Source organism: Ramlibacter rhizophilus, from assembly GCF_004681965.1.
GTDB classification, from domain to species: Bacteria; Pseudomonadota; Gammaproteobacteria; order Burkholderiales; family Burkholderiaceae_C; genus Ramlibacter; species Ramlibacter rhizophilus.
The window spans coordinates 945,076-1,002,746 of record NZ_SMLL01000001.1 but is presented as its reverse complement, the minus strand read 5'-3'; the positions used below and the strand labels follow the sequence as shown (position 1 = coordinate 1,002,746).

Here is a 57,671-nt window from a genome sequence, read left to right as displayed (position 1 = left end):
GACCTGCTGGAAAAGCATGTCGTCTTTCGCAGCGTGCTCGAGGAGCTGGGCGAGAACGTGGTCAGCGCCCGATCGGGCCGGGAGGCGCTGGCGCACGTCCTGAACAGCGAGTTCGCGGTCATCCTGCTGGACGTGAACATGCCGGACATCGACGGCCTGGAAACCGCCAGCCTCATCCGGCAATACAAGCGCTCGGCGCAGACGCCCATCGTCTTCATCACCGCCTACGTGGACGAACTGCAAGCCAAGCGTGGCTATGCCCTCGGTGCGGTGGACTACATCCCCTCGCCGGTGGTGCCCGAAGTCCTGCGGTCCAAGGTCAAGGTCTTCGTGGACCTGTACCGCATGCACAGGCAACTGCAGCTGCGGGCCGTGGAGCGCGAGGCGCTCGCCCGCGCGGAGGCCGCACGCGCTGCCGCAGAGGCCGCCACCGAACGCGCGGACTACCTGTCCGAAGCGAGCCGGCGCCTGGGCGGCTCGCTCGACCTGAACCAGACCGCCGCCGCCCTGCTGGAACTTGCCGTGCCGCGCCTGGGTGCGCAGGCGCTGCTGGTGGCCAGCGGATTCGACGGCAGCGTCGCCGTCCTGAATGCACATCCTGCGGCGGCCGCGGCCTGCGAGCTGGCGCAGGGCCTGCGGGTGGCAGTGCTATCGGCCCTGCACGACGGGCGGATGGCGCGCTGGCAGGACGGCACCGATGCGGCGCTCGTCTTTCCCTTGCGCGAGGGCGAGCCGCCTCGGCGGGCGCTGATCCTGCGCGGCCCCGAGGACCGGTTCGATCCGCCCGCCGTGGCGCTGGCCACAGAGATCGTCGGGCGCGCCTCCATCGCGATGGAGAACGCGCGGCTCTATGCCGCCGTGCAACAGGCCGACCGTCGCAAGAACGAATTCCTCGCCATGCTTGCGCACGAGCTGCGCAATCCGCTCGCGCCGATCCGCAATGCGGTGCACATCATGCAAGGCGGCGAGGTGCCGGCCTCCACCCTCCACTGGGCGCGCGACGTCATCAGCCGCCAGGCCGACCACATGACGCGCCTCATCGACGACCTCCTGGACGTCTCACGCATCGTGCAGGGCAAGGTGGTCGTTCGGCCCGAACGGCTGTCGCTGTCGAACCTGGTCGAACGCTCGGTGGAGGCCAGCGCACCGACCATCGCCTCGCGCGGCCAGCAGCTGAAGGTCAGCCTGCCCGAGGAGCCGGTCGCCCTGATGGGCGACGGTGTTCGACTGGCGCAGGTGGTGTCCAACCTCGTCAACAACGCCTCCAAGTTCTCGCCGGCAGGCTCGGCCATCGAGCTGGGCGCCAGCTTCGACGGCAGTCAGGTCACCCTCCGGGTGCGGGACAAGGGCTGCGGCATCGACCCCGCCTTCCTGCCCCACATCTTTGACCTCTTCGTGCAGGGTGACCAGACGCTGGACCGCGCGCAGGGTGGCCTGGGCATCGGACTCACGCTGGTCAAGCACCTCGTGGAACTGCACGGTGGACAGGTCGAGGCGCGCAGCGAAGGCTCGGGCACCGGCGCCGAGTTTCTGGTGCGCCTGCCCGCGCAGCCGGGGGAGGCTGCCGCCGCGCCGCAGCCCGGCCCCATCGAGGTCGTGCGCCCAGGCGCAGCGCAAGGCAGCTCGTCGCGCGTGCTGGTTGTCGACGACCTGGCCGCTTCGGCCGAGACACTCACGCTGCTGCTGGAGATGGAGGGCTACCGCGTTCGCGTCGCCCCCGACGGCCCGACGGCCCTGCGGGTGGCCGAGGAGTTCCGGCCGGACGCCGTCCTGCTGGACATCGGCCTGCCCGGCATGAACGGCTTCGAAGTCGCGCAGCGACTGCGCCAGCAGCCCAGCGGCATCGACACCCTGCTCATCGCGCTCACCGGCTACGGCGAAGCCGAAAGCCGCCACCGCTCCGCCGAGGCGGGTTTCGACTTTCACATGGTCAAGCCCGCCGACGTGGACCTGCTCCTCTCCCTCGTGGCCGATCCGCAGAAGGCGCGGCAGGTGAGGGCGGGGTAGCGCGCGCTGCTACAATCGCGGGCTTCGCAGGAGAGGTGGATGAGCGGTTTAAGTCGCACGCCTGGAAAGCGTGTGTGGGTTAATAGCCCACCGCGGGTTCGAATCCCGCCCTCTCCGCCAGGAACATTATGAGAAGGCCCCCGCAAGGGGGCTTTTTCATTGGAAAAGCATCTCCCGCATAATCTCTTATCGTCCCGCTTGATAGCATCCCGGTTGATGGGTAAGAAGATGAGAGGCGCCGATGCCACGAAAAGCTCCTGAACTTTCCGCCTTGCACGTGAGGCGCTTGACGCAGCCGGGGCTACACGCCGTCGGCGGGGTGGCAGGCCTGTGCTTGCAGGTTGCGCCGGGCGGGGCGCGTACCTGGATCCTGCGGGTCTCCATTGCGGGTAAGCGGCGCGACATGGGCCTCGGTGGCTACCCGGATGTCGAACTGGGGCAGGCCCGGGAGAAGGCGCGCGCAGCTCGTGCCCTTGTCGAGCAGGGCATCGATCCGATTCTTCAACGGCAGCAGGCAAAGAGCGCCTTGGTCGCACAGCGCGCGGCTCAAAAGACCTTCCAGCAATGCGCCAGGGCCTACATCGATGCCAAATCCCCTGAGTGGAGCAACCCGAAGCACGCCAGCCAGTGGACGAACACTCTGGAAACGTACGCATACCCTGTCATGGGGGAACTGCTGGTCGGCGACGTAGCGCTCCCGCAAGTCCTTGATGTGCTCAGGCCAATCTGGCAGGTCAAGACCGAGACGGCTGTTCGCCTGCGAGGGCGCATCGAGGCGGTGCTGGACTGGGCGACGGTACACCGGTACCGCGAGGGTCCGAATCCCGCACGCTGGAAAGGCCACTTGGACAAACTGTTGGCGGCTCCCACGAAGGTGGCGAAGGTACAGCACCACAAGGCGCTCCCGGCCGATGCCGTGCCCGACTTCTTCGGCGCCCTTCGCCAACAGACCGGTCTTGGCGCGCGCGCGCTTGAATTCGCGATCCTGACGGCCTCGCGCTCCGGGGAGGTGAGGGGAGCGACTTGGGGCGAGATCAGCCTCGACAAGGCCGAATGGCTCATTCCGGCCGACCGCATGAAGGCTGGCAAGGAGCACCGGGTCCCACTTTCAATGCCGGCGCTGGAGCTCCTGCGGAGGTTGGAGCGGGTCGAAGGGTCGGACCTCGTGTTCCCGTCGAAAACCTTAACTTCCCTAAGCGACATGACGCTGCTGGCCGTCATGAGGCGGATGGCGGTGGACGCAGTGCCGCACGGTTTCCGATCCAGCTTCAAGGACTGGGCGACGGAGCGGACCAGCTACTCTCGAGAAGCCGTGGAGATGGCGTTGGCGCATGCGATTGGCGACAAGGTCGAGGCGGCGTATCGGAGGGGCGACCTCTTTGAGACTCGGCGCAGACTGATGGACGACTGGGCGAGGTTCTGCGGGACGCCGATCATCGGCCACAACGTCGCCCCGCTGCGGCGCCAAGAGGCCGTTGCGGCTTGAGCGGGGAACCTCATGCGCTTGCCCGTCATCAATGGTCGCCAAGCAGTTCCGGTAAGGGCAATCCCCTATCTCACGAACTTCGACCCTCTTTGCCCGGATCTACTTGTTCTCATCCTGCTTGATGAGATGCCAGGACGACGGTGGGTTCTGCGGGCAAATGAGATTGGTGCATCAGGCGAGCAGTACCAATGGCTCCCCCCTCAATGGGAAGACGTGCACGAGAGGCTTGAAGCGGAACGTGCGCGCATTGCCCGCGATCAAGCGTCGTCGCCGGAAGGCTTCGTCGAATGGAAGGACTGCTCCGTCCGTGTACTGCCACCGGGCGTGTTCGTTTGGCGAGATGAACTCGAACGCGACTATGCACGGACGTTCGGTAAGCCGGACTACGGCCCGCCACCACCTGATGACGAAATCGGACCGGAGTCTGAAGAGGACCAGGTACTGAAGGATTTTTCGCTTTGGACCCGACAAGCCAGAAGAGAAGGGCACCGCGCACTGGACATTGACCGAATGCCCGAACCCAAGGCGGCCCTACGAGAGGTCCTCTTCGAGGGGTTTGATTCGCCTGAACATCGAGCGGATGTGGCACCTCCGGGCTCAGACAGCGCCGGGGCAAAGCAAATAGCTCATCCGGTCACGCGGAAACAGATCGTGGCCACCTTCAAGAACTTGGGCTGGAATTGGGATCGTCTCTGGGAAGATCGGCGCAGGAACGGCCTTCCCGAGCCTCTCGCGGAGAAGCAAGGCAAGCAGCTTTGCTATGACGCTCTCGCCATCGCCATCTGGGTAGCGAACCGGACCGGAATCCCACTCACGCGAGTGAAAGCTCAGCTCGGCATCGTGGACCGAGCGTCCACAGCCGCCACTCCGTTTTCCAACTTGTAGCCACTCGCGGCACGTGATTCATAGGGCGTGCTCCGGCGATTGCCCCCTGTTACCCCCCCCCCGCAAGCCCCCCCACCAGCCCCCCGTTTTCGACCTTCTCAGCGAAACTCTCGAAAGTGCCGCCTCATCCCGCGATGTCCCGCGGGACAACACAGGAGTTCGGCACATGGATCTCGCTCTTTCACCCTCACTGCGCCCAAGACAGGCGGCAGAGTTTCTCGGTATCGGCCTCTCCACCCTGTGGCGGTGGGTAAAGGAGCGCCACGGCTTCCCGCAGCCGATCCAGCTCGGCCCCCGAACCACGGTCTTTGAGGGGGCGAAGCTGGCTGCCTGGCGCAACGCTCAGGGAAACGTGCCGGTGGCGTCGGCACCGAAGGTCCGGCGCAAGGCGAAACGAGCGTAGCGGCACCATCATGCTTCGGCAGCAGGCCATGCGGGCGCGGAAGCCTCATCTCGCTGTAATACGGGGGGAAAGGTGTTCCAGCCCTTTCAGATATGCGGGCCGGTGTTGTAGTGACATCCACGCTCACTGAGATCGACTGGCTCCGGCTGAGGGCCCAGACAGATCCTTCCACTGCACTGGAGGCAATCAGGCCTGTCTTTGGCAGCCGATCGACCATGCTCCACCTCGGCCGGGCAGGCCGGGGGCACCAGGGGTTCGCACGGGGGGTCGGAATAGCCCTCGGAGACGCCTCAGTGGGGAGGATGGATTGGGGAGGGGACAGTCAGCGAGGCTGGCTCCGGCTGGACGTCACCGGCGAGGGTTGTCGCTTTGTGTCCAACTGGGACGCCATCCATCACCTCAAGAATCTGCCCGGTGCCGAAATTCGCCGCTTGGACATCGCGCTCACGACCTTCATGGGCGAGATCAAGCACGAGCAGGTTGTAGAAGCCCACCGCGCCGGAATGTTCACAACTGGAGGGCGCCCCCCCAATCTCCGCCAGATCACGAGCAGTGATCCGGCCGCGAGCCGTACATGCTACGTGGGGTCACGGCAAGCCGATAAGTATTTTCGTGGCTACGAAAAGGGGAAGCAGCTGGCAGCCAAGCTGGCCCCGGCTGGCCGCTGGGAAACCTTCGAGGTTGAGGGGTACCCAGCCGGAGGTGTCTACCGCTGTGAGGTGGAATTCAAGGCCGGGGCCGAGGCCATCGCCTGGGACGCGATCGCCGCCCGTGACAGATTCTTTGCGGGCGCTTACCCGTTCTGCGAGACGGTTCTGCCAGGCATCCGGCCGCGCACATTTTGCCGAGGTAGAAAGGTTGGCTCGCGGCATGACATGGCCGCCGCACTGGCTCACATCAGGCGCCAGTTCGGCGGCACCCTCTACACGGCGCTGGTCGTTAACGGGGGCGACATCGGGGCCGTATGGGAGCAGATCTGTGGCACGGCGCATAGCCCACGGCTCCTCAGGGCTGGTGTCCTCTTGGAGGCGAAGGTGGGTGCGTGAATTTCGCGACCATACGCGCGAGCAATGGTCGAAATATTGAGTTGTGATAAGGGTCTGCTGAAAAGCAGTCCGCCCGTTTTGCAGGCGGAAGTGACAGGGTTTCGCGACCAGTACGCGCGCGCGCGAGCAGCGGACAAATCAAGACGTTGCGACACGCTGATTGCCTGTTCTCTTGGAGCCGCTGCTTGGAGCGAACTCTCGGCTGGCACCGTAAGCGGTTCGAGGCCATGGGCGGCAAATTTCCGGCCGCCGCGCGCGGCGCCAGACAGAAAACCAAGCCCAGCACCTTGCCGTAACAGGCGGCTTGTGGCCAGTGCTATATAACGTCGCTCAGCTCTGCTCCGAACTCCAGGATGACCATTCCCACTGTAGAACTTGTGCCAGGCACCGAACAGCCCGTAGGGGATGGCGTGATGGGGGCGTTTCGATGCCTAGTGCGATTTCCCGATCACAGCCTTCGCGGCGCTGTCGCGAAACGTATGCCGCCCGAAGGGGTCGCTGCCGAGGCGTTTTGTGCCCTGTTGCTCCGGGGCTGGGGTCTCACTGTGCCAGACCCGGCGCTCATTCAGGGCCCTCCCATCGCCTTCGCGAGCATGGACGTGGGGTACCCCAGTTTGAAGCAACGCATTTGCTGGAGCCCCGCGTTGCCCCCGCAAGTTCGAGCAGTTCTCGAGCGCAGCGGAGCGAAGCTCGTAGCTGGTTTCCCAGACACCCCGCGCGCGATCAGTGCTGACGAGGCGATTGCGAACCGAGACCGAAATTTGGGAAACATCCTCTGGGATGGGCAGACAGCAACCTGGATCGACCATGAGCGGGCCTTGGGCAGGGAAGGCCTGCCCGATGTGAACAAACTCGCCGCGCTGGTGACCATGTCAGGCATAGATGATCGGGACATTCAGCGGGCGGCCGTCGGAATTTCGCTGACCCTGGGCGAGCAGGCAATCCGTGAAGCGGAAGCGTCGTGTGGTGACCTCAACGTATCAGGTTTTGCCCAGCAGGTCGCGGACCGACTCGGCCCGTTGGCCACCAGGGTCCTGCAGCGCTTTCCACAACCGCATGACCTGTTTACAGAAGGCGACGGTACTGCGGGGGGGCTGCAATGAGGGCCGAGTGGAACCCCCTGTTTTGGGAGCCGGTCGAAGGCACTGGCGAGCGGCTGATGGCTGGTGTTGTGCTCCGCTTTGACGGTCAATGGTCAGCGCATCGCGTAATACGCGACGACACTCTCGAAGCTCTTTACGGCAAAGCCGCGGGAAGCCCAAAACAGCTTATCGAACACGCGCTAAATCTGTGCCAGGCGGTAGCTGAAGCCGGAGGACAGGAGGCGTTGGGAGCGCTCGAAGTACCGCTCATGGGTCTTTATGTCGGGCAAAGTCGAGTTACCGATGCGTTTTCCGCACTTGAGGCCGTGCGGCAAGCGGCCCTGCTGCACGGGAGTCTCGCCCATATGGAGAGCTGGGACGACCTTGAGGAAGCGGACGCGCCGGCTCCCGAAGAAGTGAACAAGCGGTTTGCTACAGAGGTGCGTGACGCTGTCATTCACGCCAGACCGGAACTGGCAAAGAATTTCAATCGCGCTGCAAAGCTCTTGGAAGGTGGGGTGCCGGTCAAGTTTGGGTACTTGTCTGAGGTTGCCGTATTGCATTTCTCAGTTCTGCACCCCGTGCGCCAAGCCGCGAGCGTGCGAGATGCTCGTGCTCGACTCTGGGAGCTGTCTCGAGCCAAGACTTGGGCGGGTCTGGCGAAGGCAGCCCTTATCACTGCGGTGCCTCGAGCAGACGAGGTCACCTTGGGGAGCAAGCAGCGGGATGCGCTGAGAGCCAATCAGGTCGAAATTGAGCGAGAGGCTGACGCCGTGGAAATGCGCGTGTATGCCGTAACCAGCGTCGACGAAGCTCGTAGCCGGGTTCTTGAGCTTGCTGCTTGACCTTGCCGCCCCCTTACCCTGAACCATGATCCTGGGCGGAGACTGCCTCCGCATCAGCTGAACGTTCCGCGGTGCATGCCGGCCGGATAAATCTTGAGCCCACCGAGTTACCCATCTACTCATCGGCCAGCGAGTTCATTCGTCGCCTTTTGCACGCGCTGCCCGGAGTTCCTTTCGCGCCGTGCGTGCTCCTGGCCCGCTCATCCTTCGACTGACGCCGTCGCTTCTCTTCAGCGGCTCGCCGCCACTCCGGGTGAGCTGCCACCCTGCGGCGGCCTAGGACCGATTTCCCTGAGCATCCGCTCGGGTGTCCAGCTGACCCGTCAGATGAACAGCCTTCTGGTTCAGCAGCGGTTGGCCGCAGGTGTCGAATGAGACTTGCGCCTGATGCGATTACTCCAGTCGACGCAGGACAACGCGCAGTTGCAGGTCACCCGGTGCCCCTTCAGCCCTCAAGAACTCGTTTGCATTCGGCACCGGAAGGGTGACGGCACTCGCTGTGGCACCACTCTGCCAGTTGATGATTGCGAGGTCGTCCAAGCTGGCGAGTGCTTGGCCGGCCAGGGGCGGGGAATGCCGGATGAATAGCCTCACCGCCCGAGCATTTTCGGCACCGCCTCCCGTGGTGGTGTCGGCGGGCATCGACAGGTCCGCCGTGAAGGGTCGCCACCCGAAACTGCCCGCGTCCAGGCTCACGGCAGTCTCTTCTCCGAAGCTCGCCTCGCCCTCGGAGGCGTAATACCTGGCTACCACGCGGACCGCGCCTGCAGATTCGCCTCTCGCCCAGCCGTACAGGGTGAGCCGCTTGTTCGGCTCATTCTCCGGATCGCCCAGGACGCGCACTCGATTGCGCAGCGCCACCACGGAGTCCTGGCTGTCGCCCGCCTGCCGGCGACTGCACAAGGCCATGGCGCCTGAACGGGGTGCCATGAGGCATGCGAACGAGGACGTTCCCGAGGTGTCCCAGCGCGTCGTCTCGCCCACTTGGTCGTCAAGGTCGTAGTCTTCGAACTCTCCGTGCTCCAGGCGGTCGCGCCCCGCGACGAGCCGGACGCCGGGCGAGAGGGTGGTGGCCATGTAGAGGGACTCGCCGGACTGCAGCAGCCCTCGCAAGTCCAGCACGCCGAAGCCTTGGGGCCCGACCGAGACCGTCACCGTCAGCTCGCGGTCAAAGACGCGCGCCGTCTCGGCCGCACCGAGCACACGGCCCCGGCCATTGACGGGCATGACCGTCGTGCCGTGTGCCTGCGAATCCTGGCCGATGCGCCGAATGAACCGGTCCGCCAGCGCGCCGGCGATCGGCCGCGGGCGATAGTCTTCCAGGTACACGGGGATGGCCTGCGCCCGGCGCACCTCGCCGGCCTGCATGTCCACGCGGGCCAGCAAGCCCAGCATGGTCTCCAGCCGATCCTGGTCGAAGGCGAAGTTGCCCAGCGAGTGCGCCATCAAGACACCCTGGTGTCGGCTGAAGCCCTGAGCCACGTGGGGATGGTGAGCCACGACCAGCGAAGCACCGGCCTCGGCCGCCGTCCGCATGCGGTCCAGCGCGAAGTCGCTGGGCGACTCGGTGTATTCCTGGCCCGTGTGGAGGATGGCGATCGGGTAGGCACCTGCGGCAACTTCCGCGGCGATGGCGCTGCGTACCCGCACGGTGTCGCGCAGGTCGGCCGAGCCCCCCTTCGTTTCGGTGGCTACGTAGGTGATGGGGTGATCGGCGCCACTGATGGACGACATGGAGAGCAGCGAATAGCGGCTCCCCCCCAGCGATACGCGGCTCGGCGCGAACGCTTCTGCCGCCTGCCGGCCTGCGCCGCTGTGGGCCAGCCCCGCGGCTGCCACATGGCGCAGCGTGTCGGCGATCCCGGCTTCGAGGTAGTCGTAGACGTGGTTGTTGCCCAAGCCGGCGTAGTCGACACCCGCGTTCCGCAAAGCGCTCAGCGAGGCCGGCAGCGTGAAGAACACGAAGTCCTTGGTGGGGTGGGGCGTGGCCGGCTGGCTGGTCACCGGTGTCTCGAGGTTCACCGCGCGGAAGTCCGCCGCGTCGAGCACGGGCTGGATGAAGGACAGTACTTTGCGCGATCCCGGCACCGGGTCCGCCGACTGAATCAGCGCCTGCGGGTCGCTGGGTGGTACCTGGTCGGGCGGGGTGTCTGCGTCCGGGTCCAGGAAGCGCCGGCCGAAGGAGGTGTCGCCTGCGAAGAGAAAGCGGACGCCCTGGGCTCCAGTCGGGCTGAGGACAAGCGGTTGGAGGATGACTTCCGCATCGGATGCAGGGTGCTGCAGGAACACGGCGGCCTGTTCGTCCCGATGGGCGTCCGCGCTCGCTGTCAGCAGAGCATTGCGCCGAGACAAGCCCTCGATGAGGAACTGCCCCTCGGCGCCCGAACGTACGGTCCGGCCGCCAATGCGCACCAGCGCATTTTCCAGAGGCGCACCCATTGCCGAGACCACCTGTCCGCGCAGCGCAATCGGGGTCGAGTTGAAGCGCGCGATCGCCTCCTGCTCGCGCTGGCTGATTGGGTCTGTTGCCGCCCCACCGCCCCCGCCGCCGCAGCCCGCGAGAGCGGCCAGCAGCGCCGCCGACGTGGCTGAAGAGAAAGATCGGGCGAAGGGGCGGGGCAGATTCATGGCGGGTCCCGACATCGTTTTCCAGCGCCCAATCTAGCGCCGCCAAGCAATGCGGCGGCTGCGGATCCCCGGCCCGTTACGCCTGCACGAGAACGCTTACGAACTCGCGGCCGGATCGTTCACGGGGTGGCGGCGAGTTGCCCAAGCCGGTTCATCACGTCCGCATCTGCCGACGTCTTGGCATTCACGTCGTACACGGTCCAGCCGCCACCCATCTGCCGCGCATTGTCGAAACTGTGCTGCGCGCCCGGATGGACCAGGAGATCGACGGGGTTGCCCATCGCCTCGGAAGAGCCGGCCGCAACGGCAAGTTCGACCCGCTTCTGGCAGTAGCCGCTCGTGAACAGCGGGTCAATGTCGCCGTGGTAGATCGCCATTGCCGCATAGGGCATCCACGTGCTGGTGGAAATGCCTCCGAAGGCGTTGTACAGCCCGCATCCTGGGTAGAACGCGAAGCCGGCGCGGAAGCGCCCCTCCTTGCGCTGGGCCATGGTGTCCGACAGGGCGGAAAAAGCGGAGCTGCCGCCGTGCGACCAGCCCACCACGAAGGTGCGTCCCGGATCGGTCGCCGCCTTGCTCTTGCGCGAGACCAGGTAGGCTCGCGCCGCATAGGCGTCGTGGGGCCGATCACCCACTTCCGAGGTTCCTGCCGAACCGTTGCCGCATTGGTTCTGGGAGGCTCCACGCGCAGTGAAGCTGTCTACCAGCAAGGCGTGGTAGCCGGCGGTAGTCAGGCGATCCGCCCATTCGGTGTAGAGCTTGGCCACTCCGCGCACCGGGTCGCTGTACGAGTAGATGCCGGCGCAGCCGTGCAGCATGACCACCGCCGGCCGCGCCCCGCCCCAATGCGTGCGGGCGAGCTTGCCCGTGATCCGGATTCCTTGCGAATTGACGAAGGACACATCTTCAAAGGTGACCGCCAGTGCCGGTGCATGCAGGACCGCGAGCGCAACGGCGGAGAGAACGATTCGCATAGAAGGAATGGATGAGCTTGAGGTCCTTCTTTATCGAGGGCGGGCCAATGCACCGGTTTAGGGAAAAAACGCCTCTGCACTTCAGCGGCGTGAAGAAGTTGGCTCCGCAGTTGCGGCGCCACGTCGGCTGGAGCGGCCGCTCAGCCCCGGCCCCAGCTGCGCAGCTTCTGGCCCACATCGGTCCGCAACCAGCCGCCCTTCTGCCGCTGCGTGAGCGCCTGCAGTTCCGAGACGGCGCGGGCCTCGCCGATGCGGCGCGTGACCAGGTCACGGTAGATGCGGTCGGCGCGCCGGCGCCGGCGGATTGCGTCCGTCGCGTCAGCCATGCCTTCAAGCCAGCCGAACACGGTGTCCAGCCATCCGGCGCGGCGCACCGACTGCATCTGCGCACGCACCCGCTCCATGGCGGCCGCTTCGCTGGCGGCGATCGCATCGATCTGCGCCCGCACGGACGCCTGCTGCCCCAGGGACGTTTCGCGAAGGGCTCCGAGGCGTTCGCGGAGCCGGTCGTGCGTGAGGACTCCCCATTCCTGAAACCCGGTGAGCGTCAGCAAGCCCTTGCGCTGGACCATGGTGTCGCGACTGGCGAGCTGGTCGCAGGCGCGCGCGCAGGTGTCCCAGGCAAGCCAGCGATACACAAAGTCCAGGCCGGTCCCCTTGATGTTCTGGATGCCCATCACTCGGTTGCGAAAGCCCGGCGGTGTCGCGTCGCGCACGCGTGCGATCACGGCGTCGCCCGTCGCGTAATAGTCCTCGACGACGTGGATGCGGCGCTCGAACCAGACAGTCATCTGCTGGCGCAGCGCGGCATCAAGTTCGGGCTGCGCACTCGTGCCCGCCTGCTCGACGCGCTGCGCGATCTGCGCGAATTCACGCTGCGACTCCAGGTCGCGGCCGTGGAACCGCAGCACCTCATCGGCGTGTTCCAGCCCCAGGGGAGCGAGCGCCTCCTGCAGGGACTCCAGACTCCCCGAGTGACTCAGAATTTCCTTCGGCGCACCAACGCTGGCCAGCATGACCTCAAGGCGGGCCCGCACGAGCGTCTCGCTGTGCACGACACGATAGCGCCGGGCAAGCAGGCGCAGCACCGCGGCCGGTCCGCCCTCGACGGGCTGCTCCGGCCAGAGCGTCAGTGCAGCGGCATGCGCCGCCCAGGATTCGCGGATGTAGCCCTTGAGCCCGTCGACGTTCCCGCCGATCAGCAGATGGACGTCGGCTTGAATGTCCTCGGCGATGACGCCGGCGAAAACGCGAGAGCGCGCAATGCGATCGGCGCGGTTGTTCACCACCGTGCTGATCATCACGCCTGGTTCGGCCTCGAAGTCCTGCGTGTCGAAACCGAGCCGGGTCCAGTTGCCCAGGCAGCCGTAGCGCTCGTTGGCGGACATGCCGTTGGAGAACTCCAGCACCCGCAGCGAGACCCGCGCCGGCGGAAAGGTCTTGAGCACGCCAAGGTCGGGCACCACGTGGTCGGCCATGGACTTGAGGGCGAAGTCCCGCGCGTAGCCCAGTTCGGCGCCCAGGGCCGTGACCAGCGCGATGTTGTCCGGATGCTCCTGATACGGAAACCGAGCCAGCACGTCCGGGGCGATGAGACCCGACTCCAGCCAGCCGACTCCTTTGAGCCGCGTACCTAGTCGGTCCGCCGCTTCCTGCAGGATGGGCCGCATCTGCTCTTCGGTGGTGAAGAGGAGGCCCCGCTCAGGAATGAAGTTGGTCATGACCTGTGGGATGTCGATGCCCGCCGGACCTTGCAAGTCCTCGTGGTCAGGGAAGGTGTTGGTCAGCGTGGCCATGTCGTCGCGCATCCAGGCGCGCTGCATCAGGCGCACGAAGGACGGCGTGAGCGCCATGCACTCCCAGAGGAACACTTCGCAGCCGAGGCGGCGGGCCAGTCGCACGACGTTGAACTGCTCCCAGATGGTCGCCTTGTCGTAGGGCCGGAACAGGAAAAGCTCGCGCGGCGCGCCGAAGGGCTTGCTGTAGACGAACATAGCCTCGCAGCCCGTGGTCTTGCTCACGACACAGTAGCCCTGCCCGTTGAACATCGCGGCCTTGAGCCGTTCGGTGCCCGACTTTCCGCGGGTGCCCCAGCCGCCCACTACGAGCGGGATCGCTTCGCGGGCGCGGCGCATGCTCCGGTTGACGAGCATGTGATGGCCTAGGAACGCAACCAGCCCGCCGGCGATAAACAGCGCCAGGTCGAAGAGGGTGTTCTCGTAGGCCGAAAAGAAGTAGTTCTCTATGCGGGCCCGGAATTCGGGCAGCGACGCCATGCCCAGCGGTGTGGCCGAGAAGAAGCGCAGCACTGCACTGTCCGCCGAGGTTCCGGGGTGCGGCCGGAACCTGAACTCGAAGCCCAGCTCCGCCAGCATGCGCAGGTAGGTGTTCGGATGCGCCGCGCTGCCTTCCACCCAGTTGCGTGCACTGGCGTAGTGGGCGAAGCGGCGTGTCAGCGCCGAACGGGCCCGCAGCCGCCGGGCTGGTTCCAGCGGTGGATCGACTTCGGTCACCCCCTCCGCGGTATACAGGCGCAGCGGACCCTTGGCAGGGTCCTGCTCCAGCAGGGACAGGAGCTCGTCCACAAGTGGCAGGTAGGGGCGCCAGCCTGATTCGGTGGCCATCTGCAGTGGCTCTCCCGGCACCTTGGTCTGCGCGAGTTCGGCCAGAATGGCTGAGGGCGCGCGCAGCGTGCCGTGGAAGATCCGGCCGATGGTGTGCCGGTGGGCCTGTCGCTTGTCCGGCGACGGATGCCGCCACTCGTGCAGGAATCGCCAGAGTCGGAACCCGAACTGGTGGCCGCGCCAGGCCCGCAGCCGGCCGCCTCCGGCGCTGACGTCCAGCGGGAAGTCCCGCTGGGTCAGAACCGACATCACCCGGCCCAGGATCGGCTCTGGCGTTGCGACCGGCAGGTCCAGCGTGCGCGCACCGCCGCCCGGCGTCGCGCCGTGTGCCTGAGGCGCGAGCGCCTCGGCCACCGCACGCGCCTCGTCGTCGCTGGCCAGCCAGAGTCGCTCCCGGGTCAACGCGGCCCACCGACGCACCGGCAGCAGCTGCGCCCCCACGTGCATGGCCTCCACCGCCGGCATCACCGCCGCGATCCAGCGCTCGCGCGTTGACCCCTGCAGCCGCTGGCCGCCATCCTCAGCCGCGTGCAGGGCAACGCGCGCGAGAAAGGCCGACTTCTGCCCCGGGTCCAGCGCGGCCTGGATCCAGCCGAGCGCAGCATCGGCCAGTTCCTCGCGGCTAGCCAGCAGGGGCAACTGCAGGAAGGCTGCCGCCGCCACGGCGGCGACGGGCTCGTCCTGGCCCAGCCGGGGCCAGACCACCCGGACCACGTCCGCCGGCATGCTCGGAATGACTTGCGCCGCCGCTTGACGTACATGGGCGCTGGGATCGTCCGCCACGTGCGCAAGCAGGTCGGCGAGCCGCGCATCGATGTGCAGCGAGCGCCCCAGCATCTCCACCGCGTGCCGGCGCACGAAAAGGTCATCACCCGCGGCGGGTTCGCGCAGCCGGCGCCGCAGCACGGTCGCGACCTGGTCGGGAGCGATCGCGGCCAGCAGGGTCATCGCCTCCCGCTGGATCCAGATGTCCAAGCTGGGGTCCAGGCTGGCCCGGTACACATAGGCCACGGTCGAAGGCTGCATGGCCTGCGTGGCCTCTTCGGGCGCCAGCGGCGCCAGACTCTCGGCCAAGGCGAGGAACGCGTGCGTGCGCACCCGGGCATCGCCCGTCCAGCGCAGGAGCGGCTCGAGCGGCTCTTCCAGCTGGAGCTCGCGCCACGCCGGCGCGCCGCTGCGCTGTTGAAGGGCAAGGGGCGCCAAGCGACCGATGCCGCGCAGGGCGAAAACCAGGGTGCGTTCGTGCTGCCCGATCTGGTAGGCGACGCGGTCCATCAAGGCGTCCGGGCCGAACCAGCGCCGGAACGCGCGCCGGTCGCCGCGCAGCTGCGCCCGTGTGGCGCCGAGCTGGGCGGCGAACTCGATCATGGTCAATCGCTTGGCCGCCGGGGTGGTCGCCGCGGCGAGGCGCTGCGTGAACTCGGCCTGCCGGGCGCGGATCAGCGCGACGCGCGCGGCGAGCGCTTGCACCTGCTCGCCTAGGAAACGGGACACTTGCGCCGCATCGACCGGAGGTCCGCTGCGCCGGCCGGCCGCCCACTCCCGCTCCAGGAACCGCAGCGAGCGCTGCTCGAGGCGCCGTTCGTGCGCGGGAAGGCCGTCCTCCAAGAGTTCTCTCAGCTGTCGCCCGGAGCTCATCGAACGTCCTCCACCCGGAAGTCCAGCGGTGCGGTCTGCCACTCGCGCAATTCACGGAAATCCCGCTCGCCGGGCCCCAGGTCCCAGAGGCGCCGGCCAGCGCTGTGATGCCACTCCAGCTCGATGCCGGCCGTCACGGATCCGGTGAGGGAGTCGCGCCGGACCACGCCTCGAAGGGCCAGCCGGCTGCCGTCGGGCCGCCAGAAGTCGCGCTGCAGGCTGAGCACGGGCTCGGTCACGCCCACCGCGCGCGCCCGGTGGCGGTCCGAGAAGTAGCGGGTGTGGCGCACGCCCGCGGCCATCAGCCAGGGGCCCGCGAGCTGCTGCGCCTGGACTTCGAGGCGGACGTTGTCCGGCGTGAGGTTCTCATTGCTCACGATGCGCCCGCGCAGCGCCAGTTTCGTGTCACGGTGCGGATACCAGCTGAGGGCATCGGCCAGCCGCAGGCCGAAGCGGTGGCTTTCGCGGTAGCGGGAATAGACGTCCGTGTCGATGTGATCGAGCTCGCTGGCCGGAACGTCGCGCAAGCTGCCCAGGCGCACGAAGGCGCCGACCTGCGGGCGGTGCGCGAGGCTCGGCGCCAACCGTCGGGTCTGCGCGACCGCCAGCTCGGCTTGCACGCTGGCGCCCAGCCCGGCGGGGGTGGACTGCAGCACCGAGACCGCAGACGCCGCGAGCTCCAGCGGGTGCGGGAATGCGGGCCACCAATCGATCGCCTGCGTGGCCTCCACCCTGAGGCCCAGCACCGGATCCCCGCGACGGTGTGCGCGAGCGAAGGCGTCGGCCATGCCCCAGCGTTGACCGTCGGCGCTGCGCTGCATGGCGCTGACGCCGACCTCGGCGAATCGCTCCTCGCGGGTCTGCTGGGCGCCGCCCGTGGCCTCGGTGTCCCGGCGTTGGCGCAAAGCGAGCCGGGTCGTCCAGGTGTAATCCAGGAGCCGGGCCACCGGGGCCGGATCGATGAATCGAACGCCCGAGGGCGCGGGACCCTCGGTCGCTGCGGCCCACGGCAACGCCAGCTCGGGGACCGGGTTGGGCAGGTAGGGCGAGGGGCGCGGCGGCCGCGGCGGAACCGGCGCGGCCTGCGGCCGGCGCAGATACACGCGGTAGAGCGTCTGTTCCTCGCCCGGCGCGGCCGGCAGTCTGATGGTCCGCAGCTCGTCTCCCTCCACGTACCGGTCCTCGCTCTGGAGCTCGCCGGCGGCAGTGCGGCGATCCACGCGCAGCCAGGCCGGCGCCGCCACCGCGACCTCCACGGGCTGGTCGCGGGTGGCGATTTGCCAGTCACGCCGCAGCTCGGGGAGCGCAGGTCCCGCGTGCTCGAAGCGCACGCGAAGCAGCTGGTTGGCGTAGGTATCGACGCTTGACACAGCGATGTCGTGCTCGCCGGCGGGCAGCTCGATGCTCACCGTGGCTTCGGTTCCGGGCGCGGGCAACTCCAGCGTCCGGTGTTCCCTGCCATCGACCAGAACTCGTGCGCGCAGGGGCTGCGGCGGCAGGCCCGGCAGATCCTCCGACCGCAGCCGAACGCGCGTGCGGCTGGGGCCCGGATCGGTGACGGAGAACACCGCGCGGGAGTCGCCCGAGAGGCGCAGCTCGTCGGGCTCCAGCGGCTCGAGGAGCGCCGCGCGCAACCGGGCCGCGGGCGAATGCGCCTCGCCCGGCGTGGCGGGCACCGCGCGCAGGCCGGCGCTGCGGGCGACCAGCGGCTGGTGCACCCATTCACTGGCCTCGGACAGCTGCTGCCAGGCGGACAGCATGTCCGGGTCCGTTGAACGGCCGCGAACCGCCGCCGCGGTGGCGAGCGCCCGGGCGCGATCGGCGGGCCGGGTCTGCGCGATCCACGCCAGCAGCCGCATCTTCTCGGCCGGGTCCTGCGCCTGGTCCACCGCGCCCCAAGGGTCGCCGCCGGCCAGCCGTGCGGCCGATGCGTCCCGCTGCGGTGCGGGGGCCGGGGCGCCCGGCCAGCGCCGCCCGGCGAGCAGGACGTGGAAGGGCTGGAGTGGGTCGTCCAGCTCCAACGCGCAGGCGCCTGCAAAACCGCATGCCGGGGCGGCGATCCGCTGCGGAGCCCGGAAGTCCTGCGCGGAAAAGTACGGCGCCGTGGGAGGGGGCAGCAGCCACTGCGCCTGCAAGGCGGGCCGCTCGATGGCGTAGCGAATGGCGAGCGGCTGGTCCGCCGCATGCACTCGCAGTTCGTGGAAGCCCGGCGGCAGCTCGATGATCCGCTCAACGCGCTCGCCCAATGTGGCCTTGTCCGCCGCGGCGCCTTCGAGCGCCAGTCCAACAGCGCTTCGGTTGCGGCTGTACGGATGAACCCACAGCTGCCCGTCGGCCTCGATCCGCAACCAGCCCTCCAGGAGCTGGTCGGCGGACGCATGCAACGGCCGGGCCTCAACCCGCACGCGCGCAGGCCCTGCCACCTGGAGCACCGCCGGCTGCCGGCCCTCCGCACGCCACCACGTGGAGCGCAGGTCCCGCGCAATGGACCGGGCGACCAAGCCGCCGGCGTGGGCGACCAGGGCCGATTCCTCGGCGGTCCAGTAGCGGGGTCCGGGATGCGCGGACTGCCAATCCCCCCATCCCCGCACCGCCTCCAGCGAAGCGCCGCCGGCCAGTCGGCGGGAGAGCTCCAGCGCCTGGCGGACGCTGCGCAACCACTGGGTGTGACCGCCACGCTCGAACAGGACGAGGGCGGCTTGTGGGTCGCCACGGTGCAGGGCCTGCTGACCGCGCCAGAAATCCATGGCCGGCTGCTCGCCCCGCACCCCGGCGATCAATGCCTCGAAGGTAGCGGGCAGCTCCGCCCGCAAGGCGCTGCCGAGGAGGGCCGGCAGCAGCCCGTCGGTTTCTGGCGGCGGCCGTCGTGGCGCCGTGAGCGCGGCCACCAGCGCAAGGCGATCCTCGCCCGCGCGCGCGAGCAGTATCGCCAGGGCCGCCAGGTGGGCCGGGTCGCGCGCAGCGGCAGCGGTGGTGAGGGTCAGCAAGGCCTCGTCGTCCCCCTCGCGGCGGTAGAGCGCCTGCAGCGCTTGCAGTGCGGCGGCCGACAGGGCCGGGTCTTCGCCCAGCCAGAAGCTGCGCAGCAGCTGCTGCGCCGCGAATCGCTCCCCGCCGGTGTAGAGGGCGGCGGCCATGCCCTCCAGCGCCTCCGATCGCAGCCGCGCGTCGGCCGCACCCAGCAGGCTGCGCCACCGCGCCAGCGAGGTGGCCGGGTCGCTCTCCTGACGGGCGAGCGCCGCGAGCCCTTGCGCGCGCGCCTCGACGATGGGCGCGGGGCGCGCCACGGCGCTGCTCCCCGCGGCCAGCTGCGCGAATGAAGCCTGCAGCAGGCGGTCCACCGTGCGCCAGGCATCCTGCGCCAGCGCCGTCGTCGGGTCCCCGGCCGCAGCCGACCGACCCGCGACGAAGCGGGCCGCCAGGGTGGCCAAGACGCCGTCGTCCAGCCGCAGGTCGGCGCTGTCCCGCCAGTCCAGGGCGACACGGGCGCTGCCCTCCAGGGCGCGAAGCGTGAGGCGGGTGGAGCCTTCGGGCAGCCACCACTGCACTTCGCCCCCGTCGAGCAGTACGGGGTCCAGTCGGGGCACGGTCTGTCCGTCCGCGCCGGGTTCCGCCGTGGCCTGGCTGCGTAGCTCGCCCGGCCCGAGCGCCGCCGGCCCGGTGCGCACGCGCCAAGCCAGTCCGCGATCGTCCTGCAGTTCCAGGACGGCCGGCCTGGATCGCGGCTCCAGGACCCGCAGGCGCATGCGCCTTGGTCCCTGCCCCCTGGGCAGCTCGAACCGCAGCGGCTGCGTCGCCACCCACTGGAACAGCGCACCCGGCGGAGCGTCCGGTGCCGCCGCGGGGCTGCGGGGGGAGATCCCCTCATCCTGCAGGGGATCGACCGCCGTCGGCGAGGGCGTCGCAGCCCAGAGCAGCTCGCCCGGCGCCGCCGCGCCAGACGAGGGAACGGCGCGCCACAGCCCCACGAGCCCGTCAAGCTCGCGCGCGAGGCGCGCCAGGTCAGGGCGGTCCGGCCGCTCGCGGGCGGCGTGGTTCAGGCGCTCGACGACGCGGCTGCCCGCATCGCGCCAGCGGTTCGCCGTGGCTGCCGTGAGGGCCTCCTGCACCCAAGGGGTGTCCTGCTCCGAGGGCACCAAGGCGGACCAACCGGCGGGAGTGTTCAGCGCCAGCGTGAGGTCCGGCCCCTGCAGTTCCCAGAGGCGGGCCAGCACCGGATGGCTCGGTGTCAACGCAACCCGGTGCGAGCCCTCCGGGACCTCGAACTCGAAGCGTTCGAGCCGGCCGACGTTGCGCCACGCCCCATCGACCTCGACCGGCGCCCGCCATTCCGAGCCGCTGGGCAGCCGGACCAGGGGCAGGGCGTCGGCTCGAGCTCCGATGGCCGCGCGCCATGCAAGCAGCGTCTGCGCAGGGTCGGCCGCACCTGCGAGCCGTGCTTCGAGGCGGAAACGTGCCGGCCCTTGGAGGGTCACCTCGGTTTGGTGGCCAGCGTCGAGCCGGGCGTAGGGTTCTTCGCGGGCTTGGTCGGCGGGCCGCACGCTGCTCGCCGGAGCCGGCAGCGGCACCAGCCGGTCCGGCACGGCGTAGGTGGGTGCGACTTCCGTGCGCGCCACGTACAGCCCATAGCGGTGCGCGGACCCGCCGGGCGGCGCAACGATATGCGCCACCATCGGCTGCGGCATCTGTGTCTTCAGGAGCCAGCTTCGCCCGTCCACCCCCGGGAGCAGGTTGGCTTCGATGGACAGCCCGGTGCCGGTGGATAGCCTGACCTGGGGCATGGGCGTCTGGCCCCGCGCATCTGCCTCGATCCGCAGCCAGCCGAGCGCGGGCAGCAGGACCCGCGCCTCGCTCCCGGGCGCCAGCGCCAGACGCGAGGGGCCGAGCGCGCCGATGCGGGCGGGCCCGCTGGCGGACACCCAGTACGGGCTGCTGGCCGTCACTGGCTCCCACCGCAAGATCGCTGGCACGACCTGATGCGCCATGGGCGCGGCCGATGCGTCCGCCGGGGCCCCCTGGGCCGCCGAGATCGCCAGCCACGGCCCGAGCATGAACAGCGCCCAGCGAAGCGGCGGGCTAGCCGGTGCCGCCCGTTTCGTCGATCGGCGCTTCACTGCGGCACCCCCAGGCAAGTCAGCAAGGCGCCTCGACGCCGCGCGTCATCCCGCAGCGACCTCCGAAGGTCCAGCCCCATTTCCAAGTGGACGAAGCCGTGGAAGCCCGAGGCCGCGAGCTCACGGGCAATCCGGTTGCGCGTGCCGCCCAGCCGCTGGGCGTCCACGCCGAAAAGTCGCGTTGCAGGCTCCACGCCGCTGCGCATGCAGTCGGCGACGGCCCGGGCCGCCGGCGAGGGAGGCCGGGCGGCGGAACTGACGATAGCCTCCTGCGCCTTGTCGCCGGCGCGATCGTCGCGATCGGCGTCGAAGCCGTGGAGCTGGATGATCCGCTGCTGGGGAAAGCGGCTCGCGAAGGCCCGGGAGAACGCATGCAGGGCGCTATCGTGTAGGTGGGGCAGGTCAGCTTCGCGGCGCGGCACGGTGTTCCAGGCGATCGCGCGCGGCTGGGCCTGCTCGCCCATGGCGACGGCGATTTCGCCTGTGTGCAGATCCGATGGCACATGCGGCGCCTGAATGGCATGCTGTCCGCCTTCGTCCGCGAAGGCATAGAGGCCGCGCCCGGAACGGCGCCCGGGCAACTCCTCCAGGACGGTCCAGCGCCCCTTGCCCGCTTGGCCGCGCCGCAGCCGCCATCCGAGCTCCGCGGCGCGTTCGTCGACCTCGCGCGAGCGATCGCCTTGCAGCAGCCGATCCATGAGCGCCTGCGTGGCCCGCAGTTCGGCGTCGCCGCCCGGCACGTCGTAGCGGACCGCACCAGCGTCTTTCCAGGCCTCGCGGAAGGATTGGCGGAGCACGGACCCGCCGGCTTCGCTCTCGGCCGACACCGCGGGCGAGAGCCACCACAGCGGGCAGGTGATCAGGACGGCCCAGGCGCCGCGCCAGCGGCCGGCTCGCTTACTGCTCATCGACGTTACCCTCCACAGTGAGTTTTCTTTGCGCGACGAGGCCCGGCGTCACGCGCGAGAGCGTCATCCAGCCGGCGCGCGAATCGGGCTCTATGGTGATGCGGTAGCGCCCGCGCGGCGCCCCGTCGGGCAAGGGGATGAAGAACGAGCGGCCGGGATCGGTGCGGGCCTGTGCCGTCTCGGCGACCGGCAGCGCCCGCTGGCCGCTGGGCTGGACCTCGTGAACCCGCTCGGTGAACAGCCAGCCGGGAAATGGCCCGATGGACTCGGCCGGTTCGGGCGCCTCAATGCGTACGCGCAGGCGCAGCGGGCGGCGGGCGTCGGCCGGCTGGAAGGCGCGCACGGAGAGGAACTCCTGCTCACTGGAGCGGCGCTCCACCTCGAAGCTCAAGGGTCGGTCCAGCTGCAGTGCCTCGCGTCGAACCCAGGGTTCACCCTGGGCGGCGTGATTGATCCACCAGCGCACCGGTGCGTCCGACTGCACGCCCACGACGTGGGCGCCCGGGGCGAGCGGCGGGAGCAGGACCTCGCCGGCCATACCGGCGGCAGCGGCCTTGATCACGGGCCCGCCGTCCACGCGGATGCGAAGGTGAAACGGTGGCTGCCTGCCCGAGCGGGTCGCCCATGCCAGACGTGGCTGCACAGTCTGGCGTCCTGGGCTCGCGCGCAGCGCGACCCTGCCATCAGCGGGCAGTGGCCGAAAGGTGGAGGAGAGCGCCTCGTCCCGATCGGGCACGCCGGGCTCGCGCGGCGCGAGGAACACCCGCGCCGCCGCCTCGGTGACCGGGTCGAAGTCCTCGAAGACGTACTGGCCGGCGGCCAGGTCAGGACGGTCCTCTGGCGGCCGCGACTGCACGCGCAGAACACGCGAGGCGCCGTTCACCAGGCGCGTTTCATGGTCCAGCGGGCGCAGCGTAAACCAGGCCGGGATGGGCCCCGGGGCCCCGGCCGCCGCGAAGCTGTCGTCCGGCGTGCGGACCTGGCGGGCGAGTCCGGCCGGCCGGGTGTACGCGCCGACCAGCAGCGGCTCCGAGGAGGAGATCCGCACCCGCTGCACCGGTGGCGGAACACGGAAAAAGGCCTCCGTGGGCTCCGTCGCGGCAAAGCCACCTGCCGGCTCGGCCGGGATGTCGTACATGGAGGAGGTCGTTATCAGGGGCACCTGCGCGCGCTTGAGCGCGCTGCCGTCTCCCAGAAGCAGTTCCACCCGGGCGGGCGCGTCCGATGCCGTGGCGCCCGCTGCGGCCAAACGCCTGAACACCAGCCGCAATGGCGTCGCGTCGCGGCCCGCGTGCGTGATGTCGTAGGTGAGCGGCTCGCCCGGGCCGGCGCTCCACAGGCGCAGGAAGGCAGGCTCGGGCGTGACCTCGACAGTGCCGGAGGGCGTGTCTCCCCAGGCCCGCAGGGCGGCGGGACGTTGCGAGGCCACTTCGACCCATCCGGCACCGAGGGGCAAGCGCAGTTCCAGCGGCTCCGTCCCGGCCCAGCGGTGCTTCGAGACCTGGCGCTGGAACGCGTTCTCGCCCGCCCATCGCACCACGACCTCCCCCGGCTGCGGTGCAGCGGTCCCCGGGGCTGCCGCGAGCGGGGTGAGTTGGAGGTGGACCCCACCGGTGCCGGGCTGTAGCGGCAGGGTCGCGACCTGCCCTGGGCCCACGGGCAGGCCGGGGGGCGGCGGTGGCGTGGCGTCCACCGGGTCGGTCGCCGGCAAGTCACGCACGACATAGAGCTCGCGGACCGACGCGCCCCGACGTGGCGCCACTGGAGCCCAGCGCGAGGCGACGAGGCGCTCCCGCTCGTCCTGTGACAGTACCTGGGGCGGAAACAGGTTCCCCGAGGCCATGCGGGCGCGTTGCTCGGGACTGAGCCGCTGCCACTGGACGGCGGCGTCCCGGCGCGACTGCGGCACCGGCACGTACACGCGTGCCAGGACGTCCGTGATCGCCGGGTCCGCTTGCGAGAGGCGCAGGCGCAGGCGGGTGGGCGTGGTGGTGCCCTGGAAGTCCAGGAGCACCTGGTCGGATCGCAGGGGCACGGGAGCAGAGCGGTCCAGGTAGAACGCGCCGGTGGTCCGGGTGCCGTCCGCAAGCGCGGCTTCCTGCAGGTCGCGGCGGAAGGTGTAGGGTCGGTCCAGCACCGGCCGACCTCTGCCGCCCAGGACCTCGACAGCGATGGTGTAGCCGAGGCGCAGCTCGGGGTCGGCGAGTCGGCGGGCGCGGAACGCCTCGAAGTCGCGCAGCCCAGGATTCAGCAGGATCCGAACCGACGAGGCGTTCGGCGGCAGTTCGAACTCGACCGCCTGGGGCCCGGCGAGCACGGCGCCCCGGTCCAGGTCCGAGCGCTCCACCAGGCGCGAGGACACCGGATCGGCACGGGGCGCCGTGGCGGCAGGGGCGGCGGACTGCGCGGCCGCGCCCGTTGGCACGGCGAACAGGGCGGCGACCAGGCAGGCCAGAAGCCCGCCCGTGCAGCGGGTTCGAAGGTGTCGCGCAATCATGGTGAGGCCTCCAGCCATTGATCCCGTGCGGCGAGGAATGCCTGCGCGGTGGCCGCGCTGATGGGACCGGGCGGCACCGTGCGACGGCCGCCCCGCAGCCCCTCGGCGAGCGCGAGGACTGCCCTGAGCCCTCCGCCTGGCGATTTCAGCAGCAGGAAGGCGCCGCGGCCGGCTGGGTCCTCGATCCGCTCCAGCGAGCCCTGGAAGGCACTCTGCAACGCCGACAGGGCCACCACGTCGCCGCTGGCGAGATAGCGCTGCGCCCGGTCGCGCACCCCCTCGGGTAGTGCGGGGCCGACCAGGCGAGCGCCGGTGAGCACGGCCCCGATCTCCGCCTGGCGCACGGGAATGCCCAGGCCCTCGAAGGCGCGGCGCTGCGTCTCCACGGACTCCTGCTGCACGCCCGCGCGCATGTCCCGGGCCACCCATAGCGCGGCAAAGAGCTTATTCTGAACCTGCTCCATGTACGCGGCCTGCGGGCCGCCGGCGGGACCGAAGCCCGCGGTGCCGGGCGCGCCGGCGTGGACGATGGCCGGAATGCCGTGGCGGCGGAGGTCCTCGACGAGCTGGGCGGCCACGCCGTCGAGGCGATTCGGGTCGTTGGAAAGCCGATTGAAGGCGACCACGGCGTCGGCCGGCGGTGGCTCACCGGCGCGCAGGCTCATCGCTCGCACCTGGACGGCCACCGCAGGCTGGTCGCCGAGCTCGCGCAGCAGCACCTGGTGGGCCAGCTGGAAGAAGGTCTGCTTGTTCGCGGCTTCCAGAACGTCGGCGCTGCCGTCCGCGTTGGCGTCGGCGGCGGCGCCTGCCACCACCAGGGCGCGGGCCTGCGCATCGCTCCAGAAGCGGGCCGCTGTCTCCAGCGTGGCCCGCTCGCGCACGGGGCGGGGCACTTCGATCAGGTACGGGTCGGACATGCCCACGCGCAGGACCACCAGGCCCCCATGCTGCGCACGGTCCTGCAGGACGATGAAGTCGCCGTCTGCGGCCGAAACCAGGGCCAGCTCCAGGCGCAGGGCCCGCGCGCTCGCGGCGGCGCCCGACAGCGCGCCCAGGGCAAGCGCATCCTGCAGGCGGGGCCCGGGTGCCTGGAGCGCCACGCGCATCACCGGCCCGAGAACCTCCCGCTCGATGCGCAGCAGCTCGTCAAGGCCACGCCGCCGATAGGCTTCGCTGCCCGGCCCGGGAAGCTGTCGGGCCTCCATGCGGCCGATCACCATGGCGGCGATGGAACCGGGCAGCGCCTCGCGGCGCGGTTCGGGAACGCTGCCGGCGAACAGGCGGGCACGCTGGGCTGCGCTGCTGGCGAGCGATAGCTGCGAGAAGCTGCCGCGCATGGTCTCGCGTTGGAGATTCCGTTCAGCATCGGCGCCGAAGTTGACCTCCAGGGGGCCCACCAAGTCCCGTAAGGCCGGCAGGTCGAGCCCTTGCGGGAGGCCGCCGGAGACCAACAGTCGGGCCTGGGGGGCTTCGCGGCTGCGCACCTGCAGAACTTGGTCGGATGCCATTTCGCGGTGGAACACCTGGAAGATGGACTGCGGGGAGTTCAGGACGCTGCTGCGGCGGCGCCTGTCGTCGTCCAGCGCCTGCGCCGGCGCGGCGGCGAAGCCGTTGGCCTGCATGCGCTGCAGCAGGAAGGTCGCCGCCTCGAAGGCCAACGGCTCAGTGAGCGGAAACGGCACCTGCAGCAGCAGCCGGGACGCCGGCCTGGAAGCGAGCGCGTACACGCCCCAGTGACGACGGGGCTCGCGCTCGTCCAGCACGAAGTACTCCGTCCCGCGCTCGGCCTGCGTGATGGTGACCCGGTACCCTGCAGCGTCGAGCGCGGCGCGCGCCTGCTGCAAAACGCCGGGGTCGAGTCCGCTGCGGTAGGCGAGAAGAAGCCGCAGCCCCTGCGCGAACGCGGCCAGCTCCTCGGCCCGGGGATCCAGGATCGGCGCCCCCAGGGACACCCGGTAGAAGCCGGTCTTCGATTCAGCCAAGGCTTCCTGCACCAGCCCGTCCAGCCGCTCGGGCTCGGGCGGCAGCTGCGGTGTGCGCGGCGCCGCGGGTCCTGGGTCGGGAACGATCACCAGCACGAAGCCGATCAGCGTGGCCACCGCCACGCCGGCCAGCGAGGTCTGCACCACGGCCTGCGTCAGCCGGCCGAGGATGTTCTTGTCATGCGCCTTGATCGCGATCAGCGTGGCGAGAAGGTAACCGAATCCGTAGTAGTCGCTTGTGAGCTGCTGCGGCAGCCACACCGCCATGGCCCAGCCGACGACGAACTTGTAGGCCAGGCTGACGCTGAAGAACAGCATGAGCTTGCGGCCGCCTTCCATGGTCATGTTGCGGAAGTAGGGCAGCTTCAGGGCCGCGCTGGACAGCAGCAGGATGGCAATGGCCTCGGCAAAGGTGGCCACGATCTTGTACGGCTGGTACCACTGCAGGGCGAGCAGCGAGGGGATGAGGATTCCGCTGAAGTCCCAGCCGTAGAACAGGTTGAGCCTTGAGGCGACGAAGGCCGTGACGATCAGGATGATGTAGGCCTTGGGGCTGGCCAGCATCGATGCGGCGATATCCTCGTAAAGCACCGCCGTCGAATCCGCGTTGAAGTTCGTCAGCGGAATCAGGATGAAGCGCACCAGCAGCCAGGTGAGCGCTACCTGCACGGCCATTGGCGCGGCGCCCCGCAGCAGTCCGGTCTTCCAGAAGTTGTTCGCGATCAGCGAGACAACGATCAAGCCGAAGCTGTGAAGGTCATTGCGATAGTCGAAGACGAAGCCATGTTGCTGCTGCAACGATGCGCCCAAGGCGGGGAGCAGCCAGCCATCGCCAGCGAGCCGGACGGCGACGCTCACGAGTACCAGCGCGAAGAAGCGGTCGCGGCCGAAGAAGGTGGACCAGCGCAGGCGCGGGGCCAGCACCTCCGAGTACGACCACACGACGAGATAGGTGATGACGCCTTCGACGAACACCACGGTGGCCGAGAGCGGGTTCGCAATGATCAGCGGGACCATGTAGCCGGGCACCACCAGCCCGGAGAGCACCCAGCCGAGGCGCAGATTGCTCACCGCGACGATCATGGCTCCCAGCCACACCGTCACCGTCACCGATCCCGCAAGCGCGGGTGGAAGCAGGGGTAGCGCGAGTCCCTCCATCGCGGCTCAAAGGGCGGCAGGCATGGCGATCCGCACCCGGTATCCCTGGCCGAGTTCGCTGTGGAGTTCGAAGGAGCCGGCGCGAAACGCCGCCTGCCGCAGCGACCGGATCTTGCGCAGTGGCCCGGAGGCCGGTGTCTGCGGGCCATCCAGCGCAGCGCTCAGAGCCTCCGCCGGAACGCCGAAACCCCGCGCGGCCAGCTGGATCACGACCTCACTGCGGCCCTCTGCCTGTACTTCATTCACACAGACCGAGATGGTCCCGGGCAGGGTGGCATCTTCGGCCAGGAGCTGCATCACCGCGGCGACGGCCTCCGTGAACGCGTGGGGGCGGGCGGCCAGAGGCGGAAGGTCGCGCGGGCCGTCCATCTCGAACTCCAGGCTGTCGAACTGCGGCAGGGAGGCCACCCGCCCGAGCGCGCGTTCCAGCGCATCCCACACGTGGACGTGCTCGCTGTGGGCAGGCGCATCCGGGCGCGCCAGAGGCAGCAGTTCGAGCTGCAGCCCCAGCACGGCCCCCGCGTCCTGCGGTCCTCGCACCGCCGGCGCATCCCGCAGAGCCGTGGCGCGCAGGATGTAGCGGTCCTCGTCGCAGCGCGCCGTGTGCTCGAACTCGTGCCCCTCGAACATCACCGCCGCGAGGGCCTCCCTTGCGCCGGCCGGCGGAAGCTGGCAAAGCACTTCGAGCAGGTGCGGCGCGTTCACGAGCGATGGATCGGTGCAACGCGTGAACACCTCCTTCATCCGTGCATTCACTGCGATCGTCCTGCCGAACAGATCGAACACGACCGTAGGCGTGCGCAGGCCCATGAAGATGTGCTCGCTCAGCCGGAAGTGGCGGTCGATGGCGTGCAGGTTGTCGGACAGTCTCTGCAGCTCACGGTCGGTCCCGGCGGGCTTGAAGCCAGTTGCGGGGTCCTGGTGGGCCCGGTGCTCGCGTACCGATTCGGCCATTTCGTCCGCCACTCGCCGGAATGCGTCGGCCAGGGTTGGTCGCAGCGAAAGCCGGTCCGCATCCACGCCGAAGACCCAGAAGCCAAGCAACTGCTCGGAGGCGCGCAGGGGCAGCATGAGCACCTGCTCGTCGGCCTCGCCGCCTAGCAGGAAGGAGGGGGTCGGGTGGGGCGTCCCGGAGGAACGCGCGGCCTCGTAGGGAGGGCGGCGCAGGTCCCGGCGCCTGTCTGCGATCTGTTCCGGCACGCAACGCAGCGTCCCCTGCAGCCGCAGCTGATCCTTACCTTCGTCCCGGATCAGCAGGACGGCTCGCGTCAAGGGCAGCCACTGATCCACCATCGCCAGCAAGTGAGACCAAAAGACCTTGTCGTCCATCGGCGCATCCGCCGCCCAGCGATTGGCCAGGGCAACGGAAGTCGTGGTGAGAAGCGAGCGCAGCTGGCGCGCCTCGCGCCGGCTCTTGTCGTGCAACACGGCCACCGTGGTGACGGCGATGGTCAGCAGCATTGCGACGACCGGCAGGTGGAAGTGCGCGAGCGGCACCAGCGCGACTTTGAGCACCAGGATGCCGAGCCCGAGCAGCGTGGCCGTGATCCAGGCTTTGCGAAAGGGCAGGTAGATCGCGATCCCAACCGCTGCCAGCCAGCCCAGCGCGACAAGGGCCAGCTCGGCGAACGCCGGGATGGTCCGTCCTGCGGTGCCGCGAAGCAGCGTGTCGAGGGCGTACGCATGGAACTCGAGTTCGCTCACCGCCACTTGCCTCGTCGTGAGCGGCGTCACCACACTGGCTTCGAAGCGATTCGAGACCGGGCCGACGAGGGCGACGCGTCCCCGCACGGCTTCGGGAATCAGCTTGCCGGTCCTGACCTGCTCCAAGGTGGCCCGGGGCAGTCTCTCGGGCGGCCCGGTGGAGAAGTCCACGAACAGCTCGCCGCTCGGGACCTGCCGCCCCGCGTGCTGGGCCACGACAAGCTCCAGGCTCGGCAATTCGCTGGAGGCGACCGCCACCGGCCCCGGGACGTGACGATGCACCCCGAGACCAGAGGGACCCAGGTGCGTGACACTCCCGATGTCGATGCTGGCCAAGGCCGGCGGCACCCGCAGGATCTTGCGATCCGGGTTGGCCGGATCGACGTCCACCGCTGCAGCGGCGTCGATCAGGGGGTTCGACAGCAGCGCCGCGAGCCGATTCGGCTCAAGCGTGGGCAGGGCCGTGAAGGCGACGCGCTTGGCGCCGAGCGCAAGCAGCCTGGCGGCCAAGGCGGGCCAGTCCGTTTCAGGCGACACGAAGGCCTCGACGGGCGCCTCGACCAGCAGCACCTGGCGCTGGCCATCGGCCTGCACGGGGCTCAACCGGACGCCCTGGTCAGCAATCCGGCCATCGATGGACTGAAACAGGGAGAACCACCCCGCCAGTCCGATGACCCCCGCGACGAGGGCGCTCTGGACGATGCCGGCCATCCCGGCGCTTGATCCCGGTGCCCGCGGCACGGATCAGTTCTCTGAGTACGTGGCGCTCCTGTGGGCTTCCGGTTGACTGTGTAGTGCAACTTTCCCGACGATGTCTCCAAACTTCATAGTGCACCTGTGATTATTCGAGTTGGTCGGCTTCAGTTTGCCCTAATCAAACCACTGGGCTTGTGGGAGGAAACCCGTGATTCGTCGAATGCAGTCAGGCGCTTCCCCTGGACCTACCCGGCTTGCTGCTCTGCTGGTAAGCCTTGCCGTCTTGCCGTCGCTCTCCAGCTGTGCAGGGCGCGAGCACGACTATTACCGAGCCAAGTGCAAGCAAACGCCCCAGACATGCACATACCAAATCCCCCGGGGCAGCCAGCCGCCAATTGCCAAACCTTGAATCGCCACGGAATTTTGGCGGCCGGTTGCTCCGAGAGACTTGAGGCGCTGCAAAACGCGCGGTATTCGATGGCGCGTCGGCCAGCCTTTGGCGGTCAAACAGCTGCACTGCTGACCTGGTGCAGCCATCAGCCCCGTGCGGCCAGCCGGATGATGGGTAAGTGGCTGGGAACATATCGGAAGCGCCTGGCATATGCACGTCCCTGGCCGACCAGCGGCGGACGCCCTCTCCGCCAGGAACACAGCAGTTTGCTTCTGAATGACGCCCCGAAAGGGGCGTCATTCATCGTCGACGCAACTCCGAACAGTCTTCTCCGTCGTTCGCCCACACCTTCCACGGTCGCATCGTGGCTGTCGGCAGGTCGGATGAATGAAGACAGCAGTTGCATAGGGGCCGGCGCGACATGACAGCCAAGGAAGTCCGGCCTCAGCGGCCGACGAACTCGGGTCGGACTTTGGCCAGGAATGCGGCCCAGCCGATGCGGAAATCCTCGGTGTCGAAGCAGTCGTAGCACTCCTGCACTTCGGCGGCCGAAATCGGTTGAGGCTGCTCCAGCCGCCGCACGAACTTCTTGTGCCAGCGTGCGACCAGCGGCGCGCCTTCGGCGATGCGGCGGGCGGTGGCCTGCACCTCCGCCTCGACCTGCGCGTCGGGCACCACGCGCGTGACCAGGCGCTTGTCCCGAGCTTCGGCCGCGCCGAACACCCGTCCCTCGAGCAGAATCTCGAGCGCGACATCCGGGCCTGCCAGCCGGATCAGCGGCGCCATCTCGGCATAAGCCTCGACCAACCCCAGGTTTTTCACCGGCACGCCGAATCGGCTGGACTCGCCGCAGATGCGGATGTCGCACAGGCTGGCCACCAGCAGCCCGCCACCCACGCAGGCGCCATGGATCTGCGCAACGATCGGATGCGGGCAACTCCCCATCGCGTCGACAGCCGACTGGATCACCCGTCCATACTCCGCAGCCTGCTGCGCGTTGCTGCGCTCGTTCGCGAACTCGCTGATGTCGGCGCCCGGACAGAAGGCCTTGTCGCCGGCGCCGCGCACGACGATGCAGCGCACGTCGGTGTCCGCAGACAGGGCGTGCATGGCCTGCGCCAGGCCGGCCCACATGGCCTTGTTCATAGCGTTGAGGCGGGCCGGCTGGTTCAGCACCACGCGGGCGAGCATGCCGTCGCGCTCGACGAGGATGGGGTTCATCCGGGCCTCGCGTTCTTTCGCGCGGCATAGAGCGCGAGGCGCATGGCCGTGACGCCGTTCGCCTGCGGCGCCTGCGCGAGCGGCGTCCACTCGGGCAACTCGTGCTTGCGGTGGCAGGCCACGACCTGGCCGGGTCCGGCCTCGTCCAGCATCGGCTCCTCGACCCGGCAGCGTTCGACCGCGAAGGGGCAACGCGGATGGAAGCGGCACCCCGTGGGCAGGCTGGCGGGGCTGCCCGCTTCCGCCGCGACCATCGGCTGGTGCCGCGGCGGCTGCCCCGGCTGGGGCCGCGGGATGGCGTCCAGCAGCATGCGCGTGTAGGGATGCCGCGGGTTCGAGAACAGGGCGTCGCGCGGCGCGAGTTCGACCAGCTTGCCCAGGTACATCACCGCCACCCGGTCGGCCATGTGCTTGACCACGGCCAGGTCGTGCGCGATGAACAGGTAGGTGAGGCCCAGCTGCTCCTGCAGATCCTTCAGCAGGTTCACGACCTGGGCCTGGATCGACACGTCGAGCGCGGAGACTGGTTCGTCGCACACCACCAGGTCGGGCTTCAGCATCAGCGCGCGCGCGATGCCGACCCGTTGCCGCTGTCCGCCCGAGAAAGCATGCGTGTAGCGGTCCGCGTGGTGCTGGCCGAGACCCACCAGGCCCAGGAGCTCGTCGACGCGCGCGCGGCGTTCGGCGGCATTGCCGATGCCGTGCACGATCAGGGGTTCTTCCAGCGTCTGGCGCACGGTCAGGCGCGGATCGAGCGATGCGAACGGATCCTGGAACACCATCTGCATGCGTTGCCGCAGGGGGCGCAGGCTCCGTTGCGAAGCCGCGGTGATGTCCGTTCCCTGGAAGCGGATACGGCCTTCGCTCGCCTCGATCAGGCGCAGCACCAGCCGCGCCGTGGTCGATTTGCCGGACCCGCTTTCGCCCACCAAGGCCAGGGTCTCGCCACGCTGCACCGAGAAGCTCACGCCGTCCACGGCGCGCACGGTCGCACGCGACCTTTGGAACAGGCCGCGCGAGCCGAAGTGCTTCACCAGGCCCTCGACGGCCAGGAGCGGCTCACTCATGCCGCTTCCTCGGGCTCTTGCTGCGCCATGAATCGCTCCACCGGCGCGTGGATGCACGCGGCGCCGTGTCCGGGGCCGAACGCGAGCAGCGGTGGGTCCTGCAGCGTGCACTCGTGGGTGCCGAAAACGCAGCGCGGATGGAAGCGGCAGCCGGCGGGCACGCGGCCGGGCGGGGGCAGGGTGCCTTCGATCACCAGCAGCCGGCTGCGTTCTTCCTCGATGCGCGGCATGCTGCCCAGGAGCCCCAGCGTGTAGGGATGCTGCGGGTCGTTGAAGATGTCCGCCACCGGCGCGCGTTCGGCGACGCGGCCGGCGTACATGACGGCCACTTCATCGGCCATTCCTGCCACCACGCCCAGGTCGTGCGTGATGAGCACGATGGCCATCCCGGTGTCGCGCTGGATGTCGCGCAGCAGGTCCAGCACCTGGGCCTGCACCGTGACGTCGAGGGCCGTGGTCGGCTCGTCGGCAATCAGCAGGTCGGGCGAACAGGCCAGCGCCATCGCGATCATCACGCGCTGCCGCATGCCGCCCGAGAGTTGGTGCGGATAGGCGTCGAAGCGCTGCGCGGGCGCCGTGATCCGAACGCGCTCCAGCGCGGCGATGGCGCGCGCCTTCAGCTCGGCGTGCGGGGTACCCGACTCGTGCGCGCGCATCGCCTCGACGATCTGGAACCCGACCGTGTAGGCCGGGTTCAAGCTGGTCATGGGCTCCTGGAAAACCATCGCAATCCGCTTGCCGCGCAAGGCGCGCAGGCGGTCGGGCGATGCGCTCGTCAGTTCCTCGCCGTCGAACACAATGCGGCCGCCGGCGATGCGCCCCGGCGAAGGCACCAGGCCCATCACCGAGAGCGACAGCATCGACTTGCCGCAGCCGCTCTCGCCGACGATGCCCAGGGTCTGTCCGCGGCGGACGGTGAGGTCGACGCCGTCGACGGCGGCAAGCTCGCCCGCGTTCGTGGCGAACACGGTGCGCAGGCCCTCGATCTGGAGCAGGGGAGGGGCCGTGCTCATGTGCGCCCCCGTGATTTCGGGTCCAGCACCACCTGCAGCCCGTCCTGGAACAGGTTGAGGCCGAACACGAGCAACAGGATGGCCAGGCCCGGAAAGATCGCGAGGTGCGGCGCGATCAGCAAGGCGGTGCGGCTGTTGGCGAGCATCGCGCCCCATTCGGGCAGCGGCGCCTGCGCACCCAAGCCCAGGAAGCTGAGGCTGGCGCAGGTGAGGATGTTGATGCCCACGCGCAGGGTCGCGAGGGCCATGATCGTGGCGGCGATGTTGGGCAGGATGTGCCGGCCCAGGATGCGCAGGTTGCTCATGCCCATCGCGCGGCAGGCCTCGATGTAGGGCTCCTCCTTGACCGCCAGGGTCTGGCCGCGGGCGAAGCGCGCGAAGATCGGGATGGTGTAGATGGCGACCGCCAGGATTGCGTTCGCGAGGCTGGGGCCCAGGATGCTCACGATCACGATCGCCAGCAGCACGCCGGGGAACGCCAGCAATACATCGATGAGCCGCATGATCACCGCGTCCACGTTCTTGCCGGCATAGCCGGAGAGCATGCCGATGGGGACGCCGATGGCCGCTGCAATCGCCGCCGACAGCACGCCTTCCATCAGGGAGATGCGGGCGCCGTAGAGAACGCGCGTGAAGATGTCGCGCCCGAGTTCGTCCGTGCCGAACCAATGCTCGCGCGATGGCGTCGCCATGATGTTGGCGAGGTCGTTGGCATAGGGGCTGTACGGCGCGATGAGCGGTGCGAACAATCCCGCGAGCACGAAGACGGAGAACAGCAGCAGGCCGGGCAGCGCGAGCCGCGAGCGACGGAACTGCGTCCACTGCGCGCGCCACCACTCGCGGCGCGCGGACCCGCCCTCGTGCGGCTCCGGCGCGGTAGAAGCCAGGGGCAGGCTGCTCATTGGGCCGAAATCCTCGGGTCGAGAAGCGCGTACAGCAGGTCGGTGGCGATGTTGACCAGGATGAAGGTCACTGCCACCACGAGCACAGCCGCTTGCACCACGGGAAAGTCGCGCGCCAGGATGGACTGCACGAGCAGCCGTCCGAGGCCCGGCCAGGCGAAGACCGTCTCTGTGACCACCGCCGAGCCGAGCAGGTAGCCCAGCTGCAGGCCCGCTACCGTGACCACCGGGATCAAGGCGTTGCGCACGCCGTGTCGCCAGATCACCAGGTGTTCACGCAGGCCCTTGGCGCGCGCGGTCCGCACGTACTGGTTGTCCATCACCTCGACGAGGCTGCTGCGCATGATGCGGCAGATGACCGCGGTGCTGGCCGCCGACAGCGTGAGGGCGGGCAGGATGACGGCCTGCCACGAGTCGAAGCCCGTCATGGGCAGCACGCTGGCCCAGACCGCGAACGCGAGGATCAGCAACAGCCCGAGCGAGAACGCGGGCGTGGAGATCGCGAGGATCGACAAGGCGAGCGCCAGGTTGTCGATCCAGGTGAACCGGTTCACCGCCGCCACGATGCCCGCGAGCCCGCCGACCACGGCGGCAATCAGCAAGGCCACGCTGCCGAGCAGCAGCGTGTTGCCGTAGCGCGCCAGGATCTCCTCGCTCACGGGCCGTCCGGTGCGAAACGACGTGCCGAAGTCCCCCGTCAAGGCGCGCCCCGCGAACTGCAGGTACTGCTGCAGCAGGGGCTGGTCGAGTCCGAGCGCCTTGCGCACGTTCTCGACGTCCTCGCGCGTGGCCATCTGCCCGGCCACCATCTCGGCCGGGTCGCCCGGGATCAGGTGGATCATCAGGAAGACGGCGATCGAGACGCCGACCAGCACGGGCACGGCCTGCAGCAGTCGGCGGAGCAGGAAACGAAGCACGTGCGCGCGGTCCTCAGGCTTTCCAGGCCTTGCTGAAGTCGATGAACTCGTTCACGTAGACCTTGACGCCGTGCACGTTGGAACGCGTGGCGCTGACCTGGTCCTCGTAATAGAGCGTGATGTGCGGCGCCTCCTGGTAGACCTTGGTCTGCAGCGCCGTGAGCAGGCGTTGCCGTTCCTTGGGGTCGACGGCCACGCGCTGCTGGTCGATCAGCCGGTCCACCTCGGGGTCCTTGAACTTGAAGTAGTTCATCCGGCCCGTGCTGTGGTTCAGGAGCGCCTGGGTGAAGTCCATGTCACCCGTCGGGCTGCCCTTGCCGCTCATGAAGAGGGGCACCTTGCCGCCGTTCAGGGCCGCCAGGTAGGCGCCGAACTCGGGCGACTGGATGTTGGCCTTGATGCCCACGGCCGCGAGCTGGCCCTGGATGGCCTCCGCGACCTGGCGGTCCATGTTGTAGCGACCGGTGGTCACCATGAAGTCGGTGCTGAAGCCGTTCGGAAAGCCCGCCTCGGCCAGCAGCTTCTTCGCCTTGACCGGGTCGTAGGGGTAGGGCGGAAGGTCCTTCGCCGTGCCGTCGATGACCGAGGACTCAAGCGAGCCGCCGAGCGTGCCAATGCCGTTCAGCATGCCTTGGACCAGCGCCGGCTTGTTGACCGCGTGGGCGACCGCCTGGCGCACCCGGATGTCGTTGAACGGCGGCATCGACAGGTTCATGCCGAGGTAGATGGTGCGGTAGCCGGGCTTGCGCACCACCTTCACCGCGTCCAGCGAGCTCAGCTTCTTGACCATGATGTACGGCAGCTCCGAGATCACATCGGCCTGGCCGCTCAGGAGCAGCAGCGTGCGCGCGGAATCCTCGGGCACCACGCTGTACACCACCGAGTCGAGCTTGGCCTTCTCGCCCCAGTACTTGTCGTTGCGCACCACCACGAGCTTTTCGCCGGGCTGCCAGCTTTGCAGCTTGAAGGGCCCGGTGCCGGACGCCGTCTTGCTGAAGTTGGCGCCTTCCTTCTGCACGTGCGTCGGGCTGAGGATGTAGGCGTTGTACGCGCTCAGTTGCGCCAGCAGCGGCGCGAACGGCGCCTTGGTGGTCAGGCGGAAGGTGAGGTCGTCCACCACCTCGGTGGACTCCACCATCGCCAGCGTGCTGCGGCGGGGCGAGCCGGTCGCCGGGTTCAGGAGCCGGTCAAAGGTGAACTTGACGGCCTGCGCATTGAAGGGCGTGCCGTCGTGGAAGGTCACGCCGGGGCGCAGCTTGAAGGTCCAGGTGCGCTTGTCGGGCGACACCGTCCACGACAGCGCGAGGCCCGGGCCGATCTCGCCGTTCTCGTCCTGCTTGGTGAGCGCCTCGTACATGGAGCCGACGCCGCGGAAGGTGGTCACGTCGGTGATGAACTGGGGGTCGAGCGTCTGCGTGGCGGAGCCCGCCGCATAGGTGAGCGTGCCGCCGGTGCGCGGCTTGGGCTGTGCCAGCGCGCTGCCGGCCATCGCGAGCGCGGCGCTGGCCACCGCTGCCTTGTGGAAAGCTCTCCTGCTGGTCATGGTTGTCTCCTGGTGTTGTGGGTTGCGCAAAGGCTTCGTTTCACGCGAAGGCGGAGGCTATCCGCCCCAGCAGCGCGTCGCAATGGGGTTTGTCGACCCAGCGCGTCACCGCCACCAGGTCGAGGGAAGGGGCGACCCAGACGATGTGCTGGCCGCCTCCGAGGGCGAACACGCCGTCCTCAGGCACGGACGGAAACAGGCCGCGGCCCGTGTTGAGCCACCACATGAATCCGTACTGCGGGTTGGCCGCGCAAGGCCGGGTGAGTTCGTCGAGATAGCCGTCGGAGATCAGCCGCCGGCCCTGCCACTCGCCGCCGCGAGCGACCAGCAGGCCGACGCGCGCATGGTCTTCGGTGGAGATGAAGAGGCCGGCGCCCCAGTGGCCGCCGCCGGACACCGACTCCACCTCAAGCTCGCCGAAGCGGACGCGGGCGTTGTCATAGCCGCGCCATTCCCAGTTCGTGGAAGCGCCGATGGGCTCCATGATCCGTTCGCGCAGCACGTCGGCGAGCGAGCGGCGGAACAACTGCGTGAGGCACAGCGCCAGCCGGTTCACCCGCACGTCGTTGTATTCCCAGCGTGTGCCGGGCGGCTCGAGCTCTCGCGTGACGCCCTTGCGGCTGTGGTCCGTCTCGTGCGCGCCCACCTGGCGGTTGTGGTCCACGCTGTCGGGCTTGCCCCACACGGCGCCTTGCCATTCGCTCGTTTGCTGCAGCAGGTGGCGCCAGGTGATGGCGGTGTTGTGGTCGCTGGAGAAGCCATCGTCCAGCGCGTAGCCGCTCACGCGGTCGTCGAGCGAGCGGATCAGCCCATCGTCGTAGGCCAGGCCGGCCACCAGCGCGACATAGCTCTTGGCGGCGGAGTAGGTCGTGTCGGCACGGGAGACGTCGCCCCACTGCGCCACGACCCGGCCGGCGCGGACCACCAGGCCCGCCGGTCCGCCGCGCGGGCGCACGATGCCGATCGGCTGGTCGTGCGGCGGCTTGTCGCCGACGTAGGCGTTGCCGATGTAGCGGCCGTCCGGCAGGTAGAGGCTGTACGGCCATTGCGAGTCGTGCTGCTGCGCGTACTGCGCCGCCGCTGCCAGCGCCTCGCCGGACATGCCCGCATCGGCGGGGGCGACCCGGGCCCACTCACCGCGCGCAGGAAAGTAGCCGCTCATGGCGCCTCGGCTTTCGCAAGTGCCTGCGTGATGCCGTCCAGGAGCACGTTCACCTTGTCCCGGGCGTGTTCCCAGCCGCGTGTGTGGCCCATGCGCACCACCACCAGGTCCAGGGACGGGCAGACCAGCGTGTACTGGCCACCGCCGCCGGCAAAGTAGTACGTGTCGGACGGCAGCGCCAGTTCGCCCACGCTGTTCAACCAGATCTGCGCGCCGTACTCGCGGTGCTTCCACGCAGGCGCCGGCGAGGTCGCGAAGCTGACCCAGCCCTCGGGCAGCACGCGCTTTCCATCCCACACGCCATCGCGCAGGTACAGCAGCCCGAGGCGCGCCCAGTCGCGGGCGGTGCCGTAGTCGAAGCCGCTGATGATGAAGTGGCCCCAGCGATCGGTTTCCAGCACGAAGCCATTCATGCCGATCCGGTTGAACAGCTCCGTTTGGGGCCAGGTCAGCGGATCACCGCCGAGCTTCAGCACGGTCTCGCGGTAGATGGCGGCCAGGGCGAGCGGATCGCAGTTGCGATAGCGACCGACGGTTTCCGGCGCGAATTCAAGTGGACGCTCCGTCGCCCATTCCGCGGCGTTGAGCGCTTCGGCATACGGCAGGAAATGCTCCGGCAGGCCATGGCGCCATGTCTCGCGCGCGTCGTCCTGTCCGGTGCAGCGAAGTCCGCTGGACATGTTCAGCAGGTGGCGCAGCGTGATCTCCCGGCGCGGGTCGCCGGGCCGGTCCCATGCCTCGATGGGTGCGCGCGCATCCAACTGCAGCGCACCGCGTCCGATCAGCAAGCCGATCAGCGTCCCCATGGTGCTCTTGCCCATCGACCAGCTTTCCAGCGGTGTGTCGGCATCGATGCCATCGCGGTAACGCTCGCCCAGGAGGCGACCCCGATGTACGACCAGCACGGCGGCATGGTAGGCGTCGGGGTCGGCGAAGCCGGCGTCCAGCGTCTTGGCGATCGCCTCGCGGATGCGGCGGGTTTCGGGGTCCCCGTCCGTCACTTCGCCGCCGGGCCAGCCGGCGCTGGAGGCAGGTCCATGCGAAACCTCGCGCGGTTCGAAGTGCAGGCTGGCGTCACCATCACGGGGCAGGATGTAGCAGCCCTGGCCGGTCGTCGACTGCGCGGAGCGCAAGACGCTGCGCAGGGCCAGCAGCCGCGCGCGTTCCGCTTGCCAGTCTGCCTCGAACGCCGGGTGCGCCTCGCGGTGCGCAGCGATGAGGTCGTCGGCTGCGGCCGGCGTGAGCTCGATGGACACCTCGACCCGTCGCAGGTCGCGGTCGATGCGCCAGCGCGCGTGCCGCTGCAGCGCATCCGGCAGCAATTGAGCCTTGAGCGACCACAGGCAACTGTGCGAGATCGCTTCCTCGGGATCCCGGCCCGATACGTACACGGCCGAACAGAGCGTCTTGGCGACGGTCGCCAGCATCATTTCGACAGGGACCACGGCATCGTGCAGCACGGGAAGGGTTCGCTCGGAAGGCTTGCTCATGTTCATGTTTTCAGGTCATCGGCCGGCGGCAGGCGCCACCTGGAGTACGTACTGGCCGGTGATCAGCTCGCTGATCTCGTCGTCTGAAAAGCCGGCCTGGGCGAGCACCTGGGACGTGTGCTCGCCCAGGCGCGGCGCCGCCGTCGAGGCGGGTTCGTTGCGGCCGCTGAAGTGGATCGGCAGCCCGATCATCGGTCGAAGTCCGCCGTCGGCCGTCTGCGCATCCACCACCATGTCCACAGCGCGCGCCTGCGGGTGCGACAGCGCTTCGGCAACCGACTGAACCGGCCCCGCCGGGACGCCCGCGGCCGTCAGGAGCGCCTCCCAGTGCGCCCTCGTGTGGCCCGCAAGCGCAGCGTTCAGGCACTCGGTCAAGGAAGCCCGGTTCCGTAGCCGCGCCTGCGACGTGCTGAAGCGCGGATCGTCGCGCCACTCGGGGTGCCCGACCACCTCCGTGATGCGCGACCAGTTCGATTCATTGGCTCCGCCAAGAGCGATTTCGCCGTCGGAGCATGTATACGTCTGATAGGGCGCCGCCACCGGATGGGCCGTACCAAGCCGCTGGGGCACTTCCTGCCCCGAAAAGAACAGGGCGGCATACCAGTACAACTGCTGCATGGACGCCTGGAGCAGTGAGGTTTCGACATGCTGGCCCTGTCCGGTGCGCAGCACATGGACGTAGGCACCCAGCACGCCCAGTGCGGCAAGGATGCCGGCATTCACGTCCGCGATTGAAATCCCTGGTTTCACCGGCGCGCGACCGGGCTCGCCGGTGACGCTGATGAGGCCGCAGAAAGCCTGCAGGATCAGATCGAAGCCGCCGCGGCCGGCAAGCGGGCCCCGGTTCCCGTAACCGGTGACGCTGCAATAGATCAGCCGCGGATTGATCTCGTGCAGATCCTCGGGACCCAGCCCGAGCGCCTGCATGGTTCCCGGGCGAAAGTTCTCCGTGAGCACGTCGGCCCGGGCTACCAGGCGGCGCAGGGCGGCACGGCCCTGGTCGGTCTTCAGGTTGACGGCGATGGAGCGTTTGCCGCGATTGAGGACCTCGAACGAGGCCGTGACACCGCCAGCGCCCTGGCTGTTGAAACCGCGCGCGTCGTCTCCTCCCGGAAACTTCTCGACCTTGATCACATCCGCGCCCAGGTCGGCAAGCATGAGTCCGGCTACGGGCCCGGCCATGATCTGTGCGAGCTCCAGCACGCGCACCCCCTTGAGGGGTTGCCAAGCCGGGGAGGGCGTCGCGTTGGTCATCGCGGCAGATCGTATTGAGGCGCGGCGCCGCGTGGAAATACCAGTACGGCCTACCCCTATCGTGAATTACGATAGCCCGTCCGCAAGATGTCACCATGGATTTCCGGCGACTCAAGAACTTCATCACGGTCGTCGAGACCGGCAGCATTGCGCGCGCCGCGCAGGTGTTGCATATCGCCCAGCCCGCACTGAGCGTTCAGATGCGCCAGCTCGAGAGTCTGGCGGGATGTCAGTTGTTGAGCCGCAGCTCGCGCGGCGTCGTGCCCACCGCCACCGGTCTCGAGTTCGTGCGGCGCACGAAAGAGATGCTCAAGATGCTGGAGGGGCTGAGGGGCATCGGGCAGGAGCAAGCCTCCTTGCCTTCGGGCCACGTGGTGATCGGTACCGCCGCCAGCGTGGCGGCGATGATCGCGGTCCCACTGGTCAATGGCGTGCGCGAGCAGTACCCGGCGATCACCCTGGAGCTGGTCGAGAGTCCAGGGGCCTACGTCGGCGAAATGCTGCTGCGCGGACGCATCGACATCGCGATCATGGTGGGCGACTACTCGGCATCCGGCATGCACGTCCAGCAGGTCGCCACCGAGGACCTGTTCGTCCTCGGCTTGCCTGGCACGGCGGGCGAAGTCGAACTGCAGCAACTGGCCGGCGCACGACTGATCATGCCGGCGCGGCCGAACAGCCTGCGCACTCTGATCGACCGCGCATGCGTCGAGCGCGGAGTCTTACCAAACGTCGTGACAGAGGCGTCCTCCCCGTACACGATGCTGCAGCTCGTGCGCGCGGGTGTCGGCGCCACGGTTTTGCCGCTCTCTATGCTCGGCGACACACGCCCCACCGACTTGCCGGTAGGGCGGCTGGTGAATCCCGTGCTCACGCGCGCCATCACGGTGGCCACCGCGACCGAGACTCCTCTGTCGCCGCAGTTGATCGCGGTGAAACGCCTGCTGCTGTCAATCCTGGAGCGGCAGGCGGGCAACAGTGTGTGGGAAGGCGCGACCCGCCGAGCCTGAGCAACCCGCCTGCTCGACCCGCCGCCCACCGCAACGGTTTTGCTCCTACTACGCCGCCGGCAGGCACACCGTGAAGCGACTGCCCTTGCCCGGTCCTTCGCTGTAGGCGGTCAAGGTCCCGCGGTGGAGCTCCACGAGCTTGCGGGCCAGTGCCAGGCCGATGCCGAGCCCCGCACGGGCAGCGTGGCGCGCATGGTCCGCTTGCGAGAAGAGCTCGAACAGGCGGGGCGTGAATGCCGGATCGATGCCCACGCCGGTGTCGCTCACCTCGATGGAAAACGTGCCCGTGCAGCGAAGCAGGCGTATGCCCACGCAGCCGCCTGGCTCCGTGTAGCGCGCGGCATTGCCGATCAGGTTGGCCAGCACCTGCACCAGCCTCGCGCGGTCGCCCACCAGCATCGCGGCCTCGGTGGGCAGCTCCACGTCGAACCGGTGGCGGCGTTCGTCGATGAGGGGGCGCACCTGCTCGGCGGACTCCTTGACGACGTCGCGCAGGTCCAGCCGGTCGGGATGCAGCGTGAGGGTGCCGCGGGTCACCCGTGACACGTCCAGGAGATCGTCGACCAGTCGCGTCATGTGCGCCACCTGGCGCGCGATGACGGCCGCTGCGCCAGCGACGCGCGCCGGATCGCCGGACACCCGCTCGAGCAACGCGGCACTGGTGCGGATCGGCGCCATGGGGTTGCGCAATTCGTGCGCCAGCACTGCCAGGAATTCGTCCTTGCGCTGGTCGGCGCCACGCCGCTCGCGGTCGGCATCGACGCGCGCGGTCATGTCGCTGAACAAGGCGGCGACGCAGTGCTGCGCATCCATGCGGAAGGCGTAGACGTCGAACCAGCGACCGAGCGCCTGCGCCTGCCGTTGCAGGCGCACGGGCTGGCCCGTGCGGACGACCTGCGCGAACGCCTCGACCCACTGGGGTTCGTGGCCGGGCACCAGCGCCAGGATGCTCTTGCCGACCACGTCACGCAGGCCCGTGTGATGCTCGAAGGCCGGGTTGACTTCGCGGAAGATGAAGTCCACGGCGCGTCCGGACGGGTCGTAGACCAGCTCCATGACGCAAAAGCCCTGGTCGATGGACTCGAACAGCTTGCGGTAGCGCTCCTCGGTGCGCAGCAGCGCCGCCTCCCGGGCTGCGTCTTCGCGGGCGAAGAGCTCGCCGTACTGCCACAGCAGCGCGACCAGCAGGAAACCTGCGGCCAGCAGGCCATAGATGCGTCCCGCGTAGAAACCGAGATCGAAGCGCCCGGCGTTCAGCACCGCCGCCAGGCCGATCTCGCACAGCCAGACGCACATCACCGCGATCAGCCAGGCGTCGAGGATGGTCCGCGCCGGCTTGCGCCAGAGCACGTACAGCGCGCCCAGGCTCGTCAACCAGACCAGGCTGACCACCCCGTAGTAGCCGGTGCGGTAGCCGTGGCCGGCCATGATCGGGGGCAGCAGCGACTGCCCGGCGGTCGCGAGCCAGGTGACGGCCAGCGCCGCCGCCACGGTCGCGAGTTGCCACGGCCAGGCGCGCCGCGTGGCCTGCACGCCGCTTCCCGCCCTCGCGTACGCGACCACGAAAAGCGGAAACGCTGCATGCCAGACCATGTAGAGCCATGCCGTGCTGTGCGGCCCCGCCCCGAGGAGGCCCGTGGGCGCGAAGAGGCCGGGGAAGGTGAGCGCATGGGCCACCGTCAGCATCAAGGTGAACAGGTAGCCGCACCCGAGCAGCAGGAGCGCGCGAGACTTCGTGACGCGCTGCTGCCCCAGCAGCAAGGAGGCGATGATGCAGTCGAGCAGCACCAGTCCGAACTGGTAGGCCGAGATGAACGGCGGGACCGGCGGCAGCTTGACCTGCGCAAAGGGTGCCAGCAGCACGAAGGTGGCGAGCGAGGCACCGATGACCCAGGCCACCACGCGTTGCTGGGCGGGTGTGGCCGGGGCACTGTGGAGCGCGGTGGCAAACATGTGCTCGGGGATGCTACACACCGCTGAGCTCGGGCGGACTGGGGCTTTACGCCTATTCCCGAGTCGGAGGACGGCTCGGCTGGGGCATGGCAACACGCGCCGCGCGGCAGCTGTCGCGGTTCAGGGACGCTGCGATCGCGCGCCTTTGCGAGGGCTCGCCGTCCCGGCCTCGCGCACGCGGGCCATGTAATCCTGCACATGGCGCGCGAGCAGCTCGGCCATGATGCGCGCCATGCGCGGTGGCGAGCGCCCGGCGCTCGTGGCCACGCTCACCGATTGCGGCTGCGCGCTCTTGTCTCTGAGGGGAATGAAGCGAACGGCGCCGTCGAGGATCTCCGGCCCCATGTCCAGCTCCGAGGTGAGCGCCACGTGGCCGCCGCTGCGCACCAGGCTTTTCACCAGCTGCAGCGAGTTGGTCACCAGGGGCGGCCGTGCCTGCTCCAGCAGCCAGCCGTGGCGTCGCTCCAGGTACTGGCGGATCGCCAAGGCCCGGCTTTGCACCGCCAGCGGCCATGCGGCAACGTCCTTGAGGTCGACCCGCTCCTCGCGGGCGAGGGCGTGGTTCGCCGCGACAGCGCAACCGAGGGGCAGGGCTGCGCTCCAGATGATGTTCAGCTCGCGCTGCGGCTTGACGTTGAAGGCCACCGCCACGTCCACGCCGCCCTTGGCCAGCAGGTTCACGGCGTCGTCCGGACTCGCGATGTCCACTTCGAGCTGGATGCCCGGGTGCTCGCGCCCCACCGCCACCACGAACTCGGGAAGGAAGCCGTTCACGTGGCTGTCCATCGCGGCCAGGCGCAGTTCGCCGTGGCTCACGCCCTGCAGCTGGCGGATGTCCGACAGCGTGCGGTTCAGGTCGGCCTTCCATCGCTGCGACAAGGCCAGGAGCAGCTCGCCGGCGGCCGTGAGGCGCATGCCGCGCGGCAGCCGCTCGAACAGGGGCACGCCCAGGTCCTCCTCCAGCAGCAGGATCTGCCGGTCCACGGCCGACGCGGAGATCGACACCTCGCGGGCCGCTGCCTGCACGGAGCCGAGTTGCGCCACGGCCGCGACATAGCGCAGGGCCTTGGGATGAAGCGAGCCCGCATGACCGCTCATGGATGCTGATTAATAGAACGCAACGTGCTCAATTATGCGATAGACAGCAACGCATTCGAGCGCGAGACTGCGCGCCAATGACCGATCGCCAAGCCCCCTGCATCCCGCTTGCCGCGTTGTTGGCGCAAGGGGAGGGCGCTTTCGTTGCGCGGCTGGGCGGCGTCGTGGAGCACTCGCCCTGGGTGGCGCAGCGGGCGTGGATGCGCGGCCCCTTCGGCTCCTGGAAGTCGGTCTATGAAGCCATGGCCGGCACCATCTTCCAGGCCACGCGGCAGGAGCAGGTCGCCCTGCTGCGCGCGCATCCCGAACTGGCCGGCCGAGAGGCCACGGCCGGCGCGATGACCCCCGACTCCAACGCCGAACAGGGCCGGCTCGGCTTGCTGGCCCTGGCCCCCGGCCAGATGGCCCGGCTCACTGCCCTCAATGCCCGCTACCGCGGCCGCTTCGGCTATCCCTTCGTCGTCGCCCTGCGGCTGCACGCTTCGCTCGAGTCGGTGTTCCAGTCACTGGAGGAGCGCCTGGCCCATGACGCTTCGGCCGAACTGACGACGGCGCTGCAGCAGGTCTGCGAGGTCATGCGGGGCCGGCTGCTCGCCCTGGCCGGCACGCTGGACGACTGACCCGCAGCGCGCGCCCCATGTGCTTTCTCGTTCCGCGCTTGCCTTCCTTCCTGCCCAGCACCACCGTCCTCTGTCCAGAAAGATGCCCATGAACCCACTTCGCCGCGCGCTCCTTGTTTCCACCGCCCTCCTGGCCGTGCCGGCCGGCTCGGTGTTCGCCCAGGCGGCCTGGCCCACCAAGCCCATTCGCCTCATCGTCACCTTCGCGCCGGGCGGCTCCTCGGACGTCATCGCCCGCTTGCTGCAGCCCGGACTGCAGCAGAAGCTCGGCACGCCGGTGCTGGTCGAGAACAAGCCGGGCGCGGGCAGCACCATCGGCGCCAACGAAGTCGCCAAGGCGCCGGCCGATGGCTACACGCTGCTGCTGTCCAACACCGCGCCGATCAGCATCTCGCCCTTCATGATGGACAAGGCGCCCTACGACCCGGTCAAGAGCTTCACGCACATCGCCTACATCGGCTCGGTGCCCAACGTCTTCGTGGTCCACCCCTCGGTGCCGGCCCGCACCCTGCCGGAGCTGGTGAGCTGGATCAAGGCGCAGTCCAAGCCCGTCAACTACGGCTCGGGTGGCGTCGGCTCCATCGGCCACATCGTGGGCGAGGTGTTCAAGCAGCAGTACGGCCTGAACATGGAGCATGTCCCGTACAAGGGCTCCGCGCCCATGCACAACGACCTGCTGGGCGGCTCGCTGCAGTTCGCCGTCGACACGCTCACGCAGAACGTGCCCTTCATGAAGGAGAACAAGCTGATCGGCATTGCAGTGACCTCGCGGGCGCGCTCCGCCATGGCGCCGAACCTGCCCTCGGTGGTCGAAGTGGGTGCGCCCAAGCTCATTGCCGACAACTTCCTGGGCGTCGCGGCGCCGGCCGGCGTGCCGCGCGAGGTGGTCGAGAAGGTGCACAAGGCGGTCGCCGAGCTCGTGGCGACGCCCGAGCTGCAAAAGCGCCTGCTCGATCTGGGGGTCACCCCCGAGCCCATGAGCACCGCGCAGTTCACCGACTTCGTCACCCGGCAGGTCAACGAGTGGGCGCCGGCGGTCAAGGCCTCGGGCGCGCGGATGAATTGACGCCATGAATGCAGGCCTGTCGGTCCACTGCGTGGACGTGGCCCACGGCCGGGTGGCCGAGGGCCTGTCGGTGAGCCTCTACCGGCTCGGTGCGGACGGGGAGCCCGCGGGTGCTCCCTTGGCGAGCGGCCGGGTAGGCACCAGCGGCGCGTGGACCGACCCCGTGCTGACCGGGCCGCAGATCACGGCCGGCGGCTACGAAGTGCGCTTCGACGTGGGCGGCTTCTTCCGCCGCCTGGGCGTCGCGCTGCCGGATCCGGGCTTCCTCGAGGTGGTGGTCTACCGCTTCCACGTCACGGACGCCGCCCAGCATTTCCACCTGCCGTTCAAGTTCACGCCCTGGGGTTTCTCGCTGTTTCGCGGTGGCGCCTGAACTTCCTGCCGCGCGAGCCCAAACTCGCGTACCCTGCGCAGTCAGGGGCGTCACACGGTGCTTATCGACGAATTGTTGTTCTCAGCGGTCCGCATCTCGACCTTCTCGGGCGCCCGTCTGCTCACGTCCGCCAGCGGCTTCCTGTACGAGCGGTCCGGGCGACTGTTCCTGGTGACGAGCCGCCACGTGCTCCACGATGCGCCGGGCGGCCATCACCCGGACCGCATCGAGTTCGTCATCCACACGGACGCGGTCGATCTGACATCCTGGGCCACGCTGTCCATCCTGCTGTACCGCGATGGCGTCAGCCAATGGCGCCAGGGCATCGACTCGGGTGGCGAGGTGGACGTCGCGGTCATCGAACTGCAGCGCGCCGTCCTGCCGCCGACGGCAGTCCTGCGGCCCTTCAGCGCCGAGTCCTGCGCGGCACGGGATGCGGTCTTCGCGATCGGCTCCCCGGTGCTCGTGGTCGGCTATCCACTGGGCTTCTACGACACGGTCCATCAGCTGCCGGTCGTGCGCTCCGGCGCCGTGGCGTCCGCCTACGGGGTGCGCTTCCAGGGCAAGGGCTACTTCCTCAACGATGCGCGCACGCACCGCGGCACCAGCGGCGCACCGGTCGTCGTCCGCAGCGACGGCCCGTTTCCCTGGACCTTGCTCGGCATCCACTCGGCCAGCCTGGACATGAACACGCGAGAGGACGATTTCGACGAGCGTCTGGGTCTCGGCTGCGTCTGGTATGCGGACATCCTGGAAACCCTCACCCAGCCGAGCGGAGAAGCTCCATGACCACGCACCCCGACGAATTCGGCGACCTCAAGCAGAGGCTCCTTGAAAGCGCACTCGACGCCACACTGGGTCAACTGGACGAGGCGGAGAAACTCGTCGCCCAGCGTTTCCCGGACTTGAAAAGCGGCGCGCAGAGGAGCCAGCTCGTGCTGGTCGTGGCGCAGGTCATCGCCACCAACTACCTCGCTGCCGCCACGGTCCGCAACGTTCCGAAGGGCTGAGGACGCGCGGGCGGCCTGGCGACCGCACTGTCCGCGACATCGCCAGACCCTCGCGCCACAGCGCTACACCGCCAGCACCATCGCCAGCACGTCGTTGCGCGGGTTGCGGAACTGCCCGCCCAGGATGCGCGCCGGCGTGGCGGCCTGCGTCGCGTAGTAGGCGCGGTTGGCTTCGCTGTCGGCCACGATCCCTTGCAGGCCCAGGTTGGCGCCGCCATACAGACCGGCCGTGCCGCTCCAGACGTATACATCGCTCAGCTTGCCGGTGGAGGCCATGGCCTTGGCCGACCAGGGCGCGATGGTCAGGCCGGCCTCGGCGCTGAGGCTCACGTTGTTGTCGGAGCGGAACTGCCGCACCGCTTCAGGCGTCATCAGCATGAAGGCCATCGGTCCGCCCGAGGCGCCGGCCTGCGGGCCGACGGTGATGCCGCCCATGTTGTAGAAGACCGGGTTGGCCCAGCTGTCGCCCTGGCGGGTGATGAGCACGCCTTCGCCGCCTTGCACGCCCACGCCCAGCGCGGCGCGCCCGTAGGCCGTCACGATGAACACGCCCTGCGCGCGCTGCAGGGCCTGGGCCACGGCCGGGTCGTTCTTCATGCGCTGCACCACCTGCGTCGCGTCGCGGATCTGTTCCTGCGCATCGCGCAGCTCCTCGCGCATGTCCTCGCGGTCCATGGTGCCGGGCGACACGAGCGGTGCGGATGGGGCCGGTGTGCGATAGGCGGGCTGCGCCTGGGCCATGGCGACGGACGAGGCAGCCGCAAGCGCTGCAAACAGGCAAGACTTCTTGAATCTCATGTGAACCTCCTGGTTGGTCATGCCTGTTGGAAGGCCGGGGCGCCCGAGGTTCCCGGCCTCCGGGAACAGGATGTTGCGGCAGCATTGCCCATGGGCATGGGCCGGGCGTAGAAACGGGTCAGGCGTAAAAAACATCCGCTCATCCGCTTGACATTCCCATGATGTGAAGGTTGAAGGTGCGATCAGGTCGGGCACCCCGGCCCTTGTTCATGGAGACCCAGATGAAGCCTGAACCCGCCAGCCCGGTGCATGCGCACACCAGTACCCATTCCCACGCGGCGCACGATCCCCACGCGTCGCACCACGCGCACGAGGCGCACCACTCCCAGGCAGGCCCGCATGCCCACGGGGCTGCGGCCGCACCGCCCGAGGTCGAGCCGGCCCCCGGCACCGTGTATTCCTGCCCCATGCACCCGGAGATCCGGCAGGATCATCCCGGCAACTGCCCCATCTGCGGCATGGCGCTGGAGCCGCTGATGCCCACGCTGGACGAGGGCGAGAATCCCGAGCTGGTCGATTTCCGCCGGCGCTTCTGGTGGACGCTGCCGCTGACCTTGCTCGTCGTGGTGCTGGCGATGTTCGGCCACCAGTTCGGCTTCATCCAGCCCGCCGCATTCAGCTGGGTCGAGTGGGTCCTGGCCACGCCGGTCGTGGTCTGGGCCGGATGGCCCTTCTTCGTGCGCTGGTGGCAGTCGCTCGCGCGGCGCAGCCCCAACATGTGGACCTTGATCGGCACCGGCACCGGCGCGGCCTACCTGTATTCCGTTGCGGCCACGCTCGCGCCGGGCCTGTTTCCACAGAGCTTCCAGGCGCACGGCCGGGTCGGGGTGTACTTCGAGGCGGCGGCGGTGATCATCTCGCTCACGCTGCTCGGGCAGCTGCTGGAGCTGCGGGCACGCTCGCAGACTTCCGCGGCCATCAAGTCGCTGCTGGGACTGGCGCCCAAGACCGCGCGCCGCATCGCTGCCGACGGCAGCGAGGAGGACGTGCCGATCACGCACGTGCACGTCGGCGATCGCCTGCGCATCCGGCCGGGAGAGAAGGTGCCGGTGGACGGCGTGGTGCTGGAAGGCCGCAGCGCCATCGACGAGTCGATGCTCACGGGCGAGCCCATGCCCGTGAGCAAGCGCGCGGGCGACAAGGTGATCGGCGCCACGCTCAACACCACGGGAGCGCTGGTCATGCAGTCCGAACGCGTGGGCGCGCAGACCATGCTGTCGCAGATCGTGCAGCTCGTGGCCCAGGCCCAGCGTTCCCGGGCGCCGATGCAGCGCATGGCCGACGCCGTGGCCGGGCGCTTCGTGCTGGCGGTGGTCGCGGTGGCCGTGCTCTCGTTCTTCGCGTGGGGGCTGCTTGGCGGCGAGCGCGGCTGGCTGTTCGGGCTGATCAACGCGGTGGCCGTGCTGATCATCGCTTGTCCCTGTGCACTGGGGCTGGCCACGCCCATGTCGATCATGGTGGCCACCGGCCGTGCGGCGACCGAAGGCGTGCTGTTCCGCGACGCGGCCGCCATCGAGCACTTCCGCCGCGTGGACACCTTGATCGTGGACAAGACCGGCACCCTCACCGAGGGCAAGCCGGCTTTCGATCACGTCGTGCCGGCGCCTGGCGTTTCCGCCGACGAGGTGCTGCGCCTGGCCGCCAGCCTCGACCAGGGCAGCGAGCACCCGCTGGCCGCCGCCATCGTGAGCGCCGCCAGGCGCCAGGGGCTGGCGCTGGCCGCCGCCGAGGAGTTCGAGTCCTCCACCGGCATCGGCGTGCGGGGCCGCGTGGAGGGTCGTCGCCTGGCCCTGGGAAACAGCGCGCTCATGCAGGAGGACGGCGTGGACACCCAGGCCCTGCAGAACGCCGCGGAAGATCTGCGCAGGCAAGGCAGCAGCGTGATGCACCTTGCCGCCGACGGGCGCCTGCTCGGCCTGCTCGCCGTGTCCGATCCGGTCAAGGACAGCACGGCCGAGGCCCTGCGCTCGCTGCACGAGGCCGGCGTGCGGGTGGTGATGGCCACCGGAGACGGCCTCACGACGGCGCGTGCGGTCGCGGCGCGGCTGGGCATCGACGAGGTGCATGGCGAGGTCAAGCCGGCCGACAAGCTGGCGCTCGTCGAGCGCCTTCAGGCGCAGGGCCGCGTGGTGGGCATGGCCGGGGATGGGATCAACGATGCGCCGGCCCTGGCCCGCGCCGACGTGAGCGTTGCCATGGGCACCGGCACCGACGTGGCGATGAACAGCGCCCAGGTGACCCTGGTCAAGGGGGACCTGCGGGGCATTGCCCGCGCGCGCGAGATCTCGCAGGCGACGGTGCGCAACATGCGGCAGAACCTCGTGTTCGCGTTCATCTACAACGCGCTGGGCGTGCCGCTCGCGGCCGGGCTTCTGTACCCGTGGACGGGCTGGCTGCTCTCGCCCATGGTGGCCGCGCTGGCGATGAGCCTGTCCTCCGTCAGCGTGGTCGGAAACGCCTTGCGATTGCGCAGTGCGGGAGTTGCCGCACGCGCCGTCCAGTGACGAAAGTGAGCGGCTGTATCCGAGTCCGCCCAGGGCGCGCCCCCCATGGCACGATGACCTCACCCCGTCGCCGGTTCCTCCGTGTGTCAAAGGCAAGCTCGGCGGAGAAGTACGATGAAGCAACACTCCAACAAGCTCGGCCTGGGCATCTTCGTCGGCGCCTTCGGCCTGGTGGTGCTGATGGGCCTGGCGGGGCTCGCGGTGGTCTACACCGGCGCGTACAACGTGGCCGCGACCGAGGAGCACCTCGCCCCGACACGCTGGGCCTTGGCCACCACCATGCACCGTTCCGTGCGCCAGCGCGCCGAAGAGGCGAGAGGCGCCGAACAGGTGCCCCCGGCCATGCTCGCGGCGGGGGCCAGGGCCTACCACTCCATGTGCCAACACTGCCATGCGGGCCCCGGCGTCGAACGTGAACCCTGGGCCGACGGCATGCGGCCCCGGCCGCCGCATCTGACGGAGGCAGCGACCGAGTGGGAGCCGGGCGAGATCTTCTGGATCGTGCGGCACGGGATCAAGATGACCGGCATGCCGGCGTTCGGGCCGACCCACGATGACGAGGCGATCCGGGGCATTGCCGCCTTCGTCAAGGCGCTGCCGGCCATGACGCCCGAGCGTTATGCGCAGCTCGGCGCACGAAAGCCCGAGACCCCAGGGGGGCACGATCACGGTCCAGGGGCAGGCGGGCAAGCTCCTGCGCAGCGCTAGCAGGCGGCCTGTATGCAGATGTCCTACTGGCGTTTCGCTGCGATGATCGCCACGTCCACGGTGGTGATGTACATCCTGATGTACCTGAACACGTATGCCTGGGAGCAGGTGTTCTGGAGCGAGACGCGCGCCTGGATGGCCCTGCTCATGGGCGCCACGATGTCCGTGATCATGCTGGCCTACATGCTGGCCATGTACAAGCGCAAGGGCCTGAACCTCGCGATCTTCGGCGGCTCGGTCGCCGTGTTCGCGCTCACCCTGTGGCTCGTGCGCAGCCAGGCCACGGTGGACGACATCGACTACATGAAGGCGATGATCCCGCACCACTCCATCGCCATCCTGACCAGCAGCCGGGCCCAGATCTCGGACCCGCGCGTTCGCAAGCTCGCCGACGAGATCATCGAGGCGCAGGAACGCGAGATCGCGGAGATGCGCTACCTGGTGCGCGACCTGGAGCGGCGGGACTGATGGCGCAAGCCTCCTCCCTTCGCCGCCTGCGGGGCCTCGCGCTCGTGCTCGCGGGCGCGCTGGCCGGCTGCGAGGGGCGGCTGGTGGCCGACGATGCACCCGCGTCCGCGCCCGAAGTCGCCACCCTCAGGCCCGTCGACGAGGTGCTCGCGGGCGCGCACATCCCCACGCTGGACCCGGCGACATTGAATGGCGCGCAGATCGCGAAGGTGGTCGGCGCGGGTCCTCTGTGCCTGTTCCGCTATACCAGCGCCGGCCGGCCGGTGCTCGCCTTCGGCTTGCAGGCGGACGGCGCCATCGGCCCGGGGCTCGTCAGGCTCAACGGCAGTCTGGTGCAGCTGGAAGCGCTTCGCGCACGGGTCGATCCGGCCGGCGTGATGCTCGCCGCCGGTCCCGTCCGCCTGGGTGTGCTCGTGACCGGCGAGGGCGGCCGCCTGCCGACGCAAGGCCGCCAGGTGGAAGCCGACATGGGCTTCGAAGTCGCCCAGGCGCTCACCGTTGGCTACGCCGGGTTCCTTGAATGCAGGGCGGGGCCGCCACTGGCGGTGAAGTGAGGCACCGTTCGGGCTGGGCCCTTCGACGCGCTCAGGGCGAACGGGAGTGCGGGCCCCAGCGCGCTTTTCAGCGCACCGGCTCCAGCGCCGTCACCGTGTACTGCCCCTGGGACTCGGTCGCCTTGAAGCGCACCTTGTCGCCGGTCTTGAGGCCGTCCAGCAGCTGGGGTTCGGCGGCGCGGAACACCATGGTCATGCCGGGCATGTCCAGGTGACGGATCGGCCCGTGGCGCAGGGTGAGCTTGCCGGCTGCGGCGTCCACCCGGCGCACCTCGCCCTCGGTCCAGTCGGCCTCGGCGGGCGCCGAGGCGGCCGGGACGGTCGGGTCGGGCGGCGGTGTCTGGGCCTGGACCGTCCAGGCGCCGGTCCCGAGGGCCAGCATGACCAGCAGGGCGCGCGCGTTCATGCCTTGTTCCCCGGGTAGGCCTGCCACACGCGCGAACTGCCGTCGCGCGCCAGCAGCAGGACCTTGTAGGCGTCGCGTCGCCCGCCGTAGGCAGGGTCGTCCATGCCCGGCGAACCCACGGGCATGCCGGGCACGGCGAGCCCCAGGGCCTGCGGCTTCTCGCGGAGGAGGCGGAGGATGTCGGCCGCGGGCACGTGCCCTTCGATGGCGTAGCCCTCGACCAGCGCCGTGTGGCAGGAGCCGTAGCGCGGATCGATCCCCAGGCGGCTGCGCGCGGCCGTGTTGCCCACGTCGTTCACCTTGACCTGGAAGCCGTTGTCCTCCAGGTGCTTCACCCAGTCGCCGCAGCAGCCGCAGTTCGGGTCTTTCCAGACCTCGACCGGGACCGCTTTCGCGGGCGAGGCGGCGCGGCCCAGCGCGGGCGCGGCGGCCAGGGCGGCCACGGTGGCCAGGAAGCCGCGGCGCGGCATCGTCGTCTTGTCGATCATTGCTTTGCTCCTTGGGTGGGGACCACCCGGATGGTGCCGGTCATGCCGGCGTCGTAGTGGCCTGGAATGAGACAGGCGAAATGGAAATCGCCCGGGCGGTTGAAGTTCCACACCAGCTCGCCCGTGCGATCCGGCGCCACATGGGCCATGTGGGGTTCGTCGTGCTCCATGCCACGGTGCTTCTTCATCAGCGCGGCATGCTCGTCCAGCGCGGCGCGGGTGCCGATCACCAGCTCGTGCATCGCCTTGCCGGCGTTCTTCACGCGCAGGCGCACCGTCTCGCCCTCGCGCACCTCGATGTGCGCGGGCGAGAAGCGCATGGAGTCGCGCATGTCGATGTCGATGGTGCGTCGCGCGGCGCGGGCCTCGCCGGCGATGCCCCAGGGCTGCTGCTCGGCGGGCTGCATCGCGGCGGACGAGTGCTTGCCGGTCGCGGCGCCCGGGGCGTGGGCATGCGCCGCGAGGGCGAGGGCCGCCAGGGCCGCGGCGAGGAAGTGTCGTTGCAGGGTCATGGATCGCTCCTGGATCAATGGTTCGAATGTCCGGACCGGCCGGCGCCGGGCTTGCGCACCTGCACTTCGACCGGGGGCCGCGGGGTCGCGGGCATGGAGCCGCCGGCGGGCGCCGGGGCCTGTGTCGTGGCGGGGGCGGCGCCGGTGAACTCGTGGGCCACGGTGCCGGGAGGATGCGCGAACCAGCCGGGGTCCGTGTAGTGGCCCGGCTTCTGGTCGGCGCGCACCTTGAGCACCGTGAACATGCCGCCCATCTCCACGCTGCCGAAGGGACCTTGCCCGGTCATCATCGGAATGGTGTTGTCCGGCAGCGGCATCTCCATCTCGGCCATGTCGGCCATGCCGCGCTCGCCCATGACCATGTAGTCGGGCACCAGCTTCGTGATCTTGCGCACCACGTCGCGGTGGTCCACGCCGATCATCGTCGGCACGTCGTGGCCCATGGCGTTCATGGTGTGGTGGCTCTTGTGGCAGTGCAGGGCCCAGTCGCCCGGCTCGTCGGCGATGAACTCCACCTGGCGCATCTGGCCCACGGCGATGTCCGTCGTCACCTCCGGCCAGCGGCTGGCCTTGGGCGTGGGGCCTCCATCGGTGCCCGTCACCTCGAACTCGTGCCCATGCACGTGGATCGGGTGGTTGGTCATGGTGAGGTTGCCCACGCGCAGGCGCACCCGGTCGCCCAGGCGCACGTTCAGGGAGTCGATGCCGGGAAAGATGCGGCTGTTGAAGGTCCAGAGGTTGAAGTCCAGCATGGTCATCACCTTGGGGGTGTAGGCGCCCGGCTCGATGTCGAAAGCCGAGAGCAGCCAGACGAAGTCGCGCTCCACCGGCGCGATGAGCGGGTGGCGCTCCTTCGGGTGCGTGACCCAGAAGCCCATCATGCCCATGGCCATCTGCACCATCTCGTCGCCGTGCGGGTGGTACATGAAGGTGCCGGGCCGCCGGGCGGTGAACTCGTACACGAAGGTCCTGCCGGCCGGAATGCCGGGTTGGGTGAGGCCGGTCACGCCGTCCATGCCACTGGGAAGGCGCTGCCCGTGCCAGTGCACGCTGGTGTGCTCGGGCAGCTTGTTCGTCACGAAGATGCGCACCCGGTCTCCCTCGACCACCTCGATGGTGGGCCCGGGCGACTGGCCGTTGTAGCCCCACAGGTGCGCCTTCATGCCGGGCGCCATCTCGCGCACCACGGGTTCGGCGACCAGGTGGAATTCCTTGACGCCGTTGTTCATGCGCCAGGGCAGGGTCCAGCCGTTGAGGGTGACCACGGGGTTGTAGGGGCGCCCGGTCGGCGGGCTCAGGGGCGGCATGGTGTCGGGCCGCGTCTGGAGCACCGGCTCGGGCAGGGCGGCCAGGGCCACCTTGCTCACCGAGGCGGCTGCGACGGCACCGGTGATCGCGCCGGCGCCGCTGAGGAAACTGCGTCTGCTTGTCATGGAAGTGGTGCTCCTGTTTTCAGTGCCCGCCGCCCGCTGCGGCCTCGGCCGGCGCTGCGGAAGACGTGATGGGGGATGCGCCGAGCGGGCGGCCGACCAGGCTGGCGGACAAGGCCGCGTCGGCCAGCCAGAACTGCTGCTGCGCCTCGATGGCGGCCTGCACCGCGGCGACCTGCTCGCGCTGGTCCGCCAGCAGCTCGAAGACGCCGATCAGCATGCCGTTGTAGCGAAGCAGGTTCTCTTCGGAGATGGTCCTGCGCAGCGGAACCACTTCCTCGCGGTAGTGGCGCGCCAGGTCCCAGGCGGTGCGGTACCCCGAGTACGCCTCGCGCAGTTGCGAGGCCGCAGACCGCACCACCGCCTCGTAGCCGTTGGCGGCGGCCAGGGACTGCGCGTTCATCGAAGCGCGCAGCGGACCGCCCCAGTCGAAGAGCGGCACCCGCAGGCTCAGCTCGAAGCCTCGGCCGGTGCTTCGCGTGCCATCGGCGTTGTCGAACACCGTCTCGCGGCGCAGGCCCAGCTCGGTGTCGAAGAGGGCGCCGAGCAGGTCCAGGCCCTGGGCGCGACCGGCCTGCGCGAGCTGCAGGCGTGCCAGCTGAACGTCGAGCCGTTGCGTCATGGCCTGCTCCGTGAGGGACTGAACGGGACGCGGCGAAGCCGGCACGTCCGGCAGGCGCTCGGGCAGCTTGAGCGCGGACGCCTGCGCGGGCGTGAGGCCGAGGCGCCGCACCAGCTCCTCGCGCGCCGCGGTGGCGGCATGGGAGGCGATCGCGAGCCGCGCCGCAGCATCGGCATAGAAGGCCTGCTGCCGCGCCCGCTCCAGCCGGTTGAAGTTGCCGGCCTGCTGCATGCGGCGCGCAAGTTCGGCTGCCGCCTCGGCGCTTTCCTGCACCTGGCGGGCATAGCCCAGCACCTCCCGCGCCGCCACCGCGCGCACCCAGGCCTGGCGCACGCCCGAGACGTGCTCGACCACGGAAGACGCGAGCTCGGCGCGAGCCAGCGCCATGCGGCCCTGCGCCAGGGCGTGCCGCTGGGGCAGGGTGAGCAGGTCCAGGAGACCGAAGGACAGCATGCGGCTGATCTCCAGCTCATCGGCGATGCGAAAGCGCTCGAAACTGAAAACCGGGTTGGCGATGCGGCCACCCCGCGCGGCGCGCGCTTCGGCATCCCAGGCCTGCGCCAGCAGCGCCTGGAAGGCCGGGCTGGTGGCCAGTGCGAGCTGCACGGCCTCGGCAGGGCCCAGCGGCTGGGCCAGCAGGCCGCTCGCCAGCCGATCACGCTCGTCGCGCTGGGCGTCGGTGCGCGCCAGGGCGAGCGGGGCGCCCTGCGTGACCTCGGCGGTGAGCCGACCGGTGTCGGCCAGCGTGCGGTCGATGTCCACGGTGGCGCAACCGGCCAGCAGCATCGCGGCGCCGGCGGTCGCGCCGAGTCGCCATGGAATAAAGGCCATGCTGCCCCCCTAGTGGTGGCGGTGCGCACCCGCCGGCCGGGACGGCGCGGGTGCCTGGGGTGGATTGGCCGTGCCGGGTGCGTTCCCGCCCGGAGCGGCCGGCTCGGGCGCCTGCGCCTCGCGCGCATAGGCGCGCCAGCCGCCGATGCGGCCCACGGTGTCGTTGGATTCCTTCCAGGGCCGCACGGGTGCGTCCTGGAAGCGCTGGTAGTCCTGCAGCGGCGAGTGCCCGGGCAGGGGGGCGGGGACGGGGGCCTGCTGGGCCCCTGCGGGCGCTGCGAGGGCAGCGGCCAGCAGCGCCAGGGGCCAGGACGGCGAGGGAACGGTGATCAAGGTGGACTCCTCGGAATGCCATGGGGTGCCGCGGGCGCATGAGGCGACCGGGCAGGAGGGTGCGAGGCGGCCGCGAGGGCCGCCGCCACTCAGGCGCGAGGAGGTTTGTCGGGCAGGGCCGGAGCGCGGCCCTCGCCCCAGGGCTGCGGCTCGGGTGCGGGAACCCGGGGCGCGGCGGCGAGGACTTCGGCACGGCTCTCGGTGGCCACGGCCACGCCGTGGCAGGTGGCCGCGCACAGGCTGCAGCCATGGC

Annotated in this window: 44 protein-coding genes and 1 tRNA gene (2 of these 45 only partly in view); 18 read left to right on the top strand and 27 right to left on the bottom strand. The window is 69.3% G+C overall.

Annotated elements, in window-relative coordinates; genetic code table 11:
• The 8 genes from EZ242_RS04660 to EZ242_RS04625 all read left to right on the top strand — a co-directional run.
• Positions 1 to 2,007, top strand: the 3' portion of a protein-coding gene (locus EZ242_RS04660; protein ID WP_135283926.1) for a hybrid sensor histidine kinase/response regulator. The gene continues 75 nt to the left of window position 1, outside the view; the window shows 2,007 of its 2,082 coding nt (coding positions 76-2,082); its start codon lies beyond the left edge, outside the window; its stop codon occupies positions 2,005 to 2,007.
• 29 nt (positions 2,008 to 2,036) lie between these two features.
• Positions 2,037 to 2,127 (top strand) — tRNA-Ser (locus EZ242_RS04655).
• Positions 2,128 to 2,248: 121 nt separating this feature from the next.
• Entirely contained in the window at positions 2,249 to 3,493 is a 1,245-nt protein-coding gene (locus EZ242_RS04650; protein WP_135283925.1) for a tyrosine-type recombinase/integrase, read from the top strand.
• A gap of 12 nt (positions 3,494 to 3,505) precedes the next feature.
• The gene (locus EZ242_RS04645; protein ID WP_135283924.1) at positions 3,506 to 4,378 is read left to right on the top strand and encodes a hypothetical protein; all 873 of its coding nucleotides are present in this window, start codon (positions 3,506 to 3,508) and stop codon (positions 4,376 to 4,378) included.
• Between the two features lie 166 nt (positions 4,379 to 4,544).
• Positions 4,545 to 4,781 (top strand): helix-turn-helix transcriptional regulator, encoded by a 237-nt coding sequence (locus tag EZ242_RS04640; protein ID WP_135283923.1) that lies wholly within the window; start codon positions 4,545 to 4,547, stop codon positions 4,779 to 4,781.
• A 371-nt stretch (positions 4,782 to 5,152) separates the two neighbouring features.
• Positions 5,153 to 5,827: a replication initiation factor domain-containing protein gene (locus tag EZ242_RS04635; protein ID WP_167784640.1), complete on the top strand. Its 675-nt coding sequence runs from the start codon at positions 5,153 to 5,155 to the stop codon at positions 5,825 to 5,827.
• Between the two features lie 761 nt (positions 5,828 to 6,588).
• On the top strand, positions 6,589 to 6,930 hold the full coding sequence (locus EZ242_RS04630) for a hypothetical protein (protein ID WP_167784639.1): 342 nt from the start codon (positions 6,589 to 6,591) through the stop codon (positions 6,928 to 6,930).
• Positions 6,927 to 7,754, top strand: a complete 828-nt coding sequence (locus EZ242_RS04625) for a hypothetical protein (protein ID WP_135283920.1) — start codon at positions 6,927 to 6,929, stop codon at positions 7,752 to 7,754. The genes EZ242_RS04630 and EZ242_RS04625 overlap by 4 nt, the downstream gene beginning before the upstream one ends.
• Before the next feature lie 393 nt (positions 7,755 to 8,147).
• Here the strand turns inward: EZ242_RS04625 and EZ242_RS04620 are convergent, their stop codons facing one another.
• The 17 genes from EZ242_RS04620 to EZ242_RS04540 all read right to left on the bottom strand — a co-directional run bounded on the left by EZ242_RS04620 (position 8,148) and on the right by EZ242_RS04540 (position 40,634).
• The gene (locus EZ242_RS04620) at positions 8,148 to 10,382 is read right to left on the bottom strand and encodes a CapA family protein (RefSeq protein ID WP_167784638.1); all 2,235 of its coding nucleotides are present in this window, start codon (positions 10,380 to 10,382) and stop codon (positions 8,148 to 8,150) included.
• 119 nt (positions 10,383 to 10,501) lie between these two features.
• On the bottom strand, positions 10,502 to 11,356 hold the full coding sequence (locus tag EZ242_RS04615) for a dienelactone hydrolase family protein (protein WP_135283918.1): 855 nt from the start codon (positions 11,354 to 11,356) through the stop codon (positions 10,502 to 10,504).
• Positions 11,357 to 11,496: 140 nt separating this feature from the next.
• Positions 11,497 to 15,588, bottom strand: coding sequence for a hypothetical protein (locus EZ242_RS04610; RefSeq protein ID WP_135283917.1), 4,092 nt, complete (start codon positions 15,586 to 15,588; stop codon positions 11,497 to 11,499).
• A 26-nt stretch (positions 15,589 to 15,614) separates the two neighbouring features.
• A complete protein-coding gene (locus tag EZ242_RS04605) occupies positions 15,615 to 20,558 on the bottom strand; it encodes a hypothetical protein (RefSeq protein WP_135283916.1) in 4,944 nt (1,647 codons plus the stop codon).
• Between the two features lie 167 nt (positions 20,559 to 20,725).
• Positions 20,726 to 21,526 (bottom strand): hypothetical protein, encoded by an 801-nt coding sequence (locus EZ242_RS04600; RefSeq protein ID WP_135283915.1) that lies wholly within the window; start codon positions 21,524 to 21,526, stop codon positions 20,726 to 20,728.
• Between the two features lie 100 nt (positions 21,527 to 21,626).
• A complete protein-coding gene (locus tag EZ242_RS04595) occupies positions 21,627 to 24,134 on the bottom strand; it encodes a hypothetical protein (RefSeq protein ID WP_135283914.1) in 2,508 nt (835 codons plus the stop codon).
• Positions 24,131 to 27,274, bottom strand: coding sequence for a poly-gamma-glutamate biosynthesis protein PgsC/CapC (locus EZ242_RS04590; protein ID WP_135283913.1), 3,144 nt, complete (start codon positions 27,272 to 27,274; stop codon positions 24,131 to 24,133). The genes EZ242_RS04595 and EZ242_RS04590 overlap by 4 nt, the downstream gene beginning before the upstream one ends.
• 6 nt (positions 27,275 to 27,280) lie before the next feature.
• Entirely contained in the window at positions 27,281 to 29,689 is a 2,409-nt protein-coding gene (locus tag EZ242_RS04585) for a CHASE2 domain-containing protein (RefSeq protein WP_135283912.1), read from the bottom strand.
• An 820-nt stretch (positions 29,690 to 30,509) separates the two neighbouring features.
• A complete protein-coding gene (locus tag EZ242_RS04580) occupies positions 30,510 to 31,256 on the bottom strand; it encodes an enoyl-CoA hydratase-related protein (protein WP_240786972.1) in 747 nt (248 codons plus the stop codon).
• Between the two features lie 26 nt (positions 31,257 to 31,282).
• Positions 31,283 to 32,353, bottom strand: coding sequence for an ABC transporter ATP-binding protein (locus EZ242_RS04575; protein ID WP_135283910.1), 1,071 nt, complete (start codon positions 32,351 to 32,353; stop codon positions 31,283 to 31,285).
• Positions 32,350 to 33,366 (bottom strand): ABC transporter ATP-binding protein, encoded by a 1,017-nt coding sequence (locus EZ242_RS04570; RefSeq protein WP_135283909.1) that lies wholly within the window; start codon positions 33,364 to 33,366, stop codon positions 32,350 to 32,352. Before EZ242_RS04570 ends, EZ242_RS04575 begins: the two co-directional genes overlap by 4 nt.
• Positions 33,363 to 34,268: an ABC transporter permease gene (locus tag EZ242_RS04565; RefSeq protein WP_135283908.1), complete on the bottom strand. Its 906-nt coding sequence runs from the start codon at positions 34,266 to 34,268 to the stop codon at positions 33,363 to 33,365. The genes EZ242_RS04570 and EZ242_RS04565 overlap by 4 nt, the downstream gene beginning before the upstream one ends.
• Positions 34,265 to 35,185 carry an ABC transporter permease gene (locus EZ242_RS04560; protein WP_135283907.1) on the bottom strand — a complete coding sequence of 307 codons (921 nt, stop codon included), beginning with the start codon at positions 35,183 to 35,185 and terminating at the stop codon, positions 34,265 to 34,267. Before EZ242_RS04560 ends, EZ242_RS04565 begins: the two co-directional genes overlap by 4 nt.
• Positions 35,186 to 35,198: 13 nt before the next feature.
• Positions 35,199 to 36,728, bottom strand: coding sequence for a glutathione ABC transporter substrate-binding protein (locus EZ242_RS04555; RefSeq protein ID WP_135283906.1), 1,530 nt, complete (start codon positions 36,726 to 36,728; stop codon positions 35,199 to 35,201).
• 40 nt (positions 36,729 to 36,768) lie between these two features.
• On the bottom strand, positions 36,769 to 37,890 hold the full coding sequence (locus tag EZ242_RS04550) for a serine hydrolase domain-containing protein (RefSeq protein WP_135283905.1): 1,122 nt from the start codon (positions 37,888 to 37,890) through the stop codon (positions 36,769 to 36,771).
• Positions 37,887 to 39,380 (bottom strand): serine hydrolase domain-containing protein, encoded by a 1,494-nt coding sequence (locus tag EZ242_RS04545; RefSeq protein WP_167784637.1) that lies wholly within the window; start codon positions 39,378 to 39,380, stop codon positions 37,887 to 37,889. Before EZ242_RS04545 ends, EZ242_RS04550 begins: the two co-directional genes overlap by 4 nt.
• A 15-nt stretch (positions 39,381 to 39,395) precedes the next feature.
• On the bottom strand, positions 39,396 to 40,634 hold the full coding sequence (locus EZ242_RS04540; protein WP_135283903.1) for a CaiB/BaiF CoA transferase family protein: 1,239 nt from the start codon (positions 40,632 to 40,634) through the stop codon (positions 39,396 to 39,398).
• 95 nt (positions 40,635 to 40,729) lie between these two features.
• Between EZ242_RS04540 and EZ242_RS04535 the strand changes: the two genes are divergently transcribed.
• Positions 40,730 to 41,644, top strand: a complete 915-nt coding sequence (locus tag EZ242_RS04535) for a LysR substrate-binding domain-containing protein (protein ID WP_135283902.1) — start codon at positions 40,730 to 40,732, stop codon at positions 41,642 to 41,644.
• Between the two features lie 48 nt (positions 41,645 to 41,692).
• On the opposite strand, the gene EZ242_RS04530 is transcribed toward EZ242_RS04535, so the two are convergent.
• Entirely contained in the window at positions 41,693 to 43,597 is a 1,905-nt protein-coding gene (locus EZ242_RS04530; RefSeq protein WP_135283901.1) for an ATP-binding protein, read from the bottom strand.
• 120 nt (positions 43,598 to 43,717) lie between these two features.
• Positions 43,718 to 44,695, bottom strand: a complete 978-nt coding sequence (locus EZ242_RS04525; protein ID WP_135283900.1) for a LysR family transcriptional regulator — start codon at positions 44,693 to 44,695, stop codon at positions 43,718 to 43,720.
• Positions 44,696 to 44,772: 77 nt separating this feature from the next.
• Here EZ242_RS04525 and uraD point away from each other — a divergent pair, with 77 nt between their 5' ends.
• The 5 genes from uraD to EZ242_RS04500 all read left to right on the top strand — a co-directional run bounded on the left by uraD (position 44,773) and on the right by EZ242_RS04500 (position 47,764).
• The gene (gene uraD, locus EZ242_RS04520; RefSeq protein WP_167784636.1) at positions 44,773 to 45,315 is read left to right on the top strand and encodes a 2-oxo-4-hydroxy-4-carboxy-5-ureidoimidazoline decarboxylase; all 543 of its coding nucleotides are present in this window, start codon (positions 44,773 to 44,775) and stop codon (positions 45,313 to 45,315) included.
• Between the two features lie 88 nt (positions 45,316 to 45,403).
• On the top strand, positions 45,404 to 46,381 hold the full coding sequence (locus EZ242_RS04515) for a Bug family tripartite tricarboxylate transporter substrate binding protein (RefSeq protein ID WP_135283898.1): 978 nt from the start codon (positions 45,404 to 45,406) through the stop codon (positions 46,379 to 46,381).
• A 4-nt stretch (positions 46,382 to 46,385) separates the two neighbouring features.
• On the top strand, positions 46,386 to 46,754 hold the full coding sequence (locus EZ242_RS04510) for a hydroxyisourate hydrolase (RefSeq protein ID WP_135283897.1): 369 nt from the start codon (positions 46,386 to 46,388) through the stop codon (positions 46,752 to 46,754).
• Positions 46,755 to 46,811: 57 nt separating this feature from the next.
• On the top strand, positions 46,812 to 47,543 hold the full coding sequence (locus tag EZ242_RS04505) for a S1 family peptidase (protein ID WP_135283896.1): 732 nt from the start codon (positions 46,812 to 46,814) through the stop codon (positions 47,541 to 47,543).
• Complete coding sequence (locus EZ242_RS04500) at positions 47,540 to 47,764, top strand: hypothetical protein (RefSeq protein ID WP_135283895.1); 225 nt, start codon at positions 47,540 to 47,542, stop codon at positions 47,762 to 47,764. Before EZ242_RS04505 ends, EZ242_RS04500 begins: the two co-directional genes overlap by 4 nt.
• A 63-nt stretch (positions 47,765 to 47,827) precedes the next feature.
• On the opposite strand, the gene EZ242_RS04495 is transcribed toward EZ242_RS04500, so the two are convergent.
• A complete protein-coding gene (locus EZ242_RS04495) occupies positions 47,828 to 48,562 on the bottom strand; it encodes a lipid-binding SYLF domain-containing protein (RefSeq protein ID WP_167784635.1) in 735 nt (244 codons plus the stop codon).
• A gap of 221 nt (positions 48,563 to 48,783) precedes the next feature.
• On the opposite strand from EZ242_RS04495, the gene EZ242_RS04490 reads away from it, so the two are divergent.
• The 4 genes from EZ242_RS04490 (at position 48,784) to EZ242_RS04475 (ending at position 52,796) form a co-directional block, all read left to right on the top strand.
• Positions 48,784 to 51,066 carry a copper-transporting P-type ATPase gene (locus EZ242_RS04490; RefSeq protein ID WP_205960586.1) on the top strand — a complete coding sequence of 761 codons (2,283 nt, stop codon included), beginning with the start codon at positions 48,784 to 48,786 and terminating at the stop codon, positions 51,064 to 51,066.
• Positions 51,067 to 51,180: 114 nt separating this feature from the next.
• Positions 51,181 to 51,774: a c-type cytochrome gene (locus EZ242_RS04485; protein ID WP_135283892.1), complete on the top strand. Its 594-nt coding sequence runs from the start codon at positions 51,181 to 51,183 to the stop codon at positions 51,772 to 51,774.
• 12 nt (positions 51,775 to 51,786) lie between these two features.
• Positions 51,787 to 52,242: a DUF305 domain-containing protein gene (locus EZ242_RS04480; RefSeq protein ID WP_135283891.1), complete on the top strand. Its 456-nt coding sequence runs from the start codon at positions 51,787 to 51,789 to the stop codon at positions 52,240 to 52,242.
• Positions 52,242 to 52,796, top strand: coding sequence for a hypothetical protein (locus tag EZ242_RS04475; protein ID WP_135283890.1), 555 nt, complete (start codon positions 52,242 to 52,244; stop codon positions 52,794 to 52,796). The genes EZ242_RS04480 and EZ242_RS04475 overlap by 1 nt, the downstream gene beginning before the upstream one ends.
• 67 nt (positions 52,797 to 52,863) lie before the next feature.
• Here EZ242_RS04475 and EZ242_RS04470 read toward each other — a convergent pair whose 3' ends face one another.
• The 7 genes from EZ242_RS04470 to EZ242_RS04440 form a co-directional block, all read right to left on the bottom strand.
• Positions 52,864 to 53,202, bottom strand: a complete 339-nt coding sequence (locus tag EZ242_RS04470) for a copper-binding protein (RefSeq protein ID WP_205960585.1) — start codon at positions 53,200 to 53,202, stop codon at positions 52,864 to 52,866.
• On the bottom strand, positions 53,199 to 53,690 hold the full coding sequence (locus tag EZ242_RS04465) for a DUF411 domain-containing protein (RefSeq protein ID WP_135283889.1): 492 nt from the start codon (positions 53,688 to 53,690) through the stop codon (positions 53,199 to 53,201). The genes EZ242_RS04470 and EZ242_RS04465 overlap by 4 nt, the downstream gene beginning before the upstream one ends.
• Positions 53,687 to 54,202 carry a cupredoxin domain-containing protein gene (locus EZ242_RS04460; RefSeq protein ID WP_135283888.1) on the bottom strand — a complete coding sequence of 172 codons (516 nt, stop codon included), beginning with the start codon at positions 54,200 to 54,202 and terminating at the stop codon, positions 53,687 to 53,689. The genes EZ242_RS04465 and EZ242_RS04460 overlap by 4 nt, the downstream gene beginning before the upstream one ends.
• A 14-nt stretch (positions 54,203 to 54,216) precedes the next feature.
• A complete protein-coding gene (locus EZ242_RS04455; RefSeq protein ID WP_135283887.1) occupies positions 54,217 to 55,635 on the bottom strand; it encodes a multicopper oxidase family protein in 1,419 nt (472 codons plus the stop codon).
• 19 nt (positions 55,636 to 55,654) lie between these two features.
• Entirely contained in the window at positions 55,655 to 57,085 is a 1,431-nt protein-coding gene (locus EZ242_RS04450) for a TolC family protein (RefSeq protein WP_135283886.1), read from the bottom strand.
• A gap of 9 nt (positions 57,086 to 57,094) precedes the next feature.
• Complete coding sequence (locus tag EZ242_RS04445; RefSeq protein WP_135283885.1) at positions 57,095 to 57,418, bottom strand: hypothetical protein; 324 nt, start codon at positions 57,416 to 57,418, stop codon at positions 57,095 to 57,097.
• A gap of 89 nt (positions 57,419 to 57,507) precedes the next feature.
• On the bottom strand, positions 57,508 to 57,671 hold the end of the coding sequence (locus EZ242_RS04440; RefSeq protein ID WP_135283884.1) for a hypothetical protein. Its footprint extends 289 nt past the window's final position; only the last 164 of its 453 coding nucleotides appear in the window; its start codon lies beyond the right edge, outside the window; it ends in the stop codon at positions 57,508 to 57,510.

Coding starts and splice junctions, on each gene's coding strand:
- EZ242_RS04650 (WP_135283925.1), top strand. CDS start 2,249: ATGCCACGAAAAGCTCCTGAACTTTCCGCCTTGCACGTGAGGCGCTTG.
- EZ242_RS04645 (WP_135283924.1), top strand. CDS start 3,506: ATGCGCTTGCCCGTCATCAATGGTCGCCAAGCAGTTCCGGTAAGGGCA.
- EZ242_RS04640 (WP_135283923.1), top strand. CDS start 4,545: ATGGATCTCGCTCTTTCACCCTCACTGCGCCCAAGACAGGCGGCAGAG.
- EZ242_RS04625 (WP_135283920.1), top strand. CDS start 6,927: ATGAGGGCCGAGTGGAACCCCCTGTTTTGGGAGCCGGTCGAAGGCACT.
- EZ242_RS04620 (WP_167784638.1), bottom strand. CDS start 10,382: ATGAATCTGCCCCGCCCCTTCGCCCGATCTTTCTCTTCAGCCACGTCG.
- EZ242_RS04615 (WP_135283918.1), bottom strand. CDS start 11,356: ATGCGAATCGTTCTCTCCGCCGTTGCGCTCGCGGTCCTGCATGCACCG.
- EZ242_RS04595 (WP_135283914.1), bottom strand. CDS start 24,134: ATGATTGCGCGACACCTTCGAACCCGCTGCACGGGCGGGCTTCTGGCC.
- EZ242_RS04590 (WP_135283913.1), bottom strand. CDS start 27,274: ATGGAGGGACTCGCGCTACCCCTGCTTCCACCCGCGCTTGCGGGATCG.
- EZ242_RS04585 (WP_135283912.1), bottom strand. CDS start 29,689: ATGGCCGGCATCGTCCAGAGCGCCCTCGTCGCGGGGGTCATCGGACTG.
- EZ242_RS04580 (WP_240786972.1), bottom strand. CDS start 31,256: ATGCTCGCCCGCGTGGTGCTGAACCAGCCGGCCCGCCTCAACGCTATG.
- EZ242_RS04575 (WP_135283910.1), bottom strand. CDS start 32,353: ATGAGTGAGCCGCTCCTGGCCGTCGAGGGCCTGGTGAAGCACTTCGGC.
- EZ242_RS04570 (WP_135283909.1), bottom strand. CDS start 33,366: ATGAGCACGGCCCCTCCCCTGCTCCAGATCGAGGGCCTGCGCACCGTG.
- EZ242_RS04565 (WP_135283908.1), bottom strand. CDS start 34,268: ATGAGCAGCCTGCCCCTGGCTTCTACCGCGCCGGAGCCGCACGAGGGC.
- EZ242_RS04555 (WP_135283906.1), bottom strand. CDS start 36,728: ATGACCAGCAGGAGAGCTTTCCACAAGGCAGCGGTGGCCAGCGCCGCG.
- EZ242_RS04550 (WP_135283905.1), bottom strand. CDS start 37,890: ATGAGCGGCTACTTTCCTGCGCGCGGTGAGTGGGCCCGGGTCGCCCCC.
- EZ242_RS04545 (WP_167784637.1), bottom strand. CDS start 39,380: ATGAGCAAGCCTTCCGAGCGAACCCTTCCCGTGCTGCACGATGCCGTG.
- EZ242_RS04540 (WP_135283903.1), bottom strand. CDS start 40,634: ATGACCAACGCGACGCCCTCCCCGGCTTGGCAACCCCTCAAGGGGGTG.
- EZ242_RS04535 (WP_135283902.1), top strand. CDS start 40,730: ATGGATTTCCGGCGACTCAAGAACTTCATCACGGTCGTCGAGACCGGC.
- EZ242_RS04530 (WP_135283901.1), bottom strand. CDS start 43,597: ATGTTTGCCACCGCGCTCCACAGTGCCCCGGCCACACCCGCCCAGCAA.
- EZ242_RS04525 (WP_135283900.1), bottom strand. CDS start 44,695: ATGAGCGGTCATGCGGGCTCGCTTCATCCCAAGGCCCTGCGCTATGTC.
- uraD (WP_167784636.1), top strand. CDS start 44,773: ATGACCGATCGCCAAGCCCCCTGCATCCCGCTTGCCGCGTTGTTGGCG.
- EZ242_RS04515 (WP_135283898.1), top strand. CDS start 45,404: ATGAACCCACTTCGCCGCGCGCTCCTTGTTTCCACCGCCCTCCTGGCC.
- EZ242_RS04510 (WP_135283897.1), top strand. CDS start 46,386: ATGAATGCAGGCCTGTCGGTCCACTGCGTGGACGTGGCCCACGGCCGG.
- EZ242_RS04500 (WP_135283895.1), top strand. CDS start 47,540: ATGACCACGCACCCCGACGAATTCGGCGACCTCAAGCAGAGGCTCCTT.
- EZ242_RS04495 (WP_167784635.1), bottom strand. CDS start 48,562: ATGAGATTCAAGAAGTCTTGCCTGTTTGCAGCGCTTGCGGCTGCCTCG.
- EZ242_RS04490 (WP_205960586.1), top strand. CDS start 48,784: ATGAAGCCTGAACCCGCCAGCCCGGTGCATGCGCACACCAGTACCCAT.
- EZ242_RS04485 (WP_135283892.1), top strand. CDS start 51,181: ATGAAGCAACACTCCAACAAGCTCGGCCTGGGCATCTTCGTCGGCGCC.
- EZ242_RS04480 (WP_135283891.1), top strand. CDS start 51,787: ATGCAGATGTCCTACTGGCGTTTCGCTGCGATGATCGCCACGTCCACG.
- EZ242_RS04475 (WP_135283890.1), top strand. CDS start 52,242: ATGGCGCAAGCCTCCTCCCTTCGCCGCCTGCGGGGCCTCGCGCTCGTG.
- EZ242_RS04470 (WP_205960585.1), bottom strand. CDS start 53,202: ATGAACGCGCGCGCCCTGCTGGTCATGCTGGCCCTCGGGACCGGCGCC.
- EZ242_RS04465 (WP_135283889.1), bottom strand. CDS start 53,690: ATGATCGACAAGACGACGATGCCGCGCCGCGGCTTCCTGGCCACCGTG.
- EZ242_RS04460 (WP_135283888.1), bottom strand. CDS start 54,202: ATGACCCTGCAACGACACTTCCTCGCCGCGGCCCTGGCGGCCCTCGCC.
- EZ242_RS04455 (WP_135283887.1), bottom strand. CDS start 55,635: ATGACAAGCAGACGCAGTTTCCTCAGCGGCGCCGGCGCGATCACCGGT.
- EZ242_RS04450 (WP_135283886.1), bottom strand. CDS start 57,085: ATGGCCTTTATTCCATGGCGACTCGGCGCGACCGCCGGCGCCGCGATG.